The 56,468-nt window shown below is 35.9% G+C and carries 57 protein-coding genes, 1 pseudogene and 3 riboswitches; of the genes and pseudogenes, 45 read left to right on the forward strand and 13 right to left on the reverse strand.

Annotated elements, in window-relative coordinates:
* Positions 1-1,132, forward strand: a 1,132-nt coding sequence (locus COD11_RS08845) for a MutS-related protein (protein ID WP_483296281.1), incomplete at its 5' end; no start/stop codon positions are given.
* Between the two features lie 193 nt (positions 1,133-1,325).
* Positions 1,326-2,654: an FAD-dependent oxidoreductase gene (locus COD11_RS08850; protein ID WP_098796403.1), complete on the forward strand. Its 1,329-nt coding sequence runs from the start codon at positions 1,326-1,328 to the stop codon at positions 2,652-2,654.
* Between the two features lie 40 nt (positions 2,655-2,694).
* Here COD11_RS08850 and xylE read toward each other — a convergent pair whose 3' ends face one another.
* Positions 2,695-4,098: a D-xylose transporter XylE gene (gene xylE, locus COD11_RS08855; RefSeq protein ID WP_098796404.1), complete on the reverse strand. Its 1,404-nt coding sequence runs from the start codon at positions 4,096-4,098 to the stop codon at positions 2,695-2,697.
* Between the two features lie 470 nt (positions 4,099-4,568).
* On the opposite strand from xylE, the gene fumC reads away from it, so the two are divergent.
* Complete coding sequence (fumC, locus tag COD11_RS08860; RefSeq protein WP_098796405.1) at positions 4,569-5,954, forward strand: class II fumarate hydratase; 1,386 nt, start codon at positions 4,569-4,571, stop codon at positions 5,952-5,954.
* Positions 5,955-6,001: 47 nt separating this feature from the next.
* On the opposite strand, the gene COD11_RS08865 is transcribed toward fumC, so the two are convergent.
* The gene (locus COD11_RS08865; protein ID WP_098796406.1) at positions 6,002-7,327 is read right to left on the reverse strand and encodes a sensor histidine kinase; all 1,326 of its coding nucleotides are present in this window, start codon (positions 7,325-7,327) and stop codon (positions 6,002-6,004) included.
* The gene (locus COD11_RS08870; protein WP_098796407.1) at positions 7,324-7,998 is read right to left on the reverse strand and encodes a response regulator transcription factor; all 675 of its coding nucleotides are present in this window, start codon (positions 7,996-7,998) and stop codon (positions 7,324-7,326) included. The genes COD11_RS08865 and COD11_RS08870 overlap by 4 nt, the downstream gene beginning before the upstream one ends.
* Positions 7,999-8,302: 304 nt before the next feature.
* On the opposite strand from COD11_RS08870, the gene COD11_RS08875 reads away from it, so the two are divergent.
* The 3 genes from COD11_RS08875 (at position 8,303) to COD11_RS08885 (ending at position 11,737) form a co-directional block, all read left to right on the forward strand.
* Positions 8,303-9,532, forward strand: coding sequence for a S1C family serine protease (locus COD11_RS08875; RefSeq protein WP_098796408.1), 1,230 nt, complete (start codon positions 8,303-8,305; stop codon positions 9,530-9,532).
* Positions 9,533-9,800: 268 nt separating this feature from the next.
* Entirely contained in the window at positions 9,801-11,276 is a 1,476-nt protein-coding gene (locus COD11_RS08880) for a PAS domain S-box protein (protein ID WP_098796409.1), read from the forward strand.
* A gap of 20 nt (positions 11,277-11,296) precedes the next feature.
* Positions 11,297-11,737: a GNAT family N-acetyltransferase gene (locus COD11_RS08885; protein WP_098796410.1), complete on the forward strand. Its 441-nt coding sequence runs from the start codon at positions 11,297-11,299 to the stop codon at positions 11,735-11,737.
* Positions 11,738-11,790: 53 nt separating this feature from the next.
* Here the strand turns inward: COD11_RS08885 and COD11_RS08890 are convergent, their stop codons facing one another.
* Complete coding sequence (locus tag COD11_RS08890; protein ID WP_098796411.1) at positions 11,791-12,615, reverse strand: manganese catalase; 825 nt, start codon at positions 12,613-12,615, stop codon at positions 11,791-11,793.
* A 146-nt stretch (positions 12,616-12,761) separates the two neighbouring features.
* Between COD11_RS08890 and COD11_RS08895 the strand changes: the two genes are divergently transcribed.
* Positions 12,762-13,553: a DUF2935 domain-containing protein gene (locus COD11_RS08895; protein WP_098796412.1), complete on the forward strand. Its 792-nt coding sequence runs from the start codon at positions 12,762-12,764 to the stop codon at positions 13,551-13,553.
* Positions 13,554-13,594: 41 nt separating this feature from the next.
* On the opposite strand, the gene COD11_RS08900 is transcribed toward COD11_RS08895, so the two are convergent.
* The 3 genes from COD11_RS08900 to COD11_RS08910 are packed head-to-tail and all read right to left on the reverse strand — an operon-like array spanning position 13,595 to position 14,844.
* On the reverse strand, positions 13,595-13,912 hold the full coding sequence (locus COD11_RS08900) for a DMT family transporter (RefSeq protein WP_098796454.1): 318 nt from the start codon (positions 13,910-13,912) through the stop codon (positions 13,595-13,597).
* A 2-nt stretch (positions 13,913-13,914) separates the two neighbouring features.
* On the reverse strand, positions 13,915-14,262 hold the full coding sequence (locus tag COD11_RS08905; RefSeq protein ID WP_098796413.1) for a DMT family transporter: 348 nt from the start codon (positions 14,260-14,262) through the stop codon (positions 13,915-13,917).
* 15 nt (positions 14,263-14,277) lie between these two features.
* Positions 14,278-14,844, reverse strand: coding sequence for a TetR/AcrR family transcriptional regulator (locus tag COD11_RS08910; RefSeq protein ID WP_098796414.1), 567 nt, complete (start codon positions 14,842-14,844; stop codon positions 14,278-14,280).
* Positions 14,845-15,005: 161 nt separating this feature from the next.
* Here COD11_RS08910 and COD11_RS08915 point away from each other — a divergent pair, with 161 nt between their 5' ends.
* The 4 genes from COD11_RS08915 to COD11_RS08930 all read left to right on the forward strand — a co-directional run bounded on the left by COD11_RS08915 (position 15,006) and on the right by COD11_RS08930 (position 18,966).
* A complete protein-coding gene (locus tag COD11_RS08915; RefSeq protein WP_098796415.1) occupies positions 15,006-16,190 on the forward strand; it encodes a D-alanyl-D-alanine carboxypeptidase family protein in 1,185 nt (394 codons plus the stop codon).
* Positions 16,191-16,270: 80 nt separating this feature from the next.
* Positions 16,271-16,447, forward strand: a complete 177-nt coding sequence (locus tag COD11_RS08920) for a twin-arginine translocase TatA/TatE family subunit (protein ID WP_098796455.1) — start codon at positions 16,271-16,273, stop codon at positions 16,445-16,447.
* Positions 16,448-16,696: 249 nt separating this feature from the next.
* A riboswitch (cyclic di-AMP (ydaO/yuaA leader) is annotated at positions 16,697-16,851 on the forward strand.
* Between the two features lie 137 nt (positions 16,852-16,988).
* The gene (locus tag COD11_RS08925) at positions 16,989-17,645 is read left to right on the forward strand and encodes a potassium channel family protein (protein ID WP_098796416.1); all 657 of its coding nucleotides are present in this window, start codon (positions 16,989-16,991) and stop codon (positions 17,643-17,645) included.
* Between the two features lies 1 nt (position 17,646).
* Positions 17,647-18,966 (forward strand): TrkH family potassium uptake protein, encoded by a 1,320-nt coding sequence (locus COD11_RS08930; RefSeq protein WP_098796417.1) that lies wholly within the window; start codon positions 17,647-17,649, stop codon positions 18,964-18,966.
* 47 nt (positions 18,967-19,013) lie between these two features.
* Here the strand turns inward: COD11_RS08930 and COD11_RS08935 are convergent, their stop codons facing one another.
* Together COD11_RS08935 and COD11_RS08940 are read right to left on the reverse strand one after the other, a co-directional pair.
* Positions 19,014-19,739 (reverse strand): ZIP family metal transporter, encoded by a 726-nt coding sequence (locus COD11_RS08935; protein WP_098796418.1) that lies wholly within the window; start codon positions 19,737-19,739, stop codon positions 19,014-19,016.
* Positions 19,740-19,838: 99 nt separating this feature from the next.
* The gene (locus COD11_RS08940; RefSeq protein WP_098796419.1) at positions 19,839-20,843 is read right to left on the reverse strand and encodes an ABC transporter substrate-binding protein; all 1,005 of its coding nucleotides are present in this window, start codon (positions 20,841-20,843) and stop codon (positions 19,839-19,841) included.
* 155 nt (positions 20,844-20,998) lie between these two features.
* Here COD11_RS08940 and COD11_RS08945 point away from each other — a divergent pair, with 155 nt between their 5' ends.
* The 5 genes from COD11_RS08945 (at position 20,999) to COD11_RS08965 (ending at position 24,955) form a co-directional block, all read left to right on the forward strand.
* The gene (locus tag COD11_RS08945; RefSeq protein ID WP_098796420.1) at positions 20,999-22,000 is read left to right on the forward strand and encodes a FecCD family ABC transporter permease; all 1,002 of its coding nucleotides are present in this window, start codon (positions 20,999-21,001) and stop codon (positions 21,998-22,000) included.
* On the forward strand, positions 21,997-23,052 hold the full coding sequence (locus tag COD11_RS08950) for a FecCD family ABC transporter permease (protein WP_098796421.1): 1,056 nt from the start codon (positions 21,997-21,999) through the stop codon (positions 23,050-23,052). The genes COD11_RS08945 and COD11_RS08950 overlap by 4 nt, the downstream gene beginning before the upstream one ends.
* A 61-nt stretch (positions 23,053-23,113) precedes the next feature.
* Positions 23,114-23,938, forward strand: a complete 825-nt coding sequence (locus COD11_RS08955; protein ID WP_098796422.1) for an ABC transporter ATP-binding protein — start codon at positions 23,114-23,116, stop codon at positions 23,936-23,938.
* Complete coding sequence (locus COD11_RS08960) at positions 23,931-24,686, forward strand: IucA/IucC family C-terminal-domain containing protein (protein WP_098796423.1); 756 nt, start codon at positions 23,931-23,933, stop codon at positions 24,684-24,686. The genes COD11_RS08955 and COD11_RS08960 overlap by 8 nt, the downstream gene beginning before the upstream one ends.
* Before the next feature lie 14 nt (positions 24,687-24,700).
* Entirely contained in the window at positions 24,701-24,955 is a 255-nt protein-coding gene (locus COD11_RS08965) for a YusU family protein (protein WP_098796424.1), read from the forward strand.
* Positions 24,956-24,998: 43 nt separating this feature from the next.
* Here COD11_RS08965 and COD11_RS08970 read toward each other — a convergent pair whose 3' ends face one another.
* Together COD11_RS08970 and COD11_RS08975 are read right to left on the reverse strand one after the other, a co-directional pair.
* Complete coding sequence (locus COD11_RS08970; protein WP_098796425.1) at positions 24,999-25,328, reverse strand: spore coat protein; 330 nt, start codon at positions 25,326-25,328, stop codon at positions 24,999-25,001.
* Between the two features lie 14 nt (positions 25,329-25,342).
* Positions 25,343-25,615, reverse strand: coding sequence for a hypothetical protein (locus COD11_RS08975; RefSeq protein WP_098796426.1), 273 nt, complete (start codon positions 25,613-25,615; stop codon positions 25,343-25,345).
* A 269-nt stretch (positions 25,616-25,884) separates the two neighbouring features.
* Between COD11_RS08975 and COD11_RS08980 the strand changes: the two genes are divergently transcribed.
* Entirely contained in the window at positions 25,885-26,802 is a 918-nt protein-coding gene (locus tag COD11_RS08980) for a proline dehydrogenase family protein (RefSeq protein WP_098796427.1), read from the forward strand.
* A 67-nt stretch (positions 26,803-26,869) separates the two neighbouring features.
* On the opposite strand, the gene COD11_RS08985 is transcribed toward COD11_RS08980, so the two are convergent.
* Complete coding sequence (locus COD11_RS08985; protein ID WP_098796428.1) at positions 26,870-27,025, reverse strand: YuzL family protein; 156 nt, start codon at positions 27,023-27,025, stop codon at positions 26,870-26,872.
* A gap of 186 nt (positions 27,026-27,211) precedes the next feature.
* Here COD11_RS08985 and COD11_RS08990 point away from each other — a divergent pair, with 186 nt between their 5' ends.
* The 27 genes and pseudogenes from COD11_RS08990 (at position 27,212) to COD11_RS09115 (ending at position 54,118) form a co-directional block, all read left to right on the forward strand.
* The gene (locus tag COD11_RS08990) at positions 27,212-29,596 is read left to right on the forward strand and encodes a 3-hydroxyacyl-CoA dehydrogenase/enoyl-CoA hydratase family protein (protein WP_098796429.1); all 2,385 of its coding nucleotides are present in this window, start codon (positions 27,212-27,214) and stop codon (positions 29,594-29,596) included.
* 26 nt (positions 29,597-29,622) lie between these two features.
* A complete protein-coding gene (locus COD11_RS08995) occupies positions 29,623-30,798 on the forward strand; it encodes an acetyl-CoA C-acetyltransferase (protein WP_098796430.1) in 1,176 nt (391 codons plus the stop codon).
* Positions 30,799-30,897: 99 nt separating this feature from the next.
* On the forward strand, positions 30,898-32,682 hold the full coding sequence (locus COD11_RS09000; RefSeq protein WP_098796431.1) for an acyl-CoA dehydrogenase family protein: 1,785 nt from the start codon (positions 30,898-30,900) through the stop codon (positions 32,680-32,682).
* A 222-nt stretch (positions 32,683-32,904) separates the two neighbouring features.
* Positions 32,905-33,264, forward strand: coding sequence for an arsenate reductase family protein (locus tag COD11_RS09005; protein ID WP_098796432.1), 360 nt, complete (start codon positions 32,905-32,907; stop codon positions 33,262-33,264).
* Positions 33,265-33,351: 87 nt separating this feature from the next.
* Complete coding sequence (gene gcvH, locus COD11_RS09010) at positions 33,352-33,735, forward strand: glycine cleavage system protein GcvH (RefSeq protein WP_098796433.1); 384 nt, start codon at positions 33,352-33,354, stop codon at positions 33,733-33,735.
* Between the two features lie 57 nt (positions 33,736-33,792).
* Positions 33,793-34,029: a YusG family protein gene (locus COD11_RS09015; RefSeq protein WP_098796434.1), complete on the forward strand. Its 237-nt coding sequence runs from the start codon at positions 33,793-33,795 to the stop codon at positions 34,027-34,029.
* Positions 34,030-34,440: 411 nt separating this feature from the next.
* Positions 34,441-34,788 carry a toprim domain-containing protein gene (locus tag COD11_RS09020; protein ID WP_098796435.1) on the forward strand — a complete coding sequence of 116 codons (348 nt, stop codon included), beginning with the start codon at positions 34,441-34,443 and terminating at the stop codon, positions 34,786-34,788.
* 21 nt (positions 34,789-34,809) lie between these two features.
* Positions 34,810-35,115: a thioredoxin family protein gene (locus COD11_RS09025; protein ID WP_098796436.1), complete on the forward strand. Its 306-nt coding sequence runs from the start codon at positions 34,810-34,812 to the stop codon at positions 35,113-35,115.
* A gap of 136 nt (positions 35,116-35,251) precedes the next feature.
* A complete protein-coding gene (locus COD11_RS09030) occupies positions 35,252-35,569 on the forward strand; it encodes an SCP2 sterol-binding domain-containing protein (protein ID WP_098796437.1) in 318 nt (105 codons plus the stop codon).
* A gap of 125 nt (positions 35,570-35,694) precedes the next feature.
* On the forward strand, positions 35,695-37,008 hold the full coding sequence (locus COD11_RS09035) for an O-acetylhomoserine aminocarboxypropyltransferase/cysteine synthase family protein (RefSeq protein WP_098796438.1): 1,314 nt from the start codon (positions 35,695-35,697) through the stop codon (positions 37,006-37,008).
* Positions 37,009-37,203: 195 nt separating this feature from the next.
* Positions 37,204-37,310, forward strand: a riboswitch (SAM riboswitch).
* 103 nt (positions 37,311-37,413) lie between these two features.
* Entirely contained in the window at positions 37,414-38,439 is a 1,026-nt protein-coding gene (locus tag COD11_RS09040; RefSeq protein WP_098796456.1) for a methionine ABC transporter ATP-binding protein, read from the forward strand.
* Positions 38,432-39,100: a methionine ABC transporter permease gene (locus tag COD11_RS09045; protein ID WP_098796439.1), complete on the forward strand. Its 669-nt coding sequence runs from the start codon at positions 38,432-38,434 to the stop codon at positions 39,098-39,100. The genes COD11_RS09040 and COD11_RS09045 overlap by 8 nt, the downstream gene beginning before the upstream one ends.
* Before the next feature lie 12 nt (positions 39,101-39,112).
* Positions 39,113-39,964, forward strand: coding sequence for a MetQ/NlpA family ABC transporter substrate-binding protein (locus COD11_RS09050; protein WP_098796440.1), 852 nt, complete (start codon positions 39,113-39,115; stop codon positions 39,962-39,964).
* 140 nt (positions 39,965-40,104) lie between these two features.
* Positions 40,105-40,473 carry a carboxymuconolactone decarboxylase family protein gene (locus tag COD11_RS09055; RefSeq protein WP_098796441.1) on the forward strand — a complete coding sequence of 123 codons (369 nt, stop codon included), beginning with the start codon at positions 40,105-40,107 and terminating at the stop codon, positions 40,471-40,473.
* A 229-nt stretch (positions 40,474-40,702) separates the two neighbouring features.
* Positions 40,703-40,843 (forward strand): YuzK family famiily protein, encoded by a 141-nt coding sequence (locus COD11_RS26760; protein ID WP_176551024.1) that lies wholly within the window; start codon positions 40,703-40,705, stop codon positions 40,841-40,843.
* A gap of 385 nt (positions 40,844-41,228) precedes the next feature.
* Positions 41,229-42,014 (forward strand): Fe-S cluster assembly ATPase SufC, encoded by a 786-nt coding sequence (sufC, locus tag COD11_RS09060; RefSeq protein ID WP_098796442.1) that lies wholly within the window; start codon positions 41,229-41,231, stop codon positions 42,012-42,014.
* On the forward strand, positions 42,014-43,336 hold the full coding sequence (gene sufD, locus COD11_RS09065; protein ID WP_483296282.1) for a Fe-S cluster assembly protein SufD: 1,323 nt from the start codon (positions 42,014-42,016) through the stop codon (positions 43,334-43,336). Before sufC ends, sufD begins: the two co-directional genes overlap by 1 nt.
* The gene (locus COD11_RS09070) at positions 43,336-44,559 is read left to right on the forward strand and encodes a cysteine desulfurase (RefSeq protein WP_098796444.1); all 1,224 of its coding nucleotides are present in this window, start codon (positions 43,336-43,338) and stop codon (positions 44,557-44,559) included. The genes sufD and COD11_RS09070 overlap by 1 nt, the downstream gene beginning before the upstream one ends.
* Positions 44,552-44,989: a Fe-S cluster assembly sulfur transfer protein SufU gene (gene sufU / locus COD11_RS09075; RefSeq protein WP_098796445.1), complete on the forward strand. Its 438-nt coding sequence runs from the start codon at positions 44,552-44,554 to the stop codon at positions 44,987-44,989. The genes COD11_RS09070 and sufU overlap by 8 nt, the downstream gene beginning before the upstream one ends.
* A 42-nt stretch (positions 44,990-45,031) precedes the next feature.
* Positions 45,032-46,429, forward strand: coding sequence for a Fe-S cluster assembly protein SufB (gene sufB / locus COD11_RS09080; RefSeq protein ID WP_098796446.1), 1,398 nt, complete (start codon positions 45,032-45,034; stop codon positions 46,427-46,429).
* Between the two features lie 182 nt (positions 46,430-46,611).
* Entirely contained in the window at positions 46,612-47,481 is an 870-nt protein-coding gene (locus COD11_RS09085; RefSeq protein WP_098796447.1) for a DUF72 domain-containing protein, read from the forward strand.
* A gap of 32 nt (positions 47,482-47,513) precedes the next feature.
* Entirely contained in the window at positions 47,514-48,917 is a 1,404-nt protein-coding gene (locus COD11_RS09090; RefSeq protein ID WP_098796448.1) for a bifunctional metallophosphatase/5'-nucleotidase, read from the forward strand.
* A gap of 66 nt (positions 48,918-48,983) precedes the next feature.
* Positions 48,984-49,286, forward strand: coding sequence for a YunC family protein (locus COD11_RS09095; protein ID WP_098796449.1), 303 nt, complete (start codon positions 48,984-48,986; stop codon positions 49,284-49,286).
* 114 nt (positions 49,287-49,400) lie between these two features.
* Entirely contained in the window at positions 49,401-50,135 is a 735-nt protein-coding gene (yunB, locus tag COD11_RS09100; RefSeq protein WP_098796450.1) for a sporulation protein YunB, read from the forward strand.
* 71 nt (positions 50,136-50,206) lie between these two features.
* A riboswitch (Lysine riboswitch) is annotated at positions 50,207-50,385 on the forward strand.
* 149 nt (positions 50,386-50,534) lie between these two features.
* Positions 50,535-52,093 (forward strand): annotated as a pseudogene (locus COD11_RS09105) (Na+/H+ antiporter NhaC family protein).
* 409 nt (positions 52,094-52,502) lie between these two features.
* Positions 52,503-54,014, forward strand: coding sequence for a sodium-dependent transporter (locus COD11_RS09110; RefSeq protein ID WP_098796451.1), 1,512 nt, complete (start codon positions 52,503-52,505; stop codon positions 54,012-54,014).
* A complete protein-coding gene (locus COD11_RS09115) occupies positions 54,014-54,118 on the forward strand; it encodes a methionine/alanine import family NSS transporter small subunit (protein WP_098796452.1) in 105 nt (34 codons plus the stop codon). The genes COD11_RS09110 and COD11_RS09115 overlap by 1 nt, the downstream gene beginning before the upstream one ends.
* Positions 54,119-54,194: 76 nt before the next feature.
* Here COD11_RS09115 and COD11_RS09120 read toward each other — a convergent pair whose 3' ends face one another.
* Positions 54,195-55,169 (reverse strand): M23 family metallopeptidase, encoded by a 975-nt coding sequence (locus COD11_RS09120; protein ID WP_098796457.1) that lies wholly within the window; start codon positions 55,167-55,169, stop codon positions 54,195-54,197.
* Positions 55,170-55,474: 305 nt separating this feature from the next.
* Here COD11_RS09120 and lipA point away from each other — a divergent pair, with 305 nt between their 5' ends.
* Entirely contained in the window at positions 55,475-56,386 is a 912-nt protein-coding gene (gene lipA / locus COD11_RS09125; protein WP_255301566.1) for a lipoyl synthase, read from the forward strand.
* Positions 56,387-56,468 lie beyond the last annotated feature (82 nt).

A 56,468-nucleotide genomic window follows, 5' to 3' on the forward strand; every position in this document is an offset into this window, starting at 1 on the left:
AAGTTTTGACAATACGCTAATTAACATAGAGGGAATGGTATCTTATGACTTTATTTTTGCTAAAGCAAAGTTAAGTCAATCGATGAAAGGAAATGAAGTCCAAATAAAGCAGTATGAAGGCTTCCAGATATTCAATGCCAGACATCCTTTATTAGGATTGAATGCTGTTCCTTTAACTTTGTCATTAGGCCAAGAATATATGGCACTTGTCATCACAGGTCCTAACACAGGAGGTAAAACAGTCACAATAAAAATGGTTGGCTTGTTATCAATGATGGTTCAATCAGGTCTTCATGTACCGGCTGACTCTTTCAGTACGTTTAGCATTGTAAAAAACATCTTTGTTGATATTGGTGATCATCAAAGCATCGAGCATTCATTAAGCACGTTTTCATCACATATTCGAAATGTGATTGATATTTTGAGACAATCACGTGAAGATACTCTTGTTATTTTAGATGAGATTGGCTCAGGAACAGATCCACGTGAAGGAATGGGATTAGCCATTTCTATACTAGAAGAAATCTATAACTCAGGCGCTATGCTAATTGCTACAACCCATTACAGTGAAATAAAAGATTATGCCGAAAAAGCAGAAGGCTTTCAAAATGGATCAATGGATTTTGATATTTATACTCTTCAACCTCTTTATAAACTGATTGTAGGGAAAGGAGGGGAAAGCCAGGCATTCTCGATTGCGCAGAAGCTTGGTATGCCCGCCAATATTATTAACCGGGCAAAAGAGATTTCCAACTCCCGTTCAACAGAAGAAGTAGCGATTGTTCCTAAAACAAAGAATAGGAAAAAATCTGAACGTAAAATAGAAAAAGTAAGAAGTGAAAAGCATACAAAAAACTACCAAATAGGAGATGCAGTCTGGATTCCTCACCTTCATACAAAGGGAATTGTTGAAATGACAGCCAATGCTGTTGGAGAAATGAAGCTAATTGTAAAGGGAGAAAGAATGACGCTCAATCACAAGCGGGTAAAGCCTTTTATCCAAGCGGAGGAACTGTATCCGGATGAATATGACATGGACCAGGTTTTTGATGCCAAAGATGTTAGAAAGAAGAAAAAATTAATGGATCGTAAGTTTGTTGAAGGGCTAACAATTGATAGTGATCAAGAATAAATTGAAAAGGATAAAAGGTGCAACCTCACAAAAACAGGAGGATGCACCTTTTTAAAATAAGTTTGTGAAAAACTTCACAAAAAAGTATTGTCTTTTTGAAAAAAGTAAAATATAATAAAAACATCAAGTGAATGTGAAACATTTCACAAAAATATGTGAAAAACTTCACAATATAATTTAGGAGGAATACTAAATGAAAATTGCTGTTATTGGATGTACACACGCAGGCACTGCTGCTGTTTCAAATATGATTAAGCTTTACCCGGAGGCAGAAATTACAGTTTACGAAAAAAACGATAATATTTCTTTTTTATCTTGTGGGATTGCTTTACATGTTAGCGGAGTGGTGAAAGATCCTAATGGTTTATTTTATTGCTCTCCTGAAGAATTAGAAAAGCACGGCGTAAAGATGAAAATGAAGCATGAAGTATTAGATATTAACATTGAAAAGAAAACAATTGAGGCTCGTGATCTGACAGCGAATAAAAAAGTTGAAGATACATTTGACAAACTTGTCATGACAACAGGCTCTTGGCCAGTTATACCGAAAATAGAAGGAATTAATATGGAGAATGTCCTTTTATGTAAGAACTTCCACCATGCCAACACAATTATTGAAAAAGCAAAAGATGCACAAAACATTGTTGTAGTAGGTGCAGGATATATAGGGATCGAGTTGGTTGAAGCTTTTGAAATGAGTGGTAAGAATGTAACACTTATTGATGGAGAAGAAAGAATTTTAAGCAAATATTTAGATGAACCATTTACAAATATAGTAGAAAAAGATTTTCAGGATCGAGATATCCATTTAGCGTTAGGAGAAACAGTTACACGATTCACAGGAAAAGAAGGAAAAGTGTCTGCTGTTGAAACAACTAAAGGTCATTATGATGCTGACTTAGTTATCTTATGTATCGGTTTCCAGCCGAATACAGGATTAGTAAAAGGACAAGTCGATATGCTTACTAATGGTGCAATAAAAGTTGATGAGTATATGAGAACAAGTCATAAAGATGTGTTTGCTGCTGGAGATAGCTGTGCCATCCGTTACAATCCAACAGGTGATTATGCCTATATTCCACTTGCGACAAATGCAGTTCGTATGGGAACATTAGTAGCAAAAAACTTAGTGAAACCAACAATTAGATATATGGGAACACAAGGAACTTCTGGTATAAAAATCTATGATCAAAACATCGCAACAACAGGATTAACTGAAGCTTCAGCATTTCGTATGGGATTAAATGTGAAAAGTATCACAATCTTAGAGCATGACCGCCCAGAGTTTATGCCAACATTTGAAGACATTATGTTGAAAGTAGTGTATGAGGAAGATACGAAACGAATAGTCGGGGCTCAGGTCATGTCTAAAGTCGATGTGACACAGTCGATCAATACGTTATCTGTTTGTATTCAAAATAACATGACAATGGATGAATTAGGCTTTGTCGATTTCTTCTTCCAGCCGCATTATAATAAACCTTGGAATTTCTTGAATCAAGCTGGTTTACAAGCGATTTAAAGGCAAAAAACAGGCGTTGGTCTTAGCCAACGCCTGTTTTTTATGCACTATATTTATCTTGCTTTGTAATCCAAATATTTTCCATATCTTCTAATGTTCTACCTTTGGTTTCAGGAACAAACTTCCAAACAAAAATGGCTGAAAGTATACTCATTAAGCCATAAAATCCATATGTTAAACCACCACTATATTCCATCATCATCGGATACGTTGATGAGATGAAATAATTGGCAGCCCATTGCGCTGCAACTGCGATAGCAACTGCCTGCCCACGAATTTTGTTAGGGAATATTTCAGAGATTAAAACCCAGCAAATAGGTCCCCAGGACATCATGAAGGAAGCAGTATAGATAATAATGAAAATAAGTGTGCTGATCCCAATTACACCTGTAAATGCCATAGTAGAAACACCAATCATTCCTAATGCCATTCCAATTGATCCAATAATTAAGAGTGGTTTACGTCCCCACTTATCAACCGTTAAAATTGCTATAACTGTGAAAAACACATTAACAAGTCCCATTACAATGGTTTGTAACATAGAGGCATCTTTAGCAGCACCCATACTTTCAAAAATACGAGGAGCATAATATAAAGCAACATTGATTCCAACAAATTGTTGAAATATAGATAATAAAATACCAATAACAATGACAAGTTTTCCATATGAAAATAGCTTATCTTTAGGAATCCTAACCGTTTGCTTAATTTCAGATAATATTGATTTTGCTTCAGAAGATCCATTAATTTTCTCTAAAATTTGTAATGCTTTACTATCTTGTTTTTTCATAGCTAAGTAACGAGGTGTTTCAGGAACAAATAGTAAAAATACAGCAAATAGTAAAGCTGGAATTGCCTCTGATGCAAACATGTATCTCCAGCCAAGATCGTTAATCCATGCTAATGATTGACCTTTAGCAATTCCCCAGTTAACAAAGTATACAACTAGCATCCCAAAAATAATGGCAAATTGATTAAAAGAAACTAACCGACCACGAATATTTGCTGGAGCGATTTCACCAATATACATTGGACATATTGCGGAAGCCAGGCCAACACCAATACCTCCAATAATACGATAGATGTTAAAAGTAACTAATAAAGCTATAGAAGGTTCACCTTTTGTGAAAAATAAAAATTCAGGGTAAGCTGAGCCCAATGCCGAAACGATAAACAATGCTGCTGCGATTAATAATGATTTCTTTCGACCGAAGTTAGAAGCGAAATATCCAGAAATAAGTCCACCAATAATACATCCAATCAGTGCACTAGATGTTGTTATCCCATGTACAAAGGTATCAAGTCCGAGACTGTCAATAAAATAGGCTTCTAGAGACTTTTCAGCCCCAGATATAACAGCTGTATCATAACCGAAAAGTAAACCACCGAGTGTAGCTACAAGAGTAATGGCAATAATATAAATTGAATTTTGCTTTTTCATCATAAGTTTAAGAGGAATGATAACGCTTTATTAAAATAGTATAGATCATTATTCTTTACTATATATTCCTCTATCTCCTTTCTTATAGAAATGAAATTATGTATTAAGGTTTTACAACAATGTTTAAGATTTTATCAATAGCTAGATTAGTAGATTGAATTATTATTTTGCCCCCGAGTACTCATATTTGCTTATCCCTCCTGTTTAAATATGATTAGCTGTTATCGCTTTCACAATAATGTTAAGTAAGTGAATGATCATTAACTGTTTTCATTATAACAACTAAATCTTAGTTTGTCTAATGAATAAACTAAGATTTAAAGGAAAAATTTATTTAAAATTTAATCAATATGAAATAACATTAAATTCTTTGCTTACTGTATGAAACTAACAAGAAGTGTCATTACTTTTAAAATCACCAAAAAACCCATAAAATAGAAAAGTGAAGTGAATTTTTTTCGGAGGTGTGTTAGTTGGATTATCGTGTAGAGAAAGACACAATGGGAGAGATTCAAGTACCAGCTGAAAAGTATTGGGGAGCACAAACTCAACGCAGCAAGCAAAATTTTAAAATTGGTGGAGAAAAAATGCCAAACGAGGTTATTACTGGATTTGCCATTTTAAAAAGAAGTGCTGCAATTGTAAACGATTCACTTGGAAAATTACATAAAGAAAAGGCAGAGGCAATTATTAACGCTTGTGACGAAATCATAGAAGGAAAATTAAATGATCACTTTCCACTTGTTGTATGGCAAACAGGTAGTGGCACACAAAGTAATATGAATGTAAACGAAGTTGTAGCCAGAAGAGGAAATGAGCTTTTGAAGGAAAAAGGAATAAACGAAGTGATTCATCCAAATGATGATGTAAACATGAGTCAAAGTTCAAATGACACTTTTCCAACAGTAATGCATATTGCTGGAGTTTTAGCAGTAGAAAGTAAGCTTATGCCAGCAATTGATAAGCTGCATGCTACGTTAATTGAAAAAGAGAAGAGTTTTAAGGACATTGTGAAAATTGGACGTACTCATTTACAAGATGCTACACCATTAACATTGGGGCAGGAAATTAGTGGCTGGACACATATGCTATCGCAAACGAAGGAAATGATTTTGCAAGCAACCTCCTATATGAAAAATTTAGCTATAGGTGGAACAGCTGTTGGTACTGGTATTAATGCTCACCCTGAGTTCGGTAATCGTGTAGCTAAAGAAATAAGTGATTTTACAAATGAAAAATTTCAATCTTCGGTTAATAAATTTCATGCCTTAACAAGCCATGATGAAACGGTATATGCTCATGGAGCACTAAAGGCATTGGCTGCTAACTTAATGAAGATTGCAAATGATGTTCGTTGGTTAGCTAGTGGACCTAGATGTGGAATCGGTGAAATCACGATTCCGGAAAATGAACCAGGAAGCTCTATCATGCCAGGAAAAGTAAATCCAACTCAAAGTGAAGCATTAACAATGGTTGCTGTACAAGTAATGGGAAATGACGCGACTATTGGGTTTGCAGCAAGTCAGGGGAATTTTGAGTTGAATGTATTTAAGCCGGTTATCATTTATAACTTCTTACAATCAGTACAACTCCTTTCAGATGGAATTGTTTCGTTCCATGATAATTGTGCTGTTGGGATTGAGGCGAATACTCCAGTCATTGAAAAGTATGTGAAAGATTCATTAATGCTAGTTACCGCTTTAAATCCTCATATTGGTTATGAAAATGCAGCAAAAATTGCTAAGCTTGCTCATAAAGAAGGATTAACATTAAAAGAAGCTGCATTACAATTGAAACTACTTACTGAAGATCAATTTGATCAATATGTGAAGCCAGAAGAAATGACATACCCTAAATAATACAAAAGGAGATCTAACATTTGAGTTAGATCTCCTTTTTACAACGATTAACCTGTAGGAATTTCTAAATAGAAAGCTGCTCCATTTCTCTCGTTTGCTGCCCACACCTTAGATTCATGCAAATCTGCAATACGTTTAACAATGCTTAATCCAATTCCAAATTCCCCTTTTTGTCCTTTTTGAAAAGGTTCAAAAAGCTGTCCCATTATCTCTTTGTCAATAGCCGGTCCATCATTCCATAAGCTCAACGTAAGATGATGTTCTGATTTTGACATTGAAATTGAAATGGCTGTCTCAGCATAACGTAAGGAATTTTCAAGTAGGTTTTCAAGCAGCTTTTCCCACTGTTCTGAATCCCCCAAAATAGCTGCTTCTTCAACATTTAAATTCCAAGTAAGTTCGGGTTTTGCCCATTTAATTCGTTCCACTTCCTCGTGTATGAGTTGATCGAGGCGAAACGGAGCTTTTTTCGGCTTTCTTGTGGATAGAAAATCAAGCTTCGTTAAGTATAGTAAATCTTTTATTTTTTTCTCAAGCTTTTCTGATTCATCTTCTATAACATCCATTGTACTGGAAAGATCACCTTTCGGGAAAATACCGTCATTAACAGATCGAGCATACCCACGGATAACCATAACAGGTGTTTTTAAATCATGTGAAATATTTTGTAGAAGCGTTTGCTGAGCTTCGTCTTTCCTTACAAGATGCTGACGCATTTTTTCAATCATGTGCCCGAGTTTTCCAATTTCATCGTTTCGGTCTACTTCAACTGGTTCGTGCCAGGCTTGCTCAGAAATGTCTTTTACATGCTTTTCAAGCTTAACAAGTGGTTTTGATAAATACCTTGCTAGCCAAATCGACGGTATCCAGCTAAATAAAAAAACAACGGCCATGACAATCATGAGTTGTCGAAATAGGGTGAACACAAGATCATTCCGATAAGAATCCCATGAATAGGATAGTAAGTAACTAGGCTCACCGTTGATTGTTAGCTTATGAATCACATAAAAAAGTGTTTGATTTCGTAAATTCTTTTCATATCTTTCACTAGATGCTGTTTGCTGTGCAGCTAAATCCTGTGTTTGACGAATAAAATCAGCTGGTAGCTCTTCACTATATAAATAGTATCGACTTTGGATAGGTAAAAACAAATGGGAAACAGTACGGTCTTTTTGTTTGTCATTTTGCAGACTGTTTCCAGGATTACCGTATTCCATTAATACAAGCTGTTCATTTTCAATCGTTTTATAAATTTCTTTTGTGAAAAAGCTTCGTAAAGTGGTGGGGAAAAAAATCACTAATAATAATGAAATAACTAAAAGAATGCCTGAAAATACTACCCAAATTTGAAAGGCTAACGGTTTATTTTTCATCCCTTTAACATCCTGTAGCCAAATCCATAGATTGTTTCTAGTTTCAGTTCCGGCATTTTCTTTCTTAATCTTCGGACTAAATCATCAACAACTCGATCTGTTCCGAAATAATCTTCTCCCCAAATATTCGTTAGAATTTGCTCTCTAGAAAAAGCCTGACCTTGATTGTGTATAAACAATTGAAGCAGATCAAATTCCTTTGATGTTAAGTTAACTTCTTCATTATTAAAGTAAACAATTCTTACTTGCTCGTCTATTTCATAGGGAGTAAGAGTAATAACTTTACTAGATTCATTTGATTCTTCTATATATGTTCTTGATAATAGTTTTTGTGCTCGAATGACAAGTTCTCTTGGTAAAAAAGGTTTTGAAATATAATCATCACTACCAAGCTCCAACCCTAAAACACGATCAATATCAGCATCTCTAGCAGAGATAAAAATAACAGGAACGTTAGGTGACGCTGCTTTTATTTCACGAATTAATTGATATCCGTCAATATCAGGAAGCATAATATCCAGGATCCATAAATGAGGAGGCTTGTCTATTAGCTCTCTTGCCTGGGACCCGGTAAGGCAAGAGGTAACAGACCATTTTTCATTTTTGAGATACATGGTTAACAATTCATTTAAATTCTGTTCATCCTCGACTAAGTATACATTGTAACTCATCGTGTCACTTCCTTTCATCGCTATTATACAATGTTCTATTTCAATTCTTGATAAATTTCACAATTTCCCACAATTCTCTCATTATTATCCCAAACTCTTGTCATATAGTTAAGGTAAGCAAAAAAGCGAACACTTTAGGTGGACGTGATAAAAGGAGATAATGAAATGAGAGCTTTAATTTTTACAGGTGTTTCCCTTCTTTTTGTTTTACTCATTATAGGTGGGTTTGTAAGTTCTCAAGGCATCTAAATCATTTCACTGATTTTATAAAAGATAACGATTGATTATTATAGGAGGAAAAAATATGGGATATTATGATCAAACAGACATTACACGCGAACAGAAAAAAACAAAAAAAAGTATCAAACCAATTTTCTCTTCACTGCTAAGTGGAATTGTTGGTGGAGCATTAGTATTAGGTGTGACGACTTATACACAGGAGCAACAACCGACAGTAGAACAAAATACAGCTGCAGTTGAAGCTGTTACTCAAAATAATGATTCTGCCCCTAATGTCTCAACACAAGAACTATCTACAAATTCTAGCTCTATTGCTGATATCGTTGATAGCCTAACGCCAGCAATTGTTGGGATTACGAATATGCAAACACAAACAAGCAGAGATTTCTTTAACAGCTCATCAGAAAGTGTTGAAGCTGGAACAGGTTCAGGATTCATCTTTAAAAAAGAAGGTGATGTAGGATATATTTTAACAAATAACCACGTTATTGAAGGAGCACAATCAATTGAAGTAACTCTTTATAATGGAGAGAAAGTTCCAGCAGAGCTAGTTGGAACGGATGCATTAACTGACATAGCTGTACTCAAAATCGATGCAGAGCATGTTGAAGTTGTGGCAGATTTAGGTGATTCATCACAACTTCGTACAGGTGAAGATGTGATCGCAATTGGAAATCCATTAGGAGAAGAATTCTCAAGAACCGTAACACAAGGAATCATAAGCGGTATTGATCGAACAATTGATGTAACAACATCTGAAGGTAATTGGGCACTTGATGTTCTTCAAACAGATGCAGCAATTAATCCAGGTAACAGTGGAGGTCCATTAATAAACATGAGTGGACAGGTTATCGGAATTAATAGTTTAAAAATTAGTGATAGCGGTGTAGAAGGGCTAGGCTTTGCCATTCCGAGTAACGATGTAGTTCCTATTGCTGAAGAGCTATTGTCTAATGGAAAAATCCAACGTCCTTTCCTTGGTGTAGGATTAGTTGAGATGAGTGAGGTACCTCAATATTATTTACAACAAAACATGAGTCTACCTGAAGAAGTGACAGAAGGCGTTATTGTTGGGAATGTTTCACCAGCATCACCGGCAGATGAAGCAGGTCTCAAGCAACAAGATGTGATTGTCTCAATGAACGATCAAGAAATCACAAGTTCAAGTGATTTAAGAAAGTTTCTATACTCAGAAACGGAAATTGGTGAAGAAGTAAAAGTAACTCTTTACCGAGCAGGAGAAAAAATGACCGTTACGATTAAGCTTACAAACAAAGATAGTACAAATGCATAAAGCAATTTAGTAATAGGAATTGCTGTTACTCTTTATATAGATGTTTTACTAGCTGACACTTTCGCAATGATCTAACCCCCTCGGATCAATTGCGGAGTGTTGGCTTTTTATTTGTCTATTTTAACTTAAGCTTTTTCTAAAAAATTGAACAGTTTGAAAAATTTATAGTGTAAAATTAAAATAGACATTAGTTATTACTAATACGTATAAAATAAGAAACCGCATTTATTCATACATAAAATAGAAGAAGATACGGAAGGGGAGCATCATGAGTAGCACAATGAATAAAGGAAAGAGAGAGAAGCTAGATGAATTCATAAAGAATAGTAGTTTTTTTGATCAACAGTTTGCAAAATTAAAGCAGGAAGCTTACTATGCTATGGACTTAGAGGGAAATTATGTTAGAGTAAATAACGTTTGTGAAGAACTAACGGGATATTCGAAAGAAGAATTATATTGCTTAAGCTACAATGATCTCCTTGTAAGTAATAGTTTTGATTATGTTGACGAGGTTTTTCACAATACATTGAACGGTGACCTTCAGCATTATGAATGCAAGATTTATACAAAGGATAAAACACAGAAGGAAATAGAAGTAACAAATTCACCAATTATTTTTGATAACGAAGTGATTGGTGTTTACGGCATTGCAAAGGATATTACAAAGTTTAATAGTCAAAAATTAAAACTACAGGAAAGTGAACGTCTACACAGAAGTCTTATTGAACATTCCCCTGATGGAGTCATAATAACCCAAAACGGGAGGTTTGTATATGCGAACACAGTAGCATCGATCTTGTTAGGCGGCGAAAAGAAAGAAGATGTTATTAATAAGAATGTTCAGGATTTTATTCCAAAAATAGTAGAAAGCCATCTGATTAAATGTTTGAAAGAAGCAGAAGAAGACGGTGTTGCATCAGAACTTTATGAAGAGAAGTTGCTTCAATTAACAGATAAAGAGATTGATGTTGAAATTAAAGCCATTCCAACAATCTATCAAGGAGATAGAGCTGTTAATTTACTTATTAGAGATATTACTGAGAGAAAATTAGCACACGAAGTGATGGTTAACTCTGAAAAGCTTTCTGTCGCAGGTCAATTGGCAGCAGGGATTGCACATGAAATTCGAAATCCAATAACTGCTATTAAAGGGTTTTTGCAGTTAATGGAGAGTGGGAAGAGCTATAAGCAAGAATTTTTCTCGGTGATTTCAGCTGAAATTAATAGGATTGAAATAATCCTAAGCGAATTATTAGCTTTAGCAAAACCACAACTTGATAAATACTGCAATAAAGATATAAAAGGTATATTGCAACATGTAGTTGCGCTAACCAAATCACAGGCAATTTTACATGATGTACATATTCAAACGTCTTTCTCAAAGGATTCATTAGAGGTTTTATGTGATGAAAACAAATTAAAACAAGTGTTTATTAACTTTATTAAAAATGCAATTGAAGCAATGAGTTATACCAATGGTGGGATGATCTTAGTCAAAAGTGAAAAAGTTGGAGATCAATCTCTCATAATTAAAATTATTGACCAAGGACCAGGAATTCCCGATGAAATTCTTAAGAAAATAGGTGAGCCATTTTTTACTACAAAGGAAAATGGTACAGGATTGGGTGTAATGGTAAGCTTTGAGATTGTGAAGCAGCATGATGGTGAAGTGCAAATTAACAGTGATTCAAATGGGACAACCGTTTCTATCACTCTCCCGCTATCTTCATCATTAACTAGTTAGTCAAAGGAAGAGGAAAAGACATGGAAATTGTAACGAACCGATTAATAATTAAACCCTGTGAAGAGGAATTATTACCAGTGGAGATGGACAGAGGTCCACATGTTCAGCACTACTTGGAAGAAGTAGAAGTAGATTCTGATCTCAAAGGCTGGGGAGTATGGCTCGTTTTTCGTAAAGATGATGAACAATTGATCGGCGATATTGGATTTAAAGGAAAACCTGAAAATGGTATCGTGGAAGTAGGATATGGAATATTAAAAGAAGCACAAGGAAAAGGGTATGCAGCTGAAGCGGTTGAAGCACTCCTTAATTGGGCCTTCAAATCAGGAGAAGTACAAAAGGTGATAGCAGAATGCTTAAAGACCAATACTGCTTCTATTAAAGTTCTAGAAAAGTTATCTATGACAAAAGTGGAAGAAGACGAGCTTATGATGTACTGGGAAAGACATATTTTTCATTAACTTTTTACGAAAAAACATGAGGCAATCGGAATGTACCGATTGCCTCATGTTTTTTAACAGGCTCCTGGAGGAGTGTCATGATAAACAGGTGGTGCTGGGCGTGGAATTGGTTTTGGTGCATGTGGCTGTGGGTGTTGAACGTATTCGAATACACCTTGACCATCCATACTTGGACCGCTCGCCCAACGTCCCTTAGCACTTTCTTCTCCTCTTGAAAGATTCATAAATTTATAAGAAAATTGCTGTGCTTCAAGATTAATAGGGAATGTACTAGGTACAGTCTTTCCTTCCTTGGCCTCTAATTCAGCAATCGCAGCCAACCATTGATTTTGGTGCATTCTATCTCTAGCTATTAAAAACGAAAGCATATCCTTAACGCCACGATCATCTGTTGCTTCATATAAACGTACTGCTTGAAGCCTACCTTGTGACTCAGCATTTAAATTTGCTCTAAAATCAGCTAATAAGTTACCACTAGCAATGATGTAAGCTCCTTGCCATGGGACACCAACACTATTGACTGGGAGAGCACCTAATCCAGCTACAATGGCATGCTGTGGATTCATTCCGCCAAGAACCGCTTCAATAACTGGATCTTTTGCTGCTTCCTCTTGGTCCTTAAGTGGAGCGTTATCAAGTAACCTGCCAATCATTGTGGCGAGCATTTCAATATGTGCAAGCTCCTCAGTACCAATATCTAGAAGCATATCTTTATATTTACCAGGACATCTTGTTCCCCAACCTTGAAATAAGTATTGCATCGCAACAGAAATCTCTCCGTATTGACCACCTAATATTTCCTGAAGTTTTTTTGCATAAACGGCATCTGGACGATCGGGTTTCGCATTGTATTGAAGTTCCTTGATGTGATAAAACATGAAGAAACCCTCCTCATTTTTTTGGTATGAACATGGTTATGTATATTCTTCATCAAGGAGGATATGCTGCTTTTTTCAGGTTTATTTACTAATACAAGCCCTTTAGTCATAAAGTTTAAGGAATAACGATAGGGGAGAGGATGAAGATGAAAACATATGAGCAAGCGGCAGCGTTTGAACATCAGTTTTGGCTACAAGTTCTTGGAGATCATGCACGGTTTATTTTAAATGCTTTGTCAGTAAATGAGCAGAAGGATATAGAGAAGGCAAAGGAATTTAAAGATATATTTGACACATTATTAAAAAAATCAAGAGAACAAACGAACTTTGTTGCATTAACATTAGAAGCTGAAGAATATGCAAAAGAACTTCGTAAGTTTAAGCTCTCTATTATTGAAAGACATCTCGTTGAAAAAATGACCATACATCTTCCACCTTCATTTATAAATCATATGGTCAATGAGCTTGAAGAATATTTATTGGTTCTTTCTTATTTGAAAAAGAAGGAGAAGCCACCAATCTTTCACGAGCTTCATCACCATTTATTGTGGTTGTTAGATGCTGCAGGACATGCAGGAGCTATTTCGGACACACTAGACAGAGCTGAAAAGCAATTAAAGCAAAAGAGTGATGTTTTTACAAAAGACTTCGAGGATTTTTATTTAAAAGCAGTAGAATTATCAGGTTATTTACGAGCAAATGTGGACTCATTCCCAGCCTTAACCAAAATGAATAAAGATGTAAAGCTGGAGATTGAATTATTTAGAGGCTTTTTAGCGGAAATAGAGGAAATGGAATTAAATAATGAAATGCTTAGTACCTTTTCCCCACTAATGGCAGATCATATGATGAGGGAAGAATGCTATTACTTAATGAAGGTTGCAGAAGCTTCAAATACAGAAAAGCCAAATTGTGATCCGACTAAACCTAGAAGATAAAGTTAAGGCAGTGCATCAGATGCACTGCCTATTTCTAACGTCTAAGACGGTATAAATTTCAGACCAATTGTTGCTGAAATAATCATTGAGATAAATAATAATCTCTTCCACCCAGCAGGTTCTCCTAAAAAGAAGATGCCAAACAATGTACTGCCAACTGTTCCGATTCCCGTCCAGACAGCATAGGCTGTTCCCATTGAAATAGTTTGCATAGCTATGGTCAGAAAGAAAAAGCTAGTACCAAAACCTAAAGCTAGAAAAAATGCATTAAGCCAACTTTTTTGCATATTAAATCGGGCGATCGCAGCAACACCAGCAACTTCACAAAGGCCAGCTAAAATAAGGAATAACCAGTCCATCATTAAATCTCTCCTTTCGAAGAAGGGGTTTGGTGATCGTCTGTCACCATTTTCAGACCAACAACCCCTGCAATTAAGATTGCACAAAGTCCAACTTTAACCCAGTTAATTTCATGACTAAAAAAGAGAAGTTCAATAATAACAGTTCCAGTAGCCCCTAATCCGGTGAATACAGCATAAACAGTGCTAATCGGCAGTCGATTCGTTGCCTGAATTAATAGATAAAAACTAATAAGAATTGATATAACAGTCATGATCCATGCAAGCGTACTGTTAGCATGTTTTAAGCCTGTTACCCAACTAACTTCAAAAATAACGGCAAAATAAACAAGAAACCAATATTTGCCCATATGTCTTATCCTCCTTTAGTTGGATATACCTTTCCAATAAATATTCCAACAAGCATTTAACCGTCGCTGAAAACGTTCAAATCCACCATATAGAAGCTCGATTAATAAAGAATCGAATAGTCCGATATATGAAACAGCCACCTCTTTTAATGGAAATGCTAATTCAGGCTGATGACTTTGTAAATTATTGATAACGATTGATTCAACTTCATCGTAATAGGAATAAAGGCTGTCCATCACTTGTCCATGTAAATGTGACGGAGGTAAATACCCGTTTCTTAATAAAAATTTCATTGAAGCTTCTCTTTCATACCTTTGACAACTGTTTGTCAAAAAATGATAGAGCTTCGACCTTAATTCAAGTTTTTCATTTTCTGAAAAGTAAGTGAGGAGGTAGTTTTTCTCATCTTCAATTACCTCAGCTAAGATGGTCAGAAATAATTCATCTTTGTTTGTGAAATGAGAATAAATAGATTGCTTTTTTATCCCAACGTCGTTTGCTATTAATGATAGTGAGGTACCATCATAACCATGCATGGCGAATTGTTGTAATGCAGAATGTTTTATTTCAATTGCTGACATAGTGATCAACCTTCCTTACGTTCGTCAGTTTCAAATTATATACTGTCTTTTTAAAAGAGTCAATAATAAAGAATCAATTACTAAAACCTTACATTGCTCTCTTAATCTTTTACTTGTTATGCTAATATGGAATAGAACATAAATTTGATAGGAGTAACAACATGATAAAAAACAAAATAAAATCTGTTTTTTTCATTCTGTTAGTATGGACAATATTTATACCAAATAGTATTTCTGCTTTAGAAAATCAAGATTTACCACTTTATAGCGAATCAGTCATTCTACTAGATGCCCAGTCAGGTCAAACAATATATGAAAAAAATAGTCAGGTACAAGTGCCGCCTGCCAGCATTACAAAGATTGCGACAGCGATTTATGCAATTGAAAAAGGTCATTTAGAAGATATTGTGACAGTTAGTGAGAATGCCAGAAATGTGGATGGTACACGTGTTTATCTAGAGGTTGATGAGCAGGTCCCTTTAATAAAATTAATTCAAGGTCTGGTTATAAACTCTGGTAATGACGCAGGGGTGGCAATAGCTGAACATTTAAGTGGAACGATTGATGAGTTTATTATTGATTTTAATTCTTATTTAAAAGAGGAAATTGGCGTACAGCACACAATATTTAAAAATCCTCATGGACTTTATGATCCAGAACACATGACAACTGCTGAAGATATGGCAAAAATTACTCGATACGCAATGAAAAATGAAACGTTTATGGAGATATTTCAAACTAGTGAATTAGCCTGGGACGGTCAAACATGGGATACAACCATTGTAAACCATCATGAAATGGTTCGAGATAAAGAGTATGAAGGTATTTCTGGTGGCAAAAATGGATTTGTACAGGAATCAGGATTTACACTAGTAACAACTGCAAACCGTGAAAAAATTAGTTTAATAGCTGTTACATTAAATGCTATGTCAGACAATCAGGCATATGAAGATACAAAAACATTGCTTGATTATGGGTTCCAAAATTTTGAAACTGAATTGGTTATGGCAAATGAACATTTTAAAGATAACTTAGACAACAGATATGTTCTTAATCAAGATGAGTATATTACAAAACATATAGGAGAAATCGTTACAAAAGAAGTTAGTGCTGCTGGAGAACTTGAAATGAGCGGGGACAATGGTAGATCTATCAAAAAGATTACGCTTACAAAAATACAAAGTGAACAACCAAATAAAAAAATGGAAAGTAAAGTTGTCGTTGCAGACGAAGTAAAAGAGAAGGAAAGTGGAAATAAGCATCTGTTGCTTCTTGTTCCTTTTTCGTTATTTCTAGCTTTATTTTTATCAGTATTTTTCTATGTGCAAGTGAGAAAAACATCTTAAATCTATTTTGCTATCTCCGAAATAATGCATTATACTTTAAAAGATGTTTCTATCATTCTTTTAGAAAGAAGTGTTCAATGATGAACTTAGGCTTTGGAGAAATTTTTCTCATTATCTTTGTCGCACTATTATTATTTGGACCAAATAAATTACCTGCCCTTGGTAGAGCAGCCGGTAAAACATTAAGAGAATTTAAAAATGCAACAAAGGGTCTGATCGATGATGACGACTCTTCGGTTAAAAACAATAAAGAATAAAGCAAAAAGAGACAAACTATCTGGATTGTCTCTTTTTTTGTAGGTGCATGTATAAAAGTGAAATAAAAAGAGTGATTAAGTAAAATATATTTGTAAGCGGTTAAACGAGTTCTTTTATTCAAATTTCGTCTTTTAAAGAAAAATTTAATACTTTACGACCAAATACTTAGAGGAGTAAGATAACATTCATAATCGTTAAGTTTTTGCTTATGCTAGTTTTTATAGATTAAACATAAAAATAGAATAGAGTATCAATAATCGCTTAATCCTATAAGTAGGAGCGGGGGACCCATGAAAGATGTCAAATTTGACTTGGGGTGAATCAAACGTTTTTTGCGTTTGTAGGGCTAATCTCTTTTGCCCGAATCCGACAGCTAACCTCGTCAGCGTTGAAGGGATGAACATGTGCCTAAATACAGACACAGGGGTTCAATACCTTTGTGTTTTTTTTGTGCAATAATATTGATGGCAACAGGCATAACTAAACGATAACGGTAGCTAAGATAGCTTTTATACTTTTATATTGAAAGAAGGAATTTTGGTGAAAAAGCAGTTCGCTGTATTTGGTTTAGGACGTTTTGGTGGAAGCCTTGTGAAAGAGTTTCACGAGCTCGGAATTGAAGTGCTCGCAATTGACAAAAGTGAAGAAAAGGTTCAGCAATATGCTGCCTATGCAACACATGCCGTAAGAGCCAACGCGATAGATGAAACAATTCTAAAGCAGTTAGGTGTACGAAATGTGGATCATGCATTTGTATCATTTGGTGATGATATTGAAGCGAGTATACTGACCTCATTAATTTTAAAGGAATTAGGGATTCCACAGGTTTGGGCTAAAGCTCAGAATGACTACCACCAAAAGGTATTAGATAAAATTGGCGTGAATCGTGTTATACATCCTGAAAGAGATATGGCCAAACGAATTGCTCATCATATTATTTCTGAAAAAATGATCGATTATATTGAATTATCAAGAGAATACAGCATGGTAGAGGTCGTAGCTACAAAAAAATTGTGTAATAAAACACTTTTAGATCTGGATATACGTTCAAAGTATGGATGTAATATTGTCGGCATTCAAAGGGGAGAAGAAATTTTTGTATCACCTGGTGCTGATGAGAAAATTACGCTCGGTGATGTTTTGTTAATAATCGGTAAAAATAAAGATATTGTTGATTTCGAAGAGTATGGGATGTAATATGAAAAAATTTATTAAACTAAATCCATCGCAGCTGTTAATTGTTGTGTTTGTGGTGTCTATAACGGTAGGAACAATTTTACTAAAACTACCATTTTCAACACATGACCATATCAAATGGATTGATGCTCTGTTTATTGCAACGTCGGCCATGACAGTGACTGGATTAGCAACTGTTGACCCAGGGACAACTTTTACTACATTTGGTCAATTGATTATTGCCCTTTTAATACAAGTTGGTGGGCTCGGAATTATGTCATTTGCTGTATTAATTTTTATTATGCTTGGTAAAAAAATAGGGCTAAAAGAAAGACTGTTAATGCAGCATGCGTTGAATCAAACCTCTGTAGGTGGCATTATTAAGTTAGTTCAGTACTTATTTATTTTCTCTATCACTATTGAAATGATTGCAATGGTATTTTTAGCAATTCGCTGGGTACCACAATTTGGTTTAGCAAAGGGACTGTTTTATAGCTTCTTTCACTCCATATCAGCATTTAATAACGCCGGGTTCGCATTATGGTCTGATAATTTAATTCAGTATGTTGGAGATCCAATCATTAACATTGTTATTTCATTTTTATTTATTGTCGGCGGAATTGGCTTTACTGTCCTTGTTGATGTATGGAAGAAAAGATCGTACAAAAAATTATCATTACACACAAAATTAATGGTAACAGGGACATTGGTCTTAAACATTATCGCGATGTTTTTTATCTTTTGTGTAGAATACAGCAACCCGCAAACACTTGGTAGTTTATCGCTAGGTGACAAGCTTTGGGCATCGTATTTTCAGGCGGTTTCACCACGAACAGCTGGGTTTAACACGGTAGATATGGGAGGTTTAGATGAAACAACAATCTTTTTTATTATTATTTTAATGTTTATCGGAGCGGGCAGTGGATCAACAGGTGGTGGAATCAAGCTAACAACTGCATTAGTTATTGGGCTTGCAACGGTCACATTTCTTAGAGGGAAAAATGATATAGTTGTTTCAAAACGAACCATCCATTCATCGTTTATTTTAAAAGCACTTGCTATCACGATGATAAGTATTGTATTTGTCATTCTTGGAATACTTCTATTAAATATCACGGAGAAAGAAGCATCGTTTCTGGATATTATGTTTGAGGTTGTCTCAGCTTTTGGAACAGTTGGTCTCTCAACTGGATTAACTGGTATGTTAACGTTTGCTGGTAAACAAATTATTATTTTTATTATGTTTTTAGGGAAGATTGGTCCGCTAACGTTAATGTTCTCACTCGCGAGTCCATCGAAAGAAAAGATTCGTTATCCACAGGAGGATATTTTAACGGGATGATTAAAACCACTAGTCACTTGTGATTAGTGGTTTTTTCAATTCTTTTGCTACAAATGAGATAGAAACAGGGAACTTAATAAACCAAGAGATGCAATTAACCCCACAATGGCTCCACCTTCTTCAAAGGCCTCTGGCATCATAGTGGATGCTACCATCGCAAAAATCCCACCTGCTGCAAAAGCTGAAATAAATGAAATAATACTTGCTGATGCATTTTGAAGCAGTCCAAAACCTAATAATGAACTAACAGAAGAAAGAGAAACAACAATTAACCACATCGTGAGAATTGTCTTTTTGCTATAACCATCTTTTTTTAATCCAACTGTACTCGATAGTCCTTCTGGAAAATTACTAATAAAAACAGCGATAACCATCAAGTAACTAACTGTTCCTTGCTCGAGCAAACTAACACCAATAATCACAGATTCAGGAATAGCATCAATAATTGTTCCAATAAAAATCGTTATTCCAGAATGATTATCATTACTCTTCTTTGATCGTTTTCGTTCACTTCCTCCGCTTTTGGAAACAATGATTTCAGATAAAGTAAATACTAATGCACCGACTAGAAAACCAATAGATGTAGATTGTAAGCCGCCTTCATCAACAGCTTCAGTTAACAATTCAAAAGCAGCAGCTCCAATTAACACACCAGTCCCAAAAGACATAATCAACCCAGTAATTTTTTTAGGGAGATTTGTAAAGATACCTACTAATGCACCAAAAAAAATAGGTGATCCAGCAAACGCTCCCCAAAGTGCTGCTTGAAGCAAGTACCTCATCCTCTCTCACGTTATAATCTTTATTTTTCCCTATTAGTTTTAGAAAAAACAAAAAAAGCGACTAATATCGTCAGTCGCTTTATCTCTTTATTATTCAGCAAGCTTTGCTTCAATATCATCTAATAATAGGTTAGCTGCAAGAACTCCACCAGCTGTGTTCCAAATAGCATCGTCAACTTTGTAAGCTTTTTCTGCTTTTACAACTTCAAGGTTTTCCCAAAGAGGATCATTTGTCCAATCTTCTTCTGTTTTTGTTGCTTCTGTATCACCAGGTGGTGCATATGTAAAGTAGAATAAAATGTCTCCATCCATCTTTGGAATCACTTCCTTACCTACTTCACGAGCAAATAAATCTTCAGGATTATCAGAAAATACCTCCTCTAGTACAGCAGGGCGAGCAAAGCCTAACTTCTCTAAAATGACTCCTGAGAAAGAATCTTTATAGTAAATTCTAGTTTTACCTGCCATAAATCGAACAACAGATACTTCATGGTTTACTTTATCACCAGCAGTATCTTTTATTTCGGAAATACGAGCTTCAAAATCATCAATCACTTTTTGACCTTCATCTTCACGGTTTAATGCTTTAGCATATAATTTAAAATTGTCCTGCCATTCACCCTTTAAAGTTTCTGAGAAAACGGTAGGTGCAATAGCTTTTAATTGCTCATAGATTTTTTCTTGGCGAAGTTTGTTACCGATGATTAAATCTGGTTTAAGGGCAGCAATCGCTTCCACATTTACTTCACTTTCAGTTCCAACAACTTCAACATCTGTCATCTTATCAGTAATATGTTCATACCAAGGCTCACCTAACCAGGATTGTACGGCACCAACTGGTGTAACACCCATAGATAATAGTGCTTCTGTTCCTTCGTTTGTTAAAATAACAACCTTTTCAGGGGTACCGGTAATTTCAGTTGAACCCATTGCATGTTCCACTGTATATGTTTCTTCTGCAGGAGCATCATTAGATCCTTCTGCACCTTCAGTTTCTGTTGTTTTCTCATTGGTATTACCGCAGGCTGCGAGAATAAGGATGGTCATACTTAATAAAAATAATGATAACCAAGACTTACTTGATGTTACTGTCATGTTTGAACCTCCAATGTATTTGATAATCATTTTCATTTACAATGAGAATGATAAAAGGAATCAGGACAATTGTCAACATCTAATTGAAAACGATTTTCAAAATCATTATTATTTGATAAGATTGTTATGAAATAAAGTTATAAATAGGAGCAGCTATGTTATTGAAATCTTCTTATCAAAAATCGCTTGGCTTAATTTTAGGATTTATTTTACTTATTCTACTAATGTGTGGAAGTCTTGTTTTTGGCTATGCAGATACAAACTTAAAAACAGTATATGATGCATTTGCTAATTTTAACGGAAGTAATGAACATATTATTGTGTACGATGTTCGACTACCTCGAGCTTTAATAGGGGCAGTCGTCGGTGCGAGTCTTGCGCTTGCAGGAGCGATTATGCAAGCTTTAACAAAAAATCCTTTAGCTTCACCAAGTGTATTTGGAATAAATGCCGGTGCTGGATTTTTTATTGTTGTGGCAGTTTCAGTGTTTTATGTTAACTCATATCAGGCTTATATTTGGATTGCTTTTGCAGGTGCAGCCTTTTCAGCATTTATTGTATATTTTATCGGATCATTTGGTAGGGAAGGGCTAACTCCAATGAAGTTAACATTAGCAGGTGCAGCAATGGCAGCACTCTTTTCTTCTCTGACACAAGGGTTATTAGTAGTAAACGAAGCGGCCCTTGATCAAGTGTTATTTTGGTTAGCTGGTTCTATTCAAGGTAGAAAGCTGGAAGGATTGTATATGGTACTTCCTTATGTTTTACCTGCCATTATATTAAGTATGATTCTTTCACAAAAAATCAATGTGTTAACAATGGGGGAAGATGTTGCAAAAGGGTTAGGACAGCGAACAGGAGTCGTAAAACTTACAGGGGCATTACTAGTTATTGTTTTAGGTGGGGGAGCTGTTGCTGTTGCTGGACCAATTGCTTTTATCGGAATTGTTATTCCTCACTTCGCCCGATTTTTAGTTGGTAATGATTATCGCTGGATTCTCCCTTTTAGTACCTTTTTAGGAGGATCACTCCTTGTATTTGCAGATATTCTTGCAAGATATATTGTTATGCCTGAAGAGGTGCCAGTAGGAGTTATGACAGCGTTTATCGGAACTCCCTTTTTTATTTATATTGCACGTAGGGGGTTCGGAAAGTGAAAAAATATTATAAATTAAGGTTAGGAGCAGGCTTTCTCTCCTTTTTAATAGATAAAAGGGCATTTTTTATATCGTGTATTTTGTTAGGTATTACATGTTTAATTTTTATGTTAAGTACAGGCATTGGAGAGGTTTTTATTACCCCTATCAATGTTTTGAAAACCTTGTTTGGATTCGGTACAGAGATGGATGAACTATTTATTTATTCATTTCGATTGCCTCGTATTATTATTGCTTTATTAGTTGGAATAAGCTTAGCAGTAGCAGGTGCGATACTACAGGGTTTAATACGTAATCCATTAGCATCACCAGATATTATTGGAATAACAGGTGGAGGAGCAGTTGGTGTTGTTTGCTTCCTGATGCTTTTTAGCGATAGAAACAACTCATTGATTGTAAGTGTTAAGTGGATGCCTGTTGCAGCCTTTATTGGGGCAACCATCGTAGGCATACTTGTTTACTTCCTTTCTTGGAAGAATGGATCTTCTTCTGTACGACTCGTTCTTATTGGGATCGGGCTATCCATGCTAGCACAGTCTTTAACTACACTTTTTATGGTGAAGGGCCCAATATATCAAGCATCACAAGCAAATGTATGGATTACAGGGACAGTGTATGGTGCAACATGGGAACAGGTTCGCATATTACTTCCTGTTGTTCTTATCTTATTAATAATTAGCTTGATTTCAGTTCGAAATGTGAACATTCAAGAGCTCGGTGATGAACTGGCGACAGGTGTGGGAAGCTTGGTACAAAGGAACCGATTTTTTCTTTTATTACTGGGGACTGCCTTAACAGGGGCATCGGTAGCCTTTGCAGGTGTAATAGGGTTTGTTGGCTTAATGGCTCCTCATATGGCAAGGAGAATGGTAGGCTCTTCCTTTGGCGCTTTATTGCCTGTCTCTGCATTGCTTGGTGCAATACTTGTTATGTTAGCAGATTTAATTGGAAGAACGTTATTTTCTCCTTTAGAGGTTCCAGCAGGTGTGTTTACTGCAGCAATCGGTGCACCATATTTTATTTACTTACTATATAAAACAAGAAACTCATAAGCGTAAGATTTCTGGCTAAAGCCATGTGAAAAAAAACTAGATTTGCCATACAAAAGGAGCGATTTATATGGATGCAATTGAAACAAATGCGCTCACTCTTTCTTATGGAGATACAATTATCATTAATGAGTTAGATGTGAAAATTCCCAAAGGTGAAATTACGGTATTTATTGGTAGTAACGGTTGTGGGAAATCAACGTTACTGCGTTCTATTGCAAGGCTGCTAAAACCAAGAAACGGTTCAGTTTTACTTGAGGGTAATTCTATTGCAAAACTTCCTACAAAAGAGGTAGCAAAACAATTGGCAATCCTTCCGCAAGGTCCAATTGCACCTGAAGGATTAACCGTACTGCAGCTTGTAAAACAAGGTAGATATCCACATCAAAGCTGGTTAAAGCAATGGTCGAAGGAGGATGAAGACGCTGTTTCAAATGCCTTAAAAGCAACAGGGTTAGAGGATTTAGCGGAAAGACCAGTCGATTCTTTATCCGGTGGGCAACGACAACGTGCATGGATTGCCATGACTCTTGCGCAACAAACAGATATTATTCTGCTAGATGAACCTACAACCTATTTAGATATGACACATCAGATCGAAATATTAGATCTTTTATTTGAATTAAATGAACGTGAAAATCGTACGATTGTTATGGTTCTTCATGACTTAAATTTAGCTTGTCGCTATGCCCATAATCTTGTAGCGTTAAAGGATAAAAAAGTTTATGCACAAGGAAAGCCTGAAGAAGTAATTACCTGCAGTTTAGTACAAAATGTATTTCAAATGAATTGTGAAGTTACAGTAGATCCTATTTTTGGAACACCTCTTTGCATACCTCATGGAAGAGGAAGATGTATTATAAAAGAAGTTGGGGTATTAAATGGCTGAATTAACAAAAGAAGAACTAGAATCATTAACGAAATACCGACTTATACTAGAGAGAAAAACAAATGGTTCAATCATTGAGGGTATTGAATTACTTCAACAAAAACAACTAGCAGCTCTTTATGATGAGATACTACAAAACAAGCTTAATACAAATAAACACTCTGTCATCGGGTCTATGTTAGTAAAAAGATATGCCTTTTTGGCAGCACTTGTATTATATTGCATGACCAGCTACGATAAAGGAATAAACAGTAGCATTAACAACCTGTCACTTCAAACAGATGATGATGATCCAATTTGGTTACCAAGCTTTTACTTTAATGACTTGGTCGTAACAACTCCAGATCCTGATCGAGACAGTTGGAGGGAAACTGTTATCACAGCCTTATTCAAAGAAAATATTACGATGATTCTTTCTAACGTATCCAAAGCTTCGAAAGTGTCAAAGTCCATACTTTGGGAAAATATTGCGATCTACATTTTCTGGATGTACGAATCTTTACTCGAGGATGAAGGTATCTCAGATGAAATGAAGTCAAAGGTAAAGGAAGACTTTTCATATGTCATATTACATGCGCCTGCTGAAGCTTTTGGTCTAACAAATAAAAATCCTCTAACAATGTATTTTCATGAAAAGAAAAACAATGTGAGAAAACGTTCCACCTGTTGTTTATTTTACTTTACTTCAAAAAACGGAGATCGCTGTCAAACATGTCCAATTGAATGTAAACAACCAATGACTCAGTGAGGAGGTGACGTTCAATGGAGCAACAATTAAAAGATCAGTTTGAAGGGCTGCTTGAAAAATATACAGAATTATTATTAGGTGAATCATCTGATGAATTAAAAGAAAAAGTAAAGATGTGGGCATTGTACACCCATATTTCCAAGTCAATGCCACCGCTAGCTAAACATTGGAACTCGACCTATCCAGAAGCTAAAGAAGATTTAAAAAGTATTATTGGAGAAATCAAGGACCTAAATGAACAGTTTCGTCAAATAAAAAAGAAGGATTAAAAGCTCATCTTCTCCTATGAAGTGAGCTTTTTTCTTTTGTAGATTATTGAGTATTTCCATATGGAGATTGCTGCTGAATGGTTGTTGAAAACTTTTGATATGCTTGTTGAAGTTTCTGTGTATCAGCGGCTTCTAGGGAATACCATCCATTTTTAAACATTAGATTATAGAGGTCTCTTTGAGCCTGCTGTGTTTCATTAAATATTGTAGAAAGATCCTGGTATAGTGCTTGATGACTTGCTTCGTTAAGTGCAGTTGAATAAGAAGAAGTTAAATATTTTTCGGTTGATAATAAATCATTTGCAAAATCACGATCGTTCATCATAGGTCCTTCCTGCACTTGTGTTTCTGCATTGCTAATTTTACGATCCATACTTACCTGACCTCCTACTGAAGTTGAGCACCTGATGAAGGCTGCTGAGATTGTAAATGTGATAAGATTTTTTGATAATGCTGATTGTGCATTTGACCAACTTGTTCGAATTGATTTTTAACTTCTTGATTTTGACATTGAGATGCAAAAAAGTGGGCTTTTTTCATAGCTAAAAGATTCCACGAAAGCATATCTGTTAGGTAGAGCTGGTCTTTGGATGTGATTACATTAGGTGGCTGCATCATCATTGATTGCTGTTGCTGCTGTTGCATATTTTGCTGCTGCATCAATAACCCTCCTTACAATTTCATACCCTTTTATCGTTCCACTCCAATAGTGTATTATGCAATCGGAAAAGAGATCCTTAACCGATTTTAACTTCAAAACATATACTATTGATAAGAGGAATACAGATCTGATAAGACATAAATCAATATGTCATTTTGCAAATAACATGTATTCCACTAAATCTTATATAATGAATGCGGTTACATTTAGCTAATTGACTAAAAAATGGACTTAATATGGAATAAGAACGCAAAAGGAGGGTTTTCAAGTGGAACAATTATTACGAAACTCTTTTATGTTTTTATCCAAGAATAAGACGTTGACTAAACTTGCAAAAAAATATGGACTAAGATTTGGAGCAGGAAGATTCGTAGCTGGTGACACAATTGATTTGGCAAAAGGTGTCATTCAAGATCTTAATCATAAAGGGCTTGATGTGACATTAGATTACCTTGGTGAATTTATTGAGGATGAGCAGGAAGCAAGAGAAACAGCTGATCATTGTATTAAAGCAATTGAAGCTATAGGAACCAGTCAGCTGAAATCACAAATTTCAATTAAACTTACTTCTATGGGTTTAGATATATCTGATGAAGTAGTTTTAAAGAATATGCGTCGTATTTTAACAGCAGCGGAAAAGTATAATGTATTTGTAACAATTGATATGGAAGATTTTTCGAGATGTGAGAAAACGCTAGAAATTTTTAAGACGTTGAAAAAGGAATTCAAACATGTAGGGACAGTTGTTCAAGCATATTTATACCGTACTGTTCAGGATGTTGAGGAATTAGGTCGCTATGCAGCAAACCTAAGGCTTGTGAAGGGTGCTTACAAGGAATCACCGGATGTTGCTTTTCCTGAAAAAAAGGATGTTGATGAAAACTTTAAAAAAATTATTAAAATGCATCTACTTAATGGACATTACACAGCAGTAGCAACTCATGATGATACTATGATTGACTATACAAAAGAGCTTGTAGATCAACACAAGATACCAAAGGATCAATTTGAGTTTCAAATGCTGTATGGTATTAGACCTGAAAAGCAATTAGATCTAGTGAAAGAAGGATATCGAATGCGTGTCTATGTACCGTTTGGGACAGATTGGTATGGATATTTTATGAGAAGAATGGCAGAAAGGCCTGCTAATGTAGCGTTTGTTTTGAAGGGGATTTTTAAACGCTAAGCGAAATAGCCACTGGAAAACTAAGAAGGGGCCTGCAACCTATGTCAGACCCCTTAGACTTACACTTTTACATATTGTCACTGCCCATATTATGCTGTTTGTATTGTTGATTTTGACTAGTGCGCTTACCGCCACCGGCCTTTTCGTTATTAGGACCAGCATTCCCTTTTACACTTGCAGCACTAACACCTGCTTTTGATGGAGATTTTTTTAAACGTGCCATGAAGTATCACCCCCTGCTAAATTAGGTTTTCCTAAGATGAATTTTATTATTTAGTAAAAAATATGATAAATCTATTGAACAAATTTTTAAAATCTTTTATATTATTATTAAAGGAGCTCATTCGTAAGGTTCATTTTTTTTGGGAGAAAAATGAATGAGTATTCATTCAAATAAGGGGGAAATGTAATGGTCCAGCGAATTAAGAGAGCTGCTGTGTTAGGTTCAGGAGTGATGGGCTCAGGAATTGCAGCACACTTAGCAAATATCGGCATCCCTGTCTTACTATTAGATATCGTGCCTCGTGAGGTAAATGACGATGAGGTAAAAAAAGGTTTAACATTACAAGATAAAGCTGTACGTAATCGTATCGCATCCACAGCTGTTCAAAAACTTTTAAAACAAAAGCCGGCACCACTTACGGTGAAGAGCAACCTCGAACTCATTAAGGTCGGTAACTTTGAGGATGATATGAATCAATTGTCAGAGGCTGATTGGATTATTGAAGTTGTTGTTGAAAATTTAGCTGTCAAACAACAAGTGTTTGCGCAGGTTGATGAACATAGAAAACAAGGAAGTATTATTAGTTCAAATACATCAGGTATTTCAGTAGAAGCAATGGCTGAAGGTCGTTCAGATGACTTTAGAAAGCATTTTTTAGGCACCCATTTCTTTAACCCACCGAGATATTTAAAGCTATTGGAAATCATTCCAACAAAAGATACTGACAAGGCTGTTTTATCGTTTATGAAAACATTTGGTGAAGATGTGTTAGGAAAAGGTGTTGTAGAAGCAAAGGACACGCCTAACTTTATTGCAAACCGAATTGGAACATATGGCTTACTAGTAACAGTCCAAGAAATGTTAAAAGGCGGTTATAGTGTCGGTGAGGTTGATTCTATTACCGGACCAATTATCGGTAGACCAAAAAGTGCTACTTTCCGAACACTTGATGTAGTAGGTTTGGACACATTTGCACACGTGGCGAAAAATGTACATGAGCAAGTGGATGGACAAGAAAAAGCAGTATTTGAACTTCCCGGCTTTTTAGAAAAAATGCTTGATAATAAATGGCTTGGCAGTAAAAGCGGTCAAGGATTTTATAAAAAAGAAGGAAAAACAATTCTAGAATTAAACCCTGAAACATTTGAATATGAAGAGAAAAAGAGATTGCAGGCAGCATCTGTAGAACTTGCAAAGCAGGCTAAAGGCTTACCAAATAAATTGAAAGCGCTTATTTATAGCGATGATCGAGCGGGTGCATTGTTAAGAAGCATCACCGTACCAACACTAGTTTATTCTGCCCAGCTACTAGGTGAAATTGCTGATGATATTGTCGCAATTGACCAAGCAATGAAATGGGGATTTGGCTGGGAGGCTGGTCCGTTTGAGCTGTGGGATGCAATTGGTGTAGAAAAATCAGTTGAATTAATGGAGCAGCAAGGTGTTCAAGTACCAAGTTGGGTAAAAGAAATGCTTGGAAAGGGCTTTGGAACATTCTACAGAGAAGAGAATGGGGTTCTTTTCTTCTATAACAATGGTGAGTATCGACAAGTAAGACAAAACCCTAAAGTGATTAATTTAAAGACACATAAACAAATAAATGGTGTTATTAAGAAAAATAGTGGTGCAAGCTTTATTGATTTAGGTAATGATGTTGCGTTGCTTGAGTTTCACTCACAAAGCAATGCAATTGGGTTAGATATTATCCAAATGATTAATTTTGCAGTTGATGAAGTTGAAAAGAACTACAAAGGACTTGTTATTGGAAATCAAGGTAAAAACTTCTGTGTTGGAGCAAATTTAGGAATGATTCTAATGGAAGCACAGGATGATAATATTTTTGAAATCGAAATGGTTGTTCATCAATTTCAACAGGCAATGATGAAGATAAAATATAGCAAAAAACCAGTGGTTGCTGCACCGTTTGGGATGACATTAGGTGGTGGAGCGGAGATATGCTTACCGGCAAGTAGCATTCAAGCATCAAGTGAAACATATATGGGATTAGTAGAAGTTGGGGTAGGACTGATTCCAGGCGGTGGCGGAAACAAAGAGCTTTATATAAAGCAATTAAGCAACATGCCTAAGGGAGCAGACTTTGATTTACAATCAGTTGCTAACAAAGTCTTTGAAACAATTGCCATGGCAAAAGTATCGACTTCTGCAGCAGAGGCAAGAAAAAATCAGTTCCTAAACAATCGTGACAACATCAGTGTGAATAGTGATCACTTATTATACGATGCAAAACAAAGAGTCATTGAGCTTTACGATAACGGATATCAACCACCTGTCCGCAACAAAGTACCTGTAGTGGGAGAAACGGGCTATGCGACTCTTTTACTCGGTGCCCAATCCATGCATCTTTCCGGATATATTTCAGATCATGATTTAAAAATCGCAAAGAAACTTGCCTATGTTATCGCAGGAGGTAAGGTTCCATTCGGTACAGAAGTAGATGAGCAATATTTGCTGGATTTAGAAAAACAAGCATTTTTAAGCTTAGTAGCTGAAGGGAAGTCACAGCAACGTATGCAGCATATGCTTTTAAAAGGCAAACCACTTAGAAACTAATACTGTAAGAAAGGGAGGTTAGTAGAATGAGAGAAGCAGTTATTGTGGCAGGTGCCAGAACACCTGTAGGAAGAGCGAAAAAAGGTACGTTAGCAAACATGCGACCTGATGATTTGGGAGCATTAGCTGTAAAGGAAACATTAAAAAGAGCAGGGGATTATGACGGGAATATTGATGATCTCATTATAGGCTGTGCAATGCCCGAAGCAGAGCAGGGATTAAATATGGCAAGAAACATTGGGGCTTTAGCCGGTCTCCCTTATACAGTTCCTGCGATCACAATAAATCGCTATTGCTCGTCCGGGTTACAAAGTATCGCCTATGGGGCTGAAAAAATTATGCTAGGTCATTCAGAAACAACCATTGCAGGTGGAGCTGAATCTATGAGCCTTGTTCCAATGATGGGGCATGTTGTCAGGCCAAATGCAAAGCTAGCTGAAGAAGCTCCAGAATATTATATGGGCATGGGACACACTGCTGAAGCTGTTGCCAAAAAATATGGTATCACACGTGAAGAGCAGGACGCTTTTGCAGTAAGAAGTCATCAAAGAGCAGCAAATGCAATTAAAGAAGGAAAGTTTGACGATGAAATTGTTCCTGTGGATGTACCAGTTCGAACAGTTGGACCTGATCATAAATTACATGAAAAGGTTGTTACATTCAATCAGGATGAAGGTGTTCGAGCGAATACAACTTCAGAAGTACTTGCTACATTAAAGCCGGCATTTTCTGTAAAAGGATCTGTAACAGCAGGTAACTCTTCACAAACAAGTGACGGAGCTGCAGCTGTTATGCTGATGGATCGGGAAAAAGCTCAATCTCTTGGCTACCAACCATTGGTGAAGTTTAGGTCATTTGCTGTTGCCGGAGTTCCTCCTGAAATTATGGGAATTGGTCCAGTTGCTGCTGTACCTTTAGCTTTAAAATACGCAGGCTTGGAGCTTTCAGATATTGGCTTATTTGAATTAAATGAAGCATTTGCTTCTCAATCCATTCAAGTTATTAGAGAGCTAGGACTTGACGAAGATAAAGTGAATGTAAACGGTGGAGCAATTGCACTTGGTCATCCACTTGGATGTTCTGGTGCAAAGTTAACTCTTTCATTAATCCATGAAATGAAAAGAAGAAATGAACAATTTGGTGTCGTAACAATGTGTATTGGTGGCGGAATGGGTGCTGCAGGGGTATTTGAATTATTGTAAGTATTAACGACAACAGATGAGCAATCGAAAAAAACGATTGTTTCAAGTTCTACTTTCTAAATAGCAGTTATTCAAATAAATGTTAATGGGGGAATTTTCATGTCAAAAGCAACAGATGCAGTGATTAAAGGTGGAAGCTTTTTAATTGAAGATGTTTCATATGATCGAGTTTTTACTCCTGAGGATTTTACAGATGAACACAAAATGATTGCAAAAACAACGGAGGATTTTGCGGTTAATGAAGTGCTTCCACATCTTGAAGATATTGAAAATCATGAATTTGATAAATCTATTAAGCTTTTAAAGCAAGCGGGGGAACTTGGTTTATTAGGGGCAGATGTACCTGAGGAGTATGGCGGATTTGGATTAGATAAAATCAGCTCTGCTTTAATTACTGAAAAGATTTCAAGAGCTGGAAGTTTCTCTTTATCTTTTGGTGCTCACGTAGGAATTGGTTCATTACCAATCGTGTTATTTGGTAATGAAGAACAAAAGAAAAAGTACTTACCAGGGCTTGCTTCTGGTGAAACACTTGCAGCTTATGCATTAACAGAGCCAAGCTCAGGGTCAGACGCACTTGGTGCTAAAACAACAGCTAGACTTAATGCAGAAGGCACTCACTATGTGTTAAACGGTGAAAAACAATGGATCACAAACTCCGGTTTTGCAGATGTTATTGTTGTTTATGCAAAGGTAGATGGTGAACATTTCTCAGCATTCATTGTAGAGAGAGATTTTCCAGGTGTTTCAACAGGTCCTGAAGAAAAGAAAATGGGAATAAAAGGATCTTCAACAAGAACAGTTATCCTAGAAGATGCTCTAGTGCCAAAAGAGAACTTATTAGGTGAGTTAGGTAAAGGACATGTGATTGCCTTTAATATCTTGAACATTGGTCGTTATAAGCTAGCAGTTGGAACAATTGGTGGAGCAAAGCGCTTAATAGATGTAGCTGTTCAATATGCGAACCAGCGTCAACAGTTCAAAACACCAATTTCAAGCTTCTCTCTTATTCAGGAAAAACTTGCAAATATGGCAGCGAAAACATATGCGATGGAAAGTTCAGTTTATCGCACCGTTGGTCTATTCGAAGACCGTATGAGTAGGTTAACTGATGAGGAAATTAAAAACGGAAAAAAAGTCGCAGAATCAATTGCTGAGTATGCTATTGAATGTTCATTAAATAAAGTATTTGGTTCTGAAACACTAGACTATGTCGTAGATGAGGCTGTTCAAATTCACGGTGGTTATGGATTCATGGCAGAATATGAAGTTGAGCGTGTTTATCGCGATTCTCGTATTAACCGTATTTTTGAAGGAACAAATGAGATCAACCGTCTACTAGTACCAGGAACCTATTTACGAAAAGCTATGAAAGGTGAACTACCTTTATTCCAAAAAGCGCAAAGTTTACAAGAAGAGCTGATGATGCTTATGCCTGAAGAGGTCGGAGAAGGGACACTAGAACAAGAAAAGTACTTATTAAAAAATGCAAAGAAAATCGGCATTTTAATTGCTGGTTTAGCAGCACAAAAGTACGGAAAAGAATTACAAAAAGAGCAAGAGGTTCTTGTAAATATTGCTGATATTGTAAGCAATGTATATGCGATGGAGTCAGCGATTTTACGTACTGAAAAAGCAATTGCTAAGAACGGTGAAGAGAAAAACAAACAAAAGCTTCTTTATACACAAGTATATTGCCAAGAAGCCTTCAATGAAATTGAAGCACATGCAAAAGAATCATTAATTGCGGTTGAGTCAGGTGATTCTCTACGAATGATGATGTCAGCATTACGTAAATTTACACGTCACACTCCAATTAATGTAATTGGCAAGAAAAGAGAGATTGCAGCAGCAATTATCGATAAAAATGCATATCTAGCTTAATTTTCAGGAGGCAATGATATCATTGCCTCCTTCAACCTGTTTTCAATCAATAAAGAGCAATGTTCAGTGCCTTCTAATTCTCAACCAAATAAGATAAAAGTTAAATTTGAGCCTTGAAATTTAATTATTTCTAATTAGGCGGGAATGATGATATATGATAAGATAGAGAAAAATATTCCTTAATTGGAAAGTTTGATTATTAGGAGCAAAGAGGTGAAAAACTTGGCACTGAATTTTTACTGGTATCCTAAATGTGGGACGTGTCGTAAAGCTAAAAAATGGCTTGAAGATCATAATGTAGAATTTAATGAAATACATATCGTTGAAAACCCACCAAATAAAGAAGAGCTAGAAAGCATTTACAAAAAAAGTGGACTAGAGCTTAAAAAATTCTTTAATACAAGTGGACAAAAATATCGTGAACTTGGGCTTAAAGATAAACTTGCATCAATGTCAGAGGATGAAATGCTTCAACTCTTAGCAAGTGAAGGAATGCTTATTAAACGTCCTCTTACAGTTGGTAATGAACATGCTACAGTTGGCTTTAAAGAAGAGCAATTTGGCGAAACTTGGAATAAATAGAAGTTAGTTATTGCATAGTTAACGGAAAACTGTTAAAACAAAGATGATTAAGCTGAAATTTGTAAATATTCCTGGAGGTATGAAGACATGAACACACCTAAAGAACTGCGTTATTCAGAAGAACATGAGTGGGTAAAAGTAGAAGGAGATAAGGTGCGTATCGGTATCACGGATTTTGCACAATCAGAGCTTGGGGATATCGTATTTGTTGAATTACCAGAAATTGGTGATGAACTTCAAGCGGACGAGCCATTTGGAAGCGTTGAGTCAGTAAAAACAGTATCTGAATTATATGCACCAATTAGTGGGAAAGTTGTAGAAATTAATGAAAATCTTGATGATAGTCCAGAATTCGTTAATGATTCACCTTACGAAAAAGCATGGATGATCGTCATTGAACCTGCAAACCCTGCTGACATTGAAAAGTTAATGACAGCTGAGCAATATGAGGAAATGACAAATCAAGACTAATTAGCATGATATCGTGAATTATGGACATTCTATAAGTAGATAAAGGAGGGTGTCCATATGACAATTCAAAAACAACAATTAGATATTACTGATCGAGTTGTAGGAAAATTTGGAGATGGGCAATTAAATCTTTATCTGGAAAAAGAAAGAATTGGCCAAATGGTCTCAGAAAATAATTATGACTTAAAAGCGGGATATGAATTCAATAATAACCGCTTTTACCAAGTTGCAGATGTTGTAACAGGACCAGACCAAAAATACGTCGATTGTGACTATGAAAATGGTTGGTGTTAATAAAGCAGCAGTGGAATCTCCACTGCTCTTTTTGAATTAAACCAGGTCGTTTCTTATCATGTTTTTCTAAGTAGCTGAATTTGAGATTTTTAATTTAAGTTGTTTCATAATGATTTTGTTTTTGAACACTATTTTTTAAAACGATAGTGGAATGGAGCGGAAGACACTTGACTCCTGCGGGTGTTGAGGAAAGGCTGAGACCCCGCAGGCAAAGCCGAGGAGGCTCAGCTTCCTCCCCGCGGAAAGCGAGTGTCTGGAGCGCAATGGAACGGACCAGTCTTACGAGTAAACGCAATTAACAACAAAGATAACAGCTATTTAGAAAAAACATAAAATAAAGGGAAACAACCTCGACAAATCGAATAGGTTATATATAAAGACTTTTACTTACATTAAAAATAGGTGATGGCTATGTCGTTAGTTGAGGTTGAAAAAGTATTAATTGTTGAAGGAAAATCAGATAAGAAAAAGGTTTTAAATGTAGTAACTGAACCAATAGAAATAATCTGTACAAATGGAACAATTAGCATAACAAAAATGGATGAGCTAATTGATGAATTATTCTTAAAGGAAGTTTATATATTAGTTGATTCAGATGATGCTGGTGAACGATTGAGAAAATTATTTAAACGAGAATTTCCTGAAGCCTCTCATCTATACATTGATCGGGCATATCGTGAAGTTGCAACAGCACCGGATCACCATGTAGCATCTGTTTTGCTAAGTGCAAATATAGATGTAAACGCAAAATTCCTTTAGAAGGGATATGGAGTTAGTTTTATGATTGAATGGAAAGAAAAGGAGCTCACCCTTCCTAAAAAGGGTATTCAAATTACGTACCTTTACACACCAATGTGTGGGACATGTCAAGTAGCGAAGAAAATGTTAACGGTCGTTGATGAAATGATCCCCACTTTGGACATTTACTCCGTAAATCTAAATTATTATCCTGAAGATGCGAAACGATTAGGAATTGAGAGTGTACCTTGCCTAATTATTACTGAGAACGGTGAAATGAAAGAAAAAGTATATGCTTTCCAATCTGTCACACATCTTTTTGACTTAATCAAACAATATGCCTGCTAATTTGACATATTTCTCGGGAAATAGACTGATTTTACGAAAGAAAAGCAGAAACTGTCGAGTTATTTATAGAGGATTCTTTCGACCTTCAATGAAGTTATATAAACATAACCTTGTTGAGATCGGGAGGATTCTTTTTATGTTTTTAACAACTTTTGTCTCAAGCTTGAATAAAGGAAATTTAATAACACCCATTCTTTTAAAACGAAAATTAATTGTAGAATTTCGTTCAACAGATAAAGGGAGTCATTTTTTAGAACTTTCATCAAGTGAATCAAAACTATTATCGATTCAACCAGTTCATGTTGATTTTGTTATAGAAGGAGAAGAATCAGACTTAGAAGAGGTTTTTCTTCATCCGATAAGTTTAAAGCAACTTATATCGTTTGGGAAATTATCAATAAAAGGCTCATATCGAGATTTTCTTAGGCTAGAGGCTTTAATTAAATTAATCTAAACTTAAAAATTCTTATATACTTCAAACACAACTTCTATTACCATTAAAGTAGTCTAGGAAAGAATACTACATCTTGTTATCACACCTATTAGTAGACATTAAGAATGTATAATAGGAGGAAGAAGATGAAAGAGAAACTTTATCGCCCAGAAACGGTAACCATTCATGGAGGGTTAAAGAAAGATTCAATGACAGGTGCAAGAGCTGTTCCAATTTATCAATCAAATGCTTATTTATTTGAAAATACCGAGCATGCGGCAAATTTATTTGGATTAAAGGAGCCTGGATATATTTATACAAGAATTCATAATCCAACTTCATCTGTCTTTGAAGAAAGAATTGCTGAACTGGAAGGTGGAATCGGAAGTTTAGCTGTAGCAAGTGGAATGGCAGCGATTACATTGTCAGTTTTAAACCTAGCTGGTTCTGGTGATGAAATCGTATCAGCCTCTACATTATATGGAGGTACATATAACTTATTTGCTAACACATTACCAAAGTACGGAATCAATACGGTTTTTGTTGATCCAAAGAATCCGGAAAATTTCCGATCTGCTATTACTCCGAAAACAAAAGCTATTTTTGCAGAGACAATTGGAAATCCAAGCTTAGATGTTCTTGATATCGAGGCAGTTGCTGAAATTGCTCATGAAGCTGGAATTCCATTGATTGTGGATAACACATTTGCCACACCGTATCTATGCAGACCTATCGATCATGGTGCCGACATTGTTGTTCATTCTGCAACAAAATGGTTGCTTGGGAATGGTACAACTCTTGGTGGAGTCATTGTAGATGGAGGTAAATTTGACTGGAATAGTCCAAAATTCCCTGGGTTTACAACTCCTGATCCTAGCTATCATGATTTAGTTTATGCTGAAGCATTAGGAGAACAAGCGTATATTATTAAAGCGAGAGTTCAGTTATTAAGAGATTTAGGCCCAGCTATTAGCCCATACAATGCCTTTCAATTTAATCTTGGTCTAGAAACCCTTCATGTCCGTATGAAGGAACATGTATCAAATGCAAGGAAAATGGTGCAATATTTAGAAAGTCACCCAGCTGTTGAGTGGGTTCTATACCCTGAAAATAGCCAACACCCTGCGAAGGACTTAGCTGCTAAATACTTACCTAAGGGTGCTGGTTCTGTAGTAGTATTCGGTATCAAGGGCGGAAGAGAGGCTGGTGCAGCTCTTATTAACAACGTTGAACTTTGGTCACATGTAGCAAATGTTGGAGATGCGAAAAGCTTAATCATTCATCCTGCGAGTACAACTCATCAACAACTAGGCGTTGAAGATTTAAAGAAATCTGGTGTAACAGAAGATTTGATCCGCTTATCAGTAGGAATTGAACATATAGAGGATTTAATAGAAGATTTAGATCAAGCTATTTTTGAAGCAACAGGTGTAAAAGGAATGGAGAAAGTAAATTCTTAATTAATGAAATATTCTAATAATATTATTTATTGTATAATATTGAAAGGGGTTGCAGATAAATGCAACCCTTTTCATATTTGAAATGTAAAATCACAGTGAAAAAAGTAAGCTATTTTAAGAAAATAAATAATTGACATTGATTTTCAACACATGATACAATCACAATCGTACTTAAAAAGACAATCAAATATTTAACTCTTATCAAGAGAGGTGGAGGGAAGTGCCCGATGAAGCCCGGCAACCATCAGTTCATTCTGAAATGGTGCCAATTCACACAAAGCAGATGCTTTGAGAGATGAGAGAAAGGTATTCAAGCGCCTTTCTGCTCATTTTGCAGGAAGGTTTTTTATATGTAAAAAAATGAACGGTAGAAATAGTAAAGGAATAAAGGAAGAAGGTGACAAAATGATAACATTATCAAATGTTAATAAAGTTTATAAAACAAAGAGCGGCTCTGTTCAAGCTGTTAACAATGTAAACCTTGAAATTAAAAAAGGTGAAATATTCGGAGTTATAGGATATAGTGGAGCCGGAAAAAGTTCATTGATCCGTTTGTTAAATGGACTAGAAAAACCAACTAGTGGGGAAGTCGTTGTGGCAGGTAGTCAGATTGGCTCAATTTCTGGTACAAAGTTGCGTAAAGCACGCTTAGAAATAAGCATGATCTTTCAACACTTTAACTTATTGTGGTCAAGAACAGTGAGAGAGAATATTGCATTTCCTTTAGAAATTGCAGGAGTAAGTAAAGCGAAACGACTTAAACGTGTTGATGAGCTTATTAAGCTGGTTGGACTGGAAGGAAGAGAGAATGCATACCCTTCTCAACTTAGTGGTGGTCAAAAACAACGTGTTGGGATTGCCAGAGCGTTAGCGAATAATCCCAAGGTTTTATTATGTGATGAAGCTACATCAGCACTTGATCCCCAAACAACAGATTCAATTCTAGACCTGCTTGTTGATATTAATAAACGACTAGGCTTAACAATCGTATTAATTACACATGAAATGCATGTCATTCGTAAAATTTGTCATCGAGTAGCTGTTATGGAAAATGGTGAAGTGGTTGAACAAGGAAATGTATTGGATGTTTTCAGAAACCCTCAGAAACCTATAACAAAAACGTTCGTTAAACAAATCTCAGAGCCGGATGATACGAAGGAAGCAATTGACCTACTACTAGAAAATTATCGTTCTGGAAAAGTACTTCAGCTAACATTTGTTGGTGAAGGTACAGAAAGACCATTGATTAGCAATATTATTAGGAAATTTAATATTGAAGTGAATATTGTACAAGGTAAAATTTCACAAACGCAAAATGGCTCTTATGGTTCATTATTTTTGCATATAGATGGAGATCTTGATGAAATTAACCGTGCAGTTGCTTATATTGGAGAACAACAAGTAGAAGTGGAGGTGCTGGCGAATGCTTAATCAGTTTCTTCCAAATGTAAAATGGGAAAAAGTATGGGAGGCAACTTATGAAACAACTTACATGACAGGAGTTTCGGTTGTCGTCACTTTTTTCTTAGGAATTATACTTGGTTTACTTTTATTCTTAACTTCAAAAGGCAATATCTGGGGTAACAGTATACTTAATACAATTTTATCTGGAATCGTAAATATATTTCGGTCAATTCCGTTTATTATCCTTGTTATTTTACTCTTACCCTTCACTAAAGTTGTAGTTGGGTCAATTCTGGGAGAAAATGCTGCTTTACCCGCACTAATTATTGGATCCGCTCCATTTTACGCAAGGATGGTTGAGCTTGCTTTAAGGGAAGTTGACAAAGGTGTTATTGAAGCAGCTAAATCGATGGGAGCAAAAACGTCGACAATTATGTTGAGAGTACTATTACCGGAATCTTTACCAGCTTTGGTTTCAGGGATTACAGTTACTGCAATCGCATTGGTTGGTTATACAGCTATGGCCGGAGTAGTAGGTGCTGGAGGTCTTGGTGACCTTGCTTATCGAGAAGGATTCCAGCGTAATAATTTTGAAGTAACCATTGTAGCAACCATTTTTATCTTAATTATTGTGTTTATTATCCAATTTATTGGAGATATATTAGTTAAAGCTATCGATAAACGTTAGGAGGAAAAAATGATGAAAAAATATCTTTTATCACTAGTATTAACAATTTTCGCTATTCTACTTGTTGCATGTGGCGGAGGCGAAAATGAAACAACTCAAGAAGAAAACACAGGGACTGAGCAAGAAACGAAAGTACTAAAAGTTGGAGCGACAACTGTTCCTCATGCAGAAATTTTAGAAGAAGCAAAACCACTGTTAGCAGACAAAGGTATTGAATTAGACATCGAAGAGTTTTCAGATTATCCATTAATTAACCCAGCGCTTGCTGAAGGTGACCTGGATGCAAACTACTTCCAGCATGTTCCATATTTAGACAATGCAATTAAAGAAAATGATTTTGATCTTGCAAATGTTGGAGCAATTCATATTGAGCCTTTTGGTATTTACTCAAAAGAATACAAAACACTTGAAGAGTTACCTGAAGGTGCAAAAATTATCATGAGTAACAACGTTGCAGAAATGGGACGCGTGTTAGCACTACTTGAAGAAAAAGGTCTAATTAAATTAAATCCAGATGTTGATAAAATTAATGCAACAAAAGATGATATCGTTGAAAATGCTAAAAACCTAGAAATTGATGATAGTGTTGCACCAGAAATGTTGGCAAGTGCTTATGAAAATAACGAAGGTGATGCAGTTATTATCAATGGTAACTACGCACTTGCAGCAGGATTAAATCCAGCAGAAGATGCTGTAGCTCTAGAAGCTGGTGAAAATAACCCTTATGCAAACATCATTGTTGTTCGTAGTGAGGATAAAGACAAGGAAGAGATTAAGACTCTTGTAGAAGTATTAAAATCTCAAGAAATTAAGGATTTTATTAATACAAAATACCCAGGTTCAGTACTGCCTGTAAATGACTAATTTAAGAAATCCTTTAAGAGATCTGTAAACACAGGTCTCTTTTTTTATTGGATTCTTCAGTCACCAAGTTTGTATACAATGGTTTGAAAAATACATACTATTACTGATTGATTAAGTTATGAATGGAGTTGTTATTGAAAATGGAATATCATGAGCCTAGAAATTCTACGGAAGCTGCTTTACATGAATATAAAAGTGGATTAGGTACTTTCACACAAAAGATGCCGGAGATTGCACGCCATTATAATGCTTTTACTGAAGCTTGTTTTGCTGAAGGGACACTATCAAAAAAAGAAAAACATTTAATTGCATTAGGAATTGCAGTGAATACCCAAGATGAATACTGCATTATCTACCATGCAAAAGGATGCTTGGACAACGGTGCTAGTGAAGAAGAAATTTTAGAAACTGTTGGTGTTACAGCTGCATTTGGTGGTGGAGCAGCAATGAGCCAAGCTGTTACATTAGTTCAAGAATGTATAACAGAGTTAAACCAACTAAAACAATAAATCGAGTAATATAGAGTATTTTTGAGGGAAATTACAAAAATAGTTGGTTATTTTTACAGAATGAATCAATTTCAAATATTACGGTTTGTGAGATTATCTTACGAACTTTGAGTTGTTTGAATATTCTTGATAAGCTTTATATGTAAAATAAAGCTGAAAGGATTGATTCATTATTCACTCGAATCAAGAGTCAATTGATCTCAATTACACAACTGAAATGGAAAAGGCGATGCATCATTCTCATGGTATAGGGTACGCTGAATATGCTAGTAAGCATGATAAACGTATGGATGTTGAAAAGAGCCGTGAAGAAGATTATCGTAAAAGTCAGTTGATTTATGCTGATGTTGAAAGAAAAATGAAAAAGTAAAGCCTATAGATGGAAGAACCAGAATAACTGGTTCTTCTTTTTTAATGGAAAGACATTAGGGAGGAAAAAGCGTGTTTACTCCAAATTCACATACTTAACCCTCTAATTTCCTTCATCACAAAGAGAATGTTTTTTCTTAAAAGGTGAAAAATAAACTAGGGTCTCAAGGTAGATTCACAGAGCAATGTGTTATATAGTAGAAACTGTCTAATTTCTCTATTTACATAAATTTTTTAATGTGAATTTATCAAAGTTAGGATAGATATTTTAATGTCAAAATTCGACTCTATTCCTTAAAGGTTGTGTTCACTTTTCATTTGTTATAATATTAGAATGAGAATAAAATGAGAATTAGTAAACTTTATATATTATTGGAGGTATCATTATGGCAGGCTCTACATTAATCATTAAGGATTTACACGTAGAAATTGATGGGAAAGAAATTCTAAAAGGTGTAAATCTTGAAATAAAAGGCGGAGAGTTCCATGCAATCATGGGGCCAAACGGGACAGGTAAATCTACTTTATCTTCAGCAATCATGGGGCACCCAAAGTATGAGGTAACACAAGGTAGCATTACATTAGATGGGGAAGATGTATTAGAAATGGAAGTAGACGAGCGTGCTCGTGCAGGTCTATTTTTAGCTATGCAATATCCAAGTGAAATCAGTGGGGTAACAAACGCGGATTTCTTACGTTCTTCTATTAACGCCCGCAGAGAAGAAGGCGATGAAATCTCTTTAATGAAATTCATTCGTAAAATGGATGCAAACATGGATGAGCTTGAAATGGATCAAGATATGGCACAACGTTATTTAAATGAAGGTTTCTCCGGCGGAGAGAAAAAACGTAATGAAATCCTTCAATTAATGATGATTGAACCAAAAATTGCTATTCTAGATGAAATTGACTCTGGTCTAGATATTGATGCATTAAAAATTGTTGCAAAAGGAATCAACAAAATGCGTAGTGAAGAGTTCGGTTGCTTAATGATTACTCACTACCAACGTTTATTAAACTACATCACTCCAGATAAAGTACATGTAATGATGCAAGGACGTGTTGTTAAATCAGGTGGCCCTGAGCTAGCTCAACGTTTAGAAGCAGAAGGCTATGACTGGATTAAACAAGAATTAGGTATTGAAGACGAAACTGTTGGGCAAGAAGCATAATAGTAAGGGGGACTAAGACGATGGAAACATTAACGATCAATCAGGATTATGTCTCAAGCTATTCAAAACAGCTTGGTGAGCCGGATTGGCTTACAGATCTTCGCTTACAAGCTTTTGCCAAGCTAGAGGATCTTCCTATGCCTAAACCGGATAAAACAAAAATCGATAAATGGAATTTTACAAATTTTAAAGAACATACTGTTGAGAGTGCAAAATTAGACTCATTAAATGACTTACATGAAGATGTGAAATCATTAATTGACCTTGAGTCTACAACTAAAAACTTATATGTTCAAGTTAACAATACAGCTGCATATACTTCATTATCTTCTGAATTAAAAGATAAAGGTGTCATCCTAACAGATATCCATACTGCAGCAAAAGAGCATTCTGACTTGCTACAAAAATACTTTATGACGGACGGGGTGAAGGTTGACGAGCACCGCTTAACTGCTTTACATGCAGCTCTTCATAACGGTGGGGTATTTGTTTATGTCCCAAAAAATGTAGAAGTAGCAGAACCAATTCAGTCAGTATTTGTTCATGACAACCCTAATACAACATTATTCAACCACGTAATTGTTGTAGCTGATGATAATAGCTCAGTAACTTATGTAGAAAACTATATTTCTACTGTTCAAAATGTAGAGGGTGTGTTTAACATCATCTCAGAAGTATTTGCTAATACAAATGCTCGTGTAACATACGGTGCAGTTGATACTCTTGCAGAAGGAGTAACAACTTATGTAAACCGCCGTGGGGTTGCTGGTCGTGACTCACGTATTGAATGGGCATTAGGTTTAATGAATGATGGCAATACAATTTCTGAAAATGTTACAAACTTAATGGGCGACGGCTCATTTGGAGATACAAAAACAGTTGTAGTAGGTCGTGGAGAGCAAAAGCAAAACTTCACAACGAAGGTTGTACACTTTGGTAAACACTCAGAAGGGTATATCTTAAAACATGGAGTTATGAAGGATAGTGCATCTTCTATTTTCAATGGTATTGGTAAAATCGAGCACGGTGCTTCAAAGTCAAACGCAGAACAAGAATCTCGTGTTCTTATGTTAAGTGAAAAAGCACGTGGTGATGCAAACCCAATTCTATTAATTGATGAAGATGATGTAACGGCAGGTCACGCTGCTTCTGTTGGACGTGTTGATCCAATTCAATTATATTATTTAATGAGCCGCGGTATTCCTAAAGTAGAAGCTGAGCGTCTTGTTATCCATGGCTTCTTAGCACCTGTTGTTAAAGAACTACCTATTGAAGGTGTTAAAAAGCAGTTAGTTGAGGTTATTGAAAGGAAAGTTAAATAATGAATATCTCTGATATTCGTCAGCACTTTCCGATTTTGGACCAACAAGTAAACGGGAAAGACCTCGTTTACTTGGATAGTGGTGCAACTTCTCAGAAACCACTATCCGTTATAGATGCTCTTTCCACATATTACAAAGAATATAATTCTAATGTTCACCGTGGTGTGCACACATTGGGTACAAGAGCAACTGACGGTTATGAAGGAGCTCGTGAGAAGGTAAGAAGATTTATTGGAGCAAAATCGATCCAGGAAATCATCTTTACTAGAGGTGCTACTACTGCTTTAAATATTGTTGCTCAGAGCTATGGGCTTACCAATGTAAAAGAAGGTGATGAAATTGTCATCACTTATATGGAGCATCATGCGAATGTGATTCCTTGGCAACAGGTAGCGAAAATAACTGGTGCCACTTTAAAATATATTCCATTACAAGAAGATGGTACAATCGACTTGAAGGATGTTGAAGAAACAATAACACCAAATACGAAAATTGTATCAGTTATGCATGTATCAAACGTACTTGGAACGATTAATCCGATAAAAGAAATCACAGAGGTTGCTCATAAGCATGGAGCTGTGATGGTTGTAGATGGTTGTCAAAGTGCTCCACATATGAAAGTAGATGTCCGAGATTTAGATTGTGATTTCTTTGCATTCTCGGCTCACAAAATGTGTGGCCCAACAGGTATCGGTGTGTTATACGGTAAGAAAGCACTCCTTGAGAAGATGGAACCTGTTGAATTCGGTGGTGAAATGATTGACTTTGTAGGATTACACGAGTCAACATGGAAGGAGCTTCCGTGGAAATTTGAAGCTGGAACTCCTATCATTGCTGGGGCAATTGGTCTTGGCGAAGCAATTGATTTCTTGGAGAAGGTCGGTCTAGACAATATAGAATCCCATGATCGTAAGCTAACTAAATATGCTTATGAACAGCTTAGTCAAGTTGATGGTTTAACTATATACGGTCCTAGTCCAGAGAAACGTACTGGGTTAGTAACATTTAATATAGAAGATGTGCATCCACATGATGTTGCAACAGTTTTAGATGCTGAGGGAATTGCTGTTCGTGCAGGTCATCATTGTGCGCAGCCTTTAATGAAATGGCTGAAGGTTTCCGCAACAGCAAGAGCTAGTTTTTACCTGTACAACACGGAACAAGAAGTTGATAAGCTTGTTGCAGGTATTAAAAAGACAAAGGAGTACTTCAGTAATGTCTAATCATGTAAATCTTGATACTCTTTATCGTCAGGTTATTATGGATCATTATAAAAACCCGAGAAATAAAGGGATCCTTGACAACAGTCTTACAATTGATATGAATAATCCAACTTGTGGAGATCGTATCCGTTTAACACTTGATGTACGAGATGATGTTGTTAAGGATGCAAAATTTGAAGGAGAAGGCTGCTCGATTTCAATGTCTTCTGCATCAATGATGACTCAGGCGATTAAAGGTAAAAAATTAGAAGAAGCATTAAAGCTATCAGAAATCTTTTCGAATATGATGTTAGGAAAAGAATATGATGATGATATCGACTTAGGTGATATTGAAGCATTACAGGGAGTGGCAAAATTCCCTGCACGTATAAAATGTGCGACATTAGCTTGGAAGGCTATGGAAAAGGGCGTGAAAGAAGGCAACGAATAGGTTGCTTACGCCATAAATCTAATTTGATTGGAGTGAATGTAGATGGCAAAAAAGGCACCTGAAATCGGCGATTATAAATATGGTTTTGCTGACAAGGATGTTTCCATCTTCCGTTCTAAACGAGGATTAACGAAAGAGATTGTTGAAGAAATCTCTCGTATGAAAGATGAACCACAATGGATGCTTGATTTCCGTTTGAAATCATTGGAGCATTTTTACAATATGCCAATGCCACAATGGGGTGGGGATATGGCCTCATTAAATTTCGATGAAATTACGTATTATGTAAAACCTTCTGAGAAATCAGAACGCTCATGGGATGAGGTTCCTGAAGAAATTAAAGCTACATTTGATAAATTAGGGATCCCTGAAGCAGAGCAAAAATATTTAGCTGGTGTATCAGCTCAATATGAATCAGAGGTTGTTTACCATAACATGAAAGAAGACCTTGAAGACCTTGGTATTGTCTTCAAAGATACGGATACAGCTTTAAAAGAGAACGAAGATATTTTCCGTGAGCATTTTGGAAAAGTAATTCCTCCAGCAGATAATAAGTTCTCTGCTTTAAACTCTGCTGTATGGTCTGGTGGATCATTCATTTATGTACCAAAAGGTGTTAAAGTTGATACTCCATTACAAGCATACTTCCGTATTAACTCTGAAAACATGGGACAATTTGAGCGTACATTAATCATCGTTGATGAAGGCGCACATGTACACTATGTTGAGGGTTGTACAGCTCCAGTTTATACAACGAACTCACTTCACAGTGCAGTTGTTGAGATCATTGTTAAAGACGGTGGCTACTGCCGTTATACAACAATTCAAAACTGGGCAAATAACGTGTTTAACCTTGTAACAAAGCGTGCAGTTTGTGATGCGAATGCAACGATGGAATGGATCGATGGTAACATTGGTTCAAAATTAACTATGAAATACCCAGCTGTTATCCTTCGTGGTGAAGGAGCACGTGGTATGACACTTTCTATTGCCTTAGCAGGTAAAGGTCAACACCAGGATGCAGGTGCAAAAATGATTCACCTTGCGCCAAACACATCATCTACGATTGTTTCCAAATCCATTTCAAAGCAAGGTGGTAAAGTAACATATCGTGGTATTGTACACTTTGGACGTAAAGCTGAAGGGGCAAGATCAAACATTGAGTGTGATACACTCATCATGGATAATCAATCAACATCTGATACAATTCCATACAATGAAATTCTTAACGATAATATTTCTCTTGAACACGAAGCGAAAGTTTCAAAAGTATCTGAAGAGCAATTATTCTATCTAATGAGTCGTGGTATTTCAGAAGAAGAAGCAACAGAAATGATCGTAATGGGCTTTATCGAGCCATTCACAAAAGAACTTCCAATGGAATATGCAGTAGAAATGAACCGTCTGATCAAGTTCGAAATGGAAGGTTCTATCGGTTAATAACTTTCATATAAAAGGACTGACAATTGTCAGTCCTTTTTAGTACGTAAAGAATACGTGTGAAACAACCATTTGTGTTATATTTGGGTAATATGTCGTTAGAACTCTGTTAAGGTTTATGGAAAGAACAAAGAGTCGTATAATTAAGGTAAAGCCGTTAATTAAAAAAAGGATGATTTTGATTGACAAGCATTCAAATAGGGTTAACTGGATGGGGAGATCATGATTCCCTTTACACTAGTTTGAATACAACGAATAAATTACAAGAATATGCTGCACATTTTCCAACGGTTGAAATTGATTCATGTTTTTATGCTGTCCAGCCGGAACGTAATATGGAAAAGTGGGTAAAAGATACACCAAAGGGGTTTCAGTTTATAGCAAAAGCTTATCAAGGAATGACAGGACATCTTCGCGGAGAAATTCCCTTTGATAACAAATCTGATATGTTTTCAGCATACATAAAATCGATTCAACCATTAAAAAATGCAAATAAATTAGCTATGGTATTATTCCAATTTCCCCCTTGGTTTTCATGTAACAAAGAAAATGTAGCATACTTAAAATGGTGCAGAGAAAAAATGGGAGATACAGAGGTTGCATTAGAATTTCGCAACCGCTCGTGGTTTTCTTCTAGTTATTATGATAAAACCTTACAGTTTATGGAGGATGAGAAATGGATTCATAGTATTGTGGACGAACCTCAGGCTGGTGAAAGATCGATTCCCACCGTTCTAAAACCAACTACTCCTCATAAAACACTTATCCGTCTCCATGGAAGAAATGTATATGGATGGAATAAGCCGGCTAATGGAGATAATTGGCGAGATGTTCGATATTTGTATCGATATAATGAAGAAGAGTTATTAGAGTGGAAAGAACATTTAGCTAAGATTCAGCAAAGAACAGAAACAACCTTTATGCTCTTTAATAACAACTCAGGTGGAGATGCCGCAGATAATGCGAAGATGATGATAAATCTACTAAATCTTCACTATACGGGATTAGCTGAAAAACAATTAAGTTTGTTTCAAGATCATGAGGGGATGTAATAAGTGTGGAGTTTAAGTAAGGAGAGAGGAACATGTTAGAAACCGTTCACCTTTATCATACTAATGATTTACATAGTCATTTTGAAAATTGGCCGGCAATCGTTCAATTTCTTAAAGACAAAAAAGCATGGCATGATCAACAAAATGAGCAAATGATTTTATTGGATATTGGAGATCATTCAGATCGGTTTCATCCAATAACTGAAGCAACAAAGGGAAAAGCAAATGTTTCACTGTTAAATCAGTTAAATTATGACGCAGTGACAATTGGAAATAATGAAGGAATTACTTTTTCACATGAAGATCTTGATTCTTTATATGAACATGCAACATTTCCGGTGATCCTATCAAATTTATATACAGAATTGGGAGAACGGCCTAATTGGGTTGTTCCTTATCATATCATTACACTTAACAGTGGTACGAGGATTGCTTTGCTTGGTGTTACGGTTTTCTATGAAAAGTTTTATGAATTACTTGGATGGAAAATAAAAGATCCTTTTCAAAGTTTGTTGGAGACTGTTGAACAAGTAAAGGAACAATGTGATGTGATTGTACTTTTGTCTCATTTGGGAATAAGTGATGACGAAATTATAGCCAAAGAGTTTCCTGATATTGATGTTATTATTGGAGGCCACACCCATCATGTTCTCAAGGAAGGAATGGAACTTCATAATACCCTCATTGCAGGTGCAGGAAAATATGGTCAATATGTAGGACATATTTCTTTATCTTTTCATCTTGATAATAAAAAGCTCCATTCTTATAAAGCTTCTCTATTTCCAATGGAGGATCAGAAAATAGTTTGTGATGAAACAGAGTTATTGTTACAAGAATCTTCAATACAAGCTGATAATACTCTTTCGGAGGTAATTGGTGTTTCAAAAAATGGTCTTACCTTAGATTGGTACCAAGAATCTGAGTTCCCAAAACTCCTTGTTCAATCTATAAAGGAGTGGTGTAATGGAGAGGTTGCAATGGTGAATTCAGGTATTCTTTTAGAGCCTTTAAAAAAAGGAGCAGTCACAAGAAAAGATCTTCATCGTATTTGTCCTCATCCGATCAATCCGTGTAAAGTTTATTTAAAAGGTGATGTTCTTAAAGAAGTTATTGTTCAATCGAGAGATGAGAAGATGGAACATTTAAAGCTAAAAGGTCTTGGCTTTAGAGGAAAAGTAATGGGGCGAATGGTTTTTGACGGGATTGAAGTAAACATGGAAACGTTAGATGATGGCAAAGATCATGTAACAGAAATATTTATTAATGGTAAACCTATTTCACATGAACGGATTTATGCTGTAGCGACGATTGATATGTTTACTCTTGGTCCTCTATATCCTGAAATCAGTCATGCCGAGAAGAAGGTGTTTTTTATGCCTGAGTTGTTGAGAGATTTATTAGCATGGAAGTTAGGTGAAAAATCTAAAATTGAATAGGCGCATATCTACACGTATCCTTTCTTTATTCATAAAGATATATCAAGAAAGGAGTGTAGATACACAATGGTTACAATGACTCCAGTTGTTATAGAAGGAAAGCAGTTCACAGCGATTACAGTTGCGTTGCCTAAAACAAATTTTATGGCAGTTACAAACGATAAAGGATATATCATGTGCGGAGCACTTGATGTTGCATTATTAAACGAAAAGCTTAAAGACCGAGGGATTATTGCTGGTCGTGCTGTTGGTGTCCGTACAATCGATCAATTACTTGAAGCGCCACTGGAATCTGTCACATATGAAGCAGAAAAACTGGGAATCACTGTGGGAACAACAGGAAAAGATGCATTACTTAAAATGGCTTAAGTAAGAAGCAAGCCTGTATTTTCCTAAAACAATAAAAAGTTTAGAATGAATAAAAAAGTAAGCGTACATCCCTCCTGTCATGCATAAACATAGCTTGTAAAGGAGGGATTTGTTTTGGCTAAGTTTCGCGGTCGACGCCCGCGCAAAGGGCCTTTACCTTTTCGATATGTACTGTTGCTAACACTTGTTATATTTACAATTCTGACTGCTAGTAGTTTTTGGTATGTAGATAGTAAAGTAGAACCTGCTATTATGGACATCGCTAAGCTCGAAGCTTCTTCAGTTGCAACAACCATTATCCATGAAGCTGTAAAAGAAGAGACAGAAAAGGACCAAGAAAACCTTGTTATAATAGATAAGGATAACAACGGCAATACAAATACAATCCGATTTAATTCAGCAGTTGTTCGAGCAGAATTAGACCGAATAACTGATAACATCACAAGGAAATTAACCGAAATTGAAAAAGGGAATTTTCATACAACAGACAATCAGGAAATGGAATTAGATGATGGAATTGTTTATTCGATTCCTTTAGGACAAATAACGGATAATGCGATTTTAAGTACAATAGGTCCAGATATTCCAGTTCGTTTTTACTTAATAGGTGATGTACATACCGATATTAAAAGAACGTTAAAGGAATATGGAATTAACAGTGCGGTTCATGAAATTTCTGTTATTGTTGAAGTAACAGTACAGGTCGTTATCCCGTTCTCAACAAAGCCTGTTACGATTACAAATACAATTCCTATTGTTGACATTGCAGCTCACGGTGATGTACCGCAGTATTATAATAATGGAAGCGGAGAAAATGCACCTGCCATTGAATTACCAGCAGTTCCATAGTTGTCATTTGACTACTATTTTGCTAAACTATTGAAAGTTAATTAAATATTGACCGACATCACCTTATCTCATGATGAGGTAGAGGCGCAGAAACCAAGAGTACAGTATGTGAGAATGACAACGATGATCATATTGAAAAGGGGTTTTTGCCGAAGTGAATGTTAGCTAGTCAGGCTGCATTTGCTGGTATTACGTTGAATAAAGGTAATACTGTCATTATAGAAAACTATAATGGAGGGCTACTGATCGAGATGGAGGATAACATAACATTATTCAAATAAGAGTAATGATAGTTATTTTCTATCGTTACTCTTTTTCTATGCACTTTTTTAGGGTGCATTGTTCCTTACAATCAGTATAAGCCCTTCCAATAATAAAAACAGGGAGGCATTTTACATCATGTCAGGCACTATTTTTTCAATTATTCCCCCGATAATCGCCATCTTAATGGTTATCTTAACAAGGAGAGTTTTGTTATCTCTAGGCGTGGGGATTGTATCAGCAGCGTTATTACTAAAGGATTTTTCAATCGCAGATTCCGGGATGGTCATAATAAATGCTGTTAAAGGTATTTTCATTTCTGAAGGTGAATTAAACACTTGGAATGTTTATATCATATTATTCTTGTTAATCTTAGGAATTGTTACAGCACTTATTTCTATCTCAGGCGGGAGTCGTGCTTTTGGTGAGTGGGCAGAAAAGCGTGTAAAAACTCGAACAGGAGCTCAATTTACAGCAGCAATATTAGGAATACTCATTTTCATTGATGATTATTTTAATGCACTTGCCGTTGGACAAGTTAGTCGTCCGATTACTGATCGTCAAAAGGTTTCACGGGCTAAACTTGCTTATATTATTGATTCAACATCAGCACCAGTTTGTGTTGTTTCACCAATTTCAAGCTGGGGAGCATATATCATTGCATCATTGCAATGATTGCGACAATTTTAACTACTCATGGTGTTACTGAGTTTACACCGCTTGGCGCATTTATGACAATGATTCCGATGAACTACTATGTTTTTGCTGCATTGGTTCTTGTGTTTGCAGTAGCTTATTTCAATATTAATATTGGCAGCATGAAAGTTCATGAAGATCGTGCGATTCAAACTGGACAAGTAGTTGATCCTTCCAAAGAAGCATTGGGTGAAATTAAAGAAGATTTACCAACAAGTGATAAAGGCACGATTGGTAACCTTGTTTGGCCTATTCTTTCTTTAATTATTGGTACAGTGGCATCGATGCTTTATACGGGTTATTCAGCAATTGAAGACAAATCAGCTGTAGATATTTTTGCAATCTTTGAAAATACAGATGTTTCAGCATCGCTATTATATGGCGGACTATTTGGACTAGCAATCACCATCATATTATTTTTTAGTAGAGGAATTAATGGACGTTATTTGCCCCTTGCAATCATTGAAGGTGTTAAATCAATGCTACCAGCTATCTACATCCTATTATTTGCGTGGGTTATTGTAGATTTGATCGGTCAATTAAGTACAGGGGAATATTTAGCGGGAATTGTTGAAAAATCTAACCTTAACTTATCGTATCTTCCAGTCGTAATGTTTATATTGGCAGCATTCATTGCGTTTGCAACTGGTACTTCTTGGGGAACTTTTGGAATCATGTTACCAATTGCAGGTGAAATTACAGCAGCTACTGATATTAACATGTTGCTTGCGGCTATGGCAGCAGTTCTTGCAGGTTCTGTATTAGGTGATCATTGTTCACCAATTTCTGATACGACAATACTATCCTCTACAGGAGCAGGAAGTCATCACATTGATCACGTATTGACTCAGTTACCTTACGCCTTAATTGGTGGAGGCGTTGCTACAATCGGTTATCTTGTTTTAGGTTTTACGGGTAGTAGTTTAGTTGGTTTACTTACAATATCTATCTTATTAGTAGGGTTTATTTTCATTTTTGCAAAAAGAGCAAAAGCAGTATAAAAAGGAAGGCGATTCGCCTTTCTTTTTTTTTCCATTTCTTTGTAATGTTATTCCATGAATAGTAATATCTATTTTTTATTAATATAAGGTAGGGTCGAAAGATACTGAATATTTAGAAGTTAAAAAATATTTATGGTGACTATTTCATTTTACAACTTTTAAGAATTAAAGAGTTAAAGGGAAAATCTGTCTTTGTTTGAAAATGTATAAAGTATTTCCATATTCTATTTAATAGAGTCTAAAATTTCTGAAAATATCATCTTAAAATAGTATTTTTTAAAAATTTTTTATAGACATAGGCATAATGTCCGATTATACTATGTATAGATTATAATAAATAATCAGAAAATTATATAATTTCTAATTGTTTCCACATTTAAGTGAGAGATGAGAAGAGGAGGAAAATATTATGGAAAATCGCCCACAGTGGGGGACAAGGGCTGGCTTTATTCTAGCAGCTGTTGGTTCTGCAGTAGGTTTAGGAAATATCTGGAGATTTCCGGCAACAGCATATGAAAATGGAGGAGGAGCATTTTTCTTACCATATCTATTTGCTTTGTTAACAGCTGGTATCCCATTACTAGTAATGGAGTTTACACTAGGACATAAATATCGTGGATCTGCTCCTACAACTTTCGGTAAAGTTGGTAAGGGAAGTTCATGGTTGGGCTGGTGGCAGGTTGCTATCGCATTTGTTATTTCATGTTACTATCCAGTTATTATCGCTTGGGCTTCATCTTATTCTGTTTTTGCATTTAACCAAAATTGGGGTACTGATACAGAAGGATTCTTATTCGGTGAGTACCTACAACTAGCAGAAAAGCCTGGTCAATTTGGTGGGCTAGTACCAGGGGTTTTAATTCCACTTATCTTAGTTTGGATTGTTACTTTAGGCGTTTTATTTGCGGGTGTTAAAAAAGGTATTGAAGCAGCTAATAAAGTATTTATTCCAGTTTTAGTTATTATGTTTACTATTATCGTTATTCGCGCTTTAACACTTGATGGAGCTGCTCAAGGATTAGATGCGTTCTTCAAACCAGATTGGAGTAAAATTCTAGATGGTAAAGTATGGGTTGCGGCTTACGGACAGATCTTCTTTAGTTTATCGATTGCATTTGCTATTATGATTACTTATTCAAGTTATCTTCCTAAAAAATCTGATATTACAAACAATGCTTTTATTACTGGTTTCGGAAACTCAGCATTCGAAGTTCTTGCTGGTATTGGAGTATTTAGTGCATTAGGATTTATGGCAGCACAGCAAGGAGTTCCTGTAGCAGAAGTAGTTTCTTCTGGTGTTGGTCTAGCATTTGTTGTATTCCCACAAATTATTAATGAATTCCCTGCTTTTAATGGATTATTTGGGTTCCTATTCTTTGGTTCATTAATATTAGCAGGTTTAACATCCTTGATTTCCATTACTGAAACATATGTTGCAGGTATTCAAGAGAAATTTAAAGTATCTCGTACAAAGGCTGTTGCAATAGGTGGTGGATTAGCTGCTGTTATCTCATTAATATTCGCTACAAAAGGTGGTCTTTATTTCCTAGATTCAGTTGACTACTTCATTAATACATTTGGTATTACATTAGCTGGTTTCATTGAAGTAATTGCAATTGCATGGTTTGCAAAGGAATTAAAGAATATTCAAAAGCATGCTAATGAGCTGTCAGACATTCAATTAGGTACTTGGTGGAGAGTATGCTTAGGTTTTATCACTCCAATCGTACTAGGATATATGATGTTCGATAACTTAAGAACGAACTTAACAAGCGAATATGGTGACTACCCTCGTGAATTCCTATTTAATTGGGGTTGGACGGTAGCCATTGGAGCAGTTTTAGTTGGTGTACTATTCTCGGTTACAAATAAAAAGCAAAAAGAATCTACAACTTCAAATGATAAGGGGGTTTCTCAATAATGAGTGCATCTGCTATTGCAATGATGGTAATCGGTATTGTAGTCGTTTGGGGAGGCCTTGCGGCAAGTATTACAAATGCTGTAATTAAAGCAAAACAAAAATAAATGAAAAGAGGCTGAGAAAATCAGCCTCTTTTTTGCATTTCGGGAAGTGACAGGCACGCCCCGAGTTTTGTCGACGTTATTTTCTTTTTCGTTCTGCTCGTTCCCAAGATTTTAAATGAGGGTAAGGATCAAATGACCATTCAGTTCGACCGTTATCTTTATAAAGACCATAATGTAGGTGTGGTGGGAATTTCCCTGCTGTACCTGGAGGGCCATAACCAGAGCTTCCTACTGACCCAATTAATTGACCTGGCTCGACAACTTGTCCTGTTTGGAGACCATCAGCAAAACCATTTAAATGGGCAAAATAATGGTACGTATTGTCGATATCGCGTATCCCTACTCTCCAACCACCATATCGATTCCACCCCTTCATCTCAACAACTCCGTAACAAGTTGCTCTTACTGGAACCCCGTAGTTTGCAAAAATGTCAGTTCCTTCATGAATTCTTCTGCCACCCCAGCCGCGGGCATCTCCCCACGTATTTTTGTAACTATAGTTATGTTTTAGAGGAACAGGGAATGCATGTTTATCTAAATCCAAGTGGCCATATTTTTTATATAATTTCATATGACCTAAAATGAGTCCAACTGTTTTATCACGTTGATAATAATGCCATAAGCCAATCTTTAAATTTTCCAAATCAGATCCATATGATTGTAAATAATTCGCAAAGGAATAGAGGATGTCTTCATCATTTGTTGGATCGGCAACCTGATCTCCATTACCATCCTCTCCAATACCACCAAATAAACCTATGCTTCTAGGATTTGTATCCTGCATATTTGGATTGAGTGGTCCTGCCCATACTTCGGGTTTGACATAAATTTCAATGGACCCATTAGCTTTTGGGATGTCTTTTCTTGAATGACGAACATTTCTTTCATATTGATCAATTGCAGCTAATACATACCAAGGTATGTTCGTTAATGTTTCTACTTTTGTATATAAGCTCATTAGCTTTTCATATTCTTTTTCTTGGTCGGATTTTTCAGCAGCATAGGAAACTTGATGTGCTGAAACAGAGATCATCATGAAGAAGATGATCATAAAGGAAAGTACTTTTTGCACAGTAATGAGCTCCTTTCATTTGTTCCAAATTGAATCACACCTTCACTGTCAGTGGTACCTGGTATCAATATAAAAGGTAATACTGCCAGAAAAAGTCCAATCCTTGTCAATAACAGCCCATGGAAGTATCTTTTTATAGTTTGGTTTTCAATTTGTATTTCATTAATAGAAAATGTTAGAAATTACATACAGTCCTTTTCCTTGTCCGACTCGTTTCCTTATGTTAAAGTGGAAACGTATATTGAAATAGTTTGATTAGTGGACAACTATAAATAGATTACATAATGGAGATGAATCAGATGGCGAAAAAGGAAGAATATCTACGTAAGCCAGAATGGTTAAAAATAAAATTAAACACGAACGAGAACTATACAGATTTAAAAAAGCTTATGAGAGAGCAAAATTTACACACTGTCTGTGAAGAGGCTAGATGTCCAAATATTCATGAATGTTGGGCTGTTCGTCGTACAGCTACGTTTATGATTTTAGGTGCTGTATGTACTCGTGCATGCCGATTCTGTGCCGTTAAAACAGGACTTCCTACTGAATTAGACCTAGCAGAACCAGAACGCGTAGCAGACTCGGTTGCTCTTATGAATCTTAAACATGCAGTTGTTACTGCAGTTGCTCGTGATGACCTAAAAGATGGTGGAGCACAAGTATTTGCTGAAACAGTTCGTGCGATTCGACGCAAAAGCCCATTTACAACAATTGAAGTGCTACCTTCAGATATGGGTGGCGTTTATGAGAATCTTAAGATGTTAATGGATGCAAAGCCTGATATCCTTAACCATAATATTGAAACAGTTCGTGAGCTTACGCCTAGAGTTCGTGCCCGTGCAAAATATGATCGTTCTTTAGAATTTTTACAACGTGCAAAAGAAATGCAACCTGAAATTCCAACTAAATCAAGTATCATGATTGGTCTTGGAGAAACAAAAGAGCAAATCATCGAAACAATGGATGATTTACGTGCTCATGATGTGGATATTATGACAATTGGTCAATACCTGCAACCAACGAAAAAACACCTTAAAGTTCAAAAATATTATCATCCAGATGAATTTGCTGAACTACGTGAAATTGCATTAAGTAAAGGCTTTAGCCATTGCGAAGCTGGTCCGCTTGTTCGTTCATCCTATCATGCAGATGAACAAGTAAATTCTGCAGCTAAACAAAAGCAAGCACAGGCTTAATTAATGTAGAAAAATGGAACTGTCAAATGACAGTTCCATTTCAGACTGTAGACAAACTCAAGAAAATTGAGTTTGCTTACAG

It is taken from the genome of Bacillus sp. AFS040349 (assembly GCF_002577655.1).
In the GTDB taxonomy this organism is placed as follows: domain Bacteria; phylum Bacillota; class Bacilli; order Bacillales; family Bacillaceae; genus Metabacillus.

Coding starts and splice junctions, on each gene's coding strand:
- sufU (WP_098796445.1), top strand. CDS start 44,552: ATGTCTAATCATGTAAATCTTGATACTCTTTATCGTCAGGTTATTATG.
- COD11_RS08865 (WP_098796406.1), bottom strand. CDS start 7,327: ATGAAAAATAAACCGTTAGCCTTTCAAATTTGGGTAGTATTTTCAGGC.
- COD11_RS08960 (WP_098796423.1), top strand. CDS start 23,931: ATGGCTGAATTAACAAAAGAAGAACTAGAATCATTAACGAAATACCGA.
- COD11_RS08875 (WP_098796408.1), top strand. CDS start 8,303: ATGGGATATTATGATCAAACAGACATTACACGCGAACAGAAAAAAACA.
- COD11_RS08975 (WP_098796426.1), bottom strand. CDS start 25,615: ATGCAGCAGCAAAATATGCAACAGCAGCAACAGCAATCAATGATGATG.
- COD11_RS08895 (WP_098796412.1), top strand. CDS start 12,762: ATGAAAACATATGAGCAAGCGGCAGCGTTTGAACATCAGTTTTGGCTA.
- COD11_RS08920 (WP_098796455.1), top strand. CDS start 16,271: ATGAACTTAGGCTTTGGAGAAATTTTTCTCATTATCTTTGTCGCACTA.
- COD11_RS08850 (WP_098796403.1), top strand. CDS start 1,326: ATGAAAATTGCTGTTATTGGATGTACACACGCAGGCACTGCTGCTGTT.
- COD11_RS09040 (WP_098796456.1), top strand. CDS start 37,414: ATGATAACATTATCAAATGTTAATAAAGTTTATAAAACAAAGAGCGGC.
- lipA (WP_255301566.1), top strand. CDS start 55,475: ATGGAGATGAATCAGATGGCGAAAAAGGAAGAATATCTACGTAAGCCA.
- COD11_RS09000 (WP_098796431.1), top strand. CDS start 30,898: ATGTCAAAAGCAACAGATGCAGTGATTAAAGGTGGAAGCTTTTTAATT.
- COD11_RS09095 (WP_098796449.1), top strand. CDS start 48,984: ATGGTTACAATGACTCCAGTTGTTATAGAAGGAAAGCAGTTCACAGCG.
- COD11_RS09055 (WP_098796441.1), top strand. CDS start 40,105: ATGGAATATCATGAGCCTAGAAATTCTACGGAAGCTGCTTTACATGAA.
- COD11_RS08905 (WP_098796413.1), bottom strand. CDS start 14,262: ATGGGCAAATATTGGTTTCTTGTTTATTTTGCCGTTATTTTTGAAGTT.
- xylE (WP_098796404.1), bottom strand. CDS start 4,098: ATGATGAAAAAGCAAAATTCAATTTATATTATTGCCATTACTCTTGTA.
- COD11_RS08930 (WP_098796417.1), top strand. CDS start 17,647: ATGAAAAAATTTATTAAACTAAATCCATCGCAGCTGTTAATTGTTGTG.
- COD11_RS08940 (WP_098796419.1), bottom strand. CDS start 20,843: ATGACAGTAACATCAAGTAAGTCTTGGTTATCATTATTTTTATTAAGT.
- COD11_RS08900 (WP_098796454.1), bottom strand. CDS start 13,912: ATGGACTGGTTATTCCTTATTTTAGCTGGCCTTTGTGAAGTTGCTGGT.
- COD11_RS09115 (WP_098796452.1), top strand. CDS start 54,014: ATGAGTGCATCTGCTATTGCAATGATGGTAATCGGTATTGTAGTCGTT.
- COD11_RS08910 (WP_098796414.1), bottom strand. CDS start 14,844: ATGTCAGCAATTGAAATAAAACATTCTGCATTACAACAATTCGCCATG.
- COD11_RS09110 (WP_098796451.1), top strand. CDS start 52,503: ATGGAAAATCGCCCACAGTGGGGGACAAGGGCTGGCTTTATTCTAGCA.
- gcvH (WP_098796433.1), top strand. CDS start 33,352: ATGAACACACCTAAAGAACTGCGTTATTCAGAAGAACATGAGTGGGTA.
- COD11_RS09050 (WP_098796440.1), top strand. CDS start 39,113: ATGAAAAAATATCTTTTATCACTAGTATTAACAATTTTCGCTATTCTA.
- COD11_RS08870 (WP_098796407.1), bottom strand. CDS start 7,998: ATGAGTTACAATGTATACTTAGTCGAGGATGAACAGAATTTAAATGAA.
- sufB (WP_098796446.1), top strand. CDS start 45,032: ATGGCAAAAAAGGCACCTGAAATCGGCGATTATAAATATGGTTTTGCT.
- COD11_RS08880 (WP_098796409.1), top strand. CDS start 9,801: ATGAGTAGCACAATGAATAAAGGAAAGAGAGAGAAGCTAGATGAATTC.
- COD11_RS09090 (WP_098796448.1), top strand. CDS start 47,514: ATGTTAGAAACCGTTCACCTTTATCATACTAATGATTTACATAGTCAT.
- COD11_RS08915 (WP_098796415.1), top strand. CDS start 15,006: ATGATAAAAAACAAAATAAAATCTGTTTTTTTCATTCTGTTAGTATGG.
- COD11_RS08985 (WP_098796428.1), bottom strand. CDS start 27,025: ATGGCACGTTTAAAAAAATCTCCATCAAAAGCAGGTGTTAGTGCTGCA.
- COD11_RS08995 (WP_098796430.1), top strand. CDS start 29,623: ATGAGAGAAGCAGTTATTGTGGCAGGTGCCAGAACACCTGTAGGAAGA.
- COD11_RS09045 (WP_098796439.1), top strand. CDS start 38,432: ATGCTTAATCAGTTTCTTCCAAATGTAAAATGGGAAAAAGTATGGGAG.
- COD11_RS08885 (WP_098796410.1), top strand. CDS start 11,297: ATGGAAATTGTAACGAACCGATTAATAATTAAACCCTGTGAAGAGGAA.
- COD11_RS09025 (WP_098796436.1), top strand. CDS start 34,810: ATGATTGAATGGAAAGAAAAGGAGCTCACCCTTCCTAAAAAGGGTATT.
- COD11_RS08945 (WP_098796420.1), top strand. CDS start 20,999: ATGTTATTGAAATCTTCTTATCAAAAATCGCTTGGCTTAATTTTAGGA.
- COD11_RS09070 (WP_098796444.1), top strand. CDS start 43,336: ATGAATATCTCTGATATTCGTCAGCACTTTCCGATTTTGGACCAACAA.
- COD11_RS08965 (WP_098796424.1), top strand. CDS start 24,701: ATGGAGCAACAATTAAAAGATCAGTTTGAAGGGCTGCTTGAAAAATAT.
- COD11_RS09015 (WP_098796434.1), top strand. CDS start 33,793: ATGACAATTCAAAAACAACAATTAGATATTACTGATCGAGTTGTAGGA.
- COD11_RS09030 (WP_098796437.1), top strand. CDS start 35,252: ATGTTTTTAACAACTTTTGTCTCAAGCTTGAATAAAGGAAATTTAATA.
- COD11_RS09020 (WP_098796435.1), top strand. CDS start 34,441: ATGTCGTTAGTTGAGGTTGAAAAAGTATTAATTGTTGAAGGAAAATCA.
- COD11_RS09120 (WP_098796457.1), bottom strand. CDS start 55,169: ATGATCATCTTCTTCATGATGATCTCTGTTTCAGCACATCAAGTTTCC.
- COD11_RS08890 (WP_098796411.1), bottom strand. CDS start 12,615: ATGTTTTATCACATCAAGGAACTTCAATACAATGCGAAACCCGATCGT.
- sufC (WP_098796442.1), top strand. CDS start 41,229: ATGGCAGGCTCTACATTAATCATTAAGGATTTACACGTAGAAATTGAT.
- COD11_RS09035 (WP_098796438.1), top strand. CDS start 35,695: ATGAAAGAGAAACTTTATCGCCCAGAAACGGTAACCATTCATGGAGGG.
- COD11_RS08970 (WP_098796425.1), bottom strand. CDS start 25,328: ATGGATCGTAAAATTAGCAATGCAGAAACACAAGTGCAGGAAGGACCT.
- COD11_RS26760 (WP_176551024.1), top strand. CDS start 40,703: ATGCATCATTCTCATGGTATAGGGTACGCTGAATATGCTAGTAAGCAT.
- COD11_RS08990 (WP_098796429.1), top strand. CDS start 27,212: ATGGTCCAGCGAATTAAGAGAGCTGCTGTGTTAGGTTCAGGAGTGATG.